Consider the following 57671-nt stretch of genomic DNA (forward strand, 5'->3'; position numbering starts at 1 on the left):
CTATTTCATAAATATCCGAGACTCTGATTGCCCCTTCGATCTGCCGTTTGCCCTGCTCCCAGCTACAACCCTCAAGATAGCACCAGTACCGGGCCATACCCTCAAAAGACTTTACGGCCTCCGGTGTCGCCTTTTTATACTGAATCTTGCCCTCTACCGGCGGGACCGTCAGCTTGGCTTCCATGACGTTGAACGCCTCAAGAAATTTGATTTTCCACTCCATGGCTTTCTTGCCGGTAAACCCCATGGCAAGTAGGGAAAAACCGTCACGAGTCATGTTGAAGGATGGCTGCTCTTTGTTCTGTTTATTTATATAAGAGGACTCCTGAAAATTGAGGCGTCGAAAATCATCAGGGACATCCAGATCATTTATTGATTGGAGCACGTTATCATGGCGTTTTTCAAACAGTTCAGCCACCAGCAAAGAAGAAGCCTTTGGCTGATTATTCTCCATAACCAATTCAACGACACTTGATATTTGTCCGTTTTTATTAGCCTTTTTATTCATCTCATATACTCCACTTAGTTTGCAGTTAATGCCAGTCCAAAATTCAGGCGTCCTGAATTTCATCAACAACATACGTTGAGCCGAAGGCGAATAAGCCAACCTCAGCCCCTAGGCTGTGCAGGACGTAAGGTCGACCACTTTGAAAAAGTGGACCTACCTTACCTGTCCTGCCTTCGGACTCCGGGAGAGTATAAGCGATTTTGCGCTATTCGGGCAAGGAATCAAAAAAATATACAATAATATTGAATAGTAAAGCATCGTAAACGATAATAAAGCATAATAAACGATAGGCACTTAAAAATGGCAAACGCCATAGTCAGCTAGTTGCCCTTTTTTGTTTGCTAATACACATCAACTTTCCCTTTAAAGTTGGTGTTCCAAATAAATTAAAAAAAATTCATTGAAATAATTGAACTAAATTATATTTTGGAAAATTCATTTGACTAATTAGAATAAGTGTTCCAAAAGAAATATATGAAAGAAATTGAATTACTACTTCAAGAGGCAGCAGCACTTGCTGCACGCCGACCAGACCGAGAGCTATTAATGCTTTTTCGACGCCGCTTGTCCAAAATTCATAAAAACCACCCTGACTTATCCAACAGTATATCTCACACCATATCAAGTGCGGGGGGGGTTGGAGCAACACGATCATTCAATGCTCTTACAGAAGTCCCCAAAGACAAAGACTCTGGTATGGAACTTGTTTTTCGACAAGAAAGTTTGGCGAACCTAGCTGCCCCTCTATTTCCTCCTGAAACAGAGAGACAAGTTAGCAGATTCATACAAGAGAGGGAGCGTGCTGTTGACCTTAGAAAAGCTGGCATTTCCGCCCCATCAAGCTTGGCCTTAATAGGCAGCCCGGGAACTGGAAAAACAAGTCTGGCAAAATGGATAGCCTCTAAGTTGGAAATACCATTCATGGCTTTGAACATAGCCGGGGTAATTACAAGCTACTTAGGGCAAACAGGGCAAAACTTAAAAAAAGTTCTTGACAGAGCCAAACTTGAACCATGTTTACTTCTTTTAGATGAATTTGACGCTCTTGGTTATCATAGGGCTGACGATGCTGATGTCGGCGAAATGCGCCGCGTAGTCACAGTGCTACTTCAAGAAATAGAAAACTGGCCTGAACATTCAATAATTGTTGCCGCAACAAACATGCCTGACCAAATTGACCCTGCGTTTAAAAGAAGATTTTCACGCTGGATAGAAACGCCTTTACCAAATTATAATATCAGACTAGAGATATTGAAGCACTACTACGGAATCCAAAAAGGATCACAGAATTATTTAGCTGTTGCCGCTGCTGCGTTTGTAAGAGCCAGTGGTGCCGATCTTCAAGAATTCGTAAGAAGAGTTCGTACAAGCGAAATTGTTGAAAACATATCGCCTAGAGATTCAATTTTGCAAGAGCTCGAAAGAGACGTAAGTGATCGTAACTACACCGAAAAAGAAAAAGCTTTCTTCATTCAAATCGCCAGGAAAATGGACGAAAAAAAATTCACCTATCGCCTACTTGGCGAACTATTAAAAATATCACACACATCAGCGCGTAGGCTAATGAAATTTTGATAATTAATTCAAGGAGGTCCTAATGGCCAAAGAACGATTACCAATTCTTGGAAAAGCTGAAATATTATCCCAAGAAGCCCCGTATGGTGGTTCATTTCCAGGGGAGAGAGAAGAAGTTTGGACCTTTGAAGAAGCGCAACAACGACTAGCTCCCCAACTAGAGCAAACAATTGAGGAAGCTCAGAACATTCCTAGAGAAAAACGATTACGATCCGGCGTATACTTTGCTGTTGATCTTGATTGTAATTCTTTAGCTAAAAGTTATTACCCTAAAGCATACTTCGAAAAAGCTGGATGGGAACTAACGGGTTCAATAAAAACCATTCAGAAAAAAAGAGACAAGACAAAGCTTAAACAAGCCAAACAGGCAAGAAGGCTATTCTTTAAAGCTTCGACAAGAGATCTTGAGCAAGCCCATGCAGCACTAATCAACAAATCCTACAGCACGAAAGAAGAACTAAACGGCCCAGTTCGTATTAATCAGATCCAAATGGTTTTGCCAGAAAAAAAAATGATTGGCCTAGACCATCCAGATGCTAGCGAATTGCTTGAGTTAATAGTACATCCAATGCTTGAAACAGACTGGCAAGAATTCCAACACATTCTTTTCGATATAGTCGACCACAAAAATTATCCCCGTATACTATTTAATTGGGTTCTCGGTGGAAGAGCCAATATGCCCCGTTTTGTTCCTGTCCAGGCGATGAGTGAATTATATAACGAACTAGCTTCCCTTAATCCTGTACGAGCACTTCGCCCCATGCCAGGGATATCCTACCCTCGAATGACAACCGATAAAAAAGTCATGGCAGACCCTCCACCTATCCCTGATCCAATGCGGTCTGGACCTCTTCCATCTGTTGGTGTCTTTGATGGTGGAGTAGATACTACCATTCCACATCTAGGACGGTGGACAATCCCCGTTGACCTTACATCTGCACCACCAGAAGAGTCTACTTTTGCGCATGGAACGGCTGTTTGCGGTGCTGTTTTATACGGACAATCCCCCAACATTAAATGCGAAGAACCTTCATTCACAGTAAAGTCTTTTCGAGTCCTGCCTGAACCCAATGACACGGGTGTTCCCGGCCTTGGCTTATATCAAATAATTAAAATGATAGAAGAAACGGTTAAATCCCCCGATAACAGCTCAATCAAAACATACGTCCTTAGCTTTGGCCCCAATAAACCTATTGAGGATGATGAAATAGATCCATTTACCGCGACACTGGACAGGCTCGCCTATGAGGAAGATGTCCTATTCATAGTTGCAGTCGGCAATGAAGGTCAGTTGAGTGAACCATATAATAGAATTCAACCACCTGCCGATGCCGTCAATGGCTTAGGTGTTGGTGCATATATCTATGATGGAAAAGGAAAACCTATCCGGGCGCCATATAGTTGCTCTGGGCCAGGTCGTTCAGGCAATGCTGTTAAACCAGATATTCATATGTTTGGAGGCTGGAGCGATCAGCCGTTTTGCGTTTTCAAGCCTGGTGGAGATGGAGAATGTACTTATTCTATGGGAACAAGTTTTTCTGCCCCTCTTGCGTGTGGCGTAGCTGGAAACCTTCTTTATCGAGCTGAACACCCAGAAACAATGACCCCGCAAACAGCAAAAGCTTTAATGATTCATAAAGCCTTTCAAGATGGATGGGAACCTGAATATGGATGGGGACCGCTTTCCTGCAATCTTGATGATTTGATGACCTGTTCTAAAAACTTCGTAACACTTTTATATAATGGAAAATTACGTCTTGGAAAAAGAACCCACTTACGAATCCCATTTTTTAATGATCTCGCCGAAAAGGGCCAAGCACGTTTTACGTGGACGTTAGTATACGCAACAGACGTAGCTCCATCTATGCCTGATGAGTATACACTCGGAGGTACACAGGTTACATTCAGACCGCACAGTGACATATATACATACGAGTACCAAGATAAAACGAAAACTATTAATAAGGCTGATCATCCCGATGAATTCGCAAGGCTTATAAGCAAGGGCATAATTAAGCAAAGCAAACTGCCTAAAACTGACAGTTCTATTGGTTCGAAACACTCACTCTTTCTTACAGAAGAACAACGTAGAAATATTGGTGTCTGGGATACAACAAAGCACTATTGGACTAAAATGAAATTTTTTAAGTCCTTAAAAAATCCAGTAATTGACATTCACGCGCAGGTAAGATCGGATTGGTATTATAATGAAAAGATTCGTCCCCCACACCTCACTTATGCTTGCGTCTTAAGCATTGAGCTAAAAAAAGATTTAAATCTATACCAAATGATCCGAGAGAGAATTCCTGAATTAATTGAAGTTCGTTTACGTAGCAGAGCCCAAGTTCGAATATAAACACACTCTTTGATGCCACCATTCAGGGTAGCAATAGGGTAGCAAAACAAGAAAAGGGCCCACACCTATAAGACGTAAACCCTTAATTTAACTGGAGCCAACGATCGGAATTGAACCGACGGCCTGCTGATTACGAATGAAGAATTCTATACTTTCCCACACCCTCACAAAGCATCCCTAAGCGCACACTTAAAACCTTTTGAATACTTGATTTATATCTTTCAAAGCCGTAAAATAATACTCCAGTGACGGTGAGTGATTTTAGGTGAAATTCGCTGCCGTACCGCCACCACAACCGCCACCACATTTTGAGGGTGAAAAGATGCAGTTTACGGTCAAACAAATCGAAAAAATCATTCGTTCCGGCAAGCCCCAGATTCTTACCGAAAATGCCCCGAAAGGGACAGGCAAGTTAGCCTTAAGGGTAAGACAATATTCTGCTGAATGGCTGTTTCAATACTACGTCAATGGCAAACGCAAAATGATGAAGGTTGCCAATGCCCATGGGTCCGGCAGCCTAACACTTGCTGCTGCACGGGCAAAAGCCGATGAGTTCAGGACCATGCTTGTTGATGGAGTTGATCCAAAGGCAGAACTCCAGAGGCAAGAAGCTGAAGCAGAAAAGGAACGCAGGGAGATTGAATCTCAAGGTACTGTTGAACAACTCTTCCGCAACTATATTGAAGACCTCAAACATCGAGGCAAGACTACATGGTCGCAGGTCGAACGGTCATTACTGACGGGGAAATACAATGCTGCCAAAGCATTAGGCCGAAACGTCAAAGCCAACCAAGTCACAACTGCCGATATAAAAAAGTATCTTGGATCAATCCATAAACGAGGATCTGCCAGCTCAGCCGACCACACCCGCAGTTATTTGCATAGTGCATATCAATACGGGATGGTAATCGAAAACGACTACGTACAGGAAAGCGATGTCAATTTCAGTATTCAATTCAATCCAGTTGCTGCAATCAGAGTAGACAAACAGGCCAAGAAAGTTGGAAACAGGGTCCTCAACGAGGATGAGATCCGCGCCATATATAATGAAATGGCCGTTCCCGGAAATCATGTATCACTGCCAGTAGCGCGAGTACTACAATTGATGGTCAGTGTTGGAGGAGCAAGGGTCAAGGAATGCGTCGAGGCCCGTAAAGACGAATTCGATCTTGAACAGAAAAGATGGAACCTGACCCCGGACCGGACCAAAAACGATAAGTTCCATGCCCTCCCCCTTTCGGATCGGGCAATCCGAATCATTGAAGCTCAGCTTGAGAATAGTGACAGCGAGTTCCTCTTTCCGGGAACCGATCCGGCTAAACCGATTATGTACACATCACTACGACAGGCAATCACCCGCTTTCATAAAAAACATAACCGGGAGCATTGGTCCCCACGGGATATCAGAAGAACCATCCGAACCAAGCTGGCCGATGCCGGAGAACCGGATCACCGCCTAGATCTTTTCCTGAACCATGGCCGGAGCGGTGTCGGGCAGAAGCACTATGACCGCAGCCTGCACCTTAAATCGAAAACCAAGACCATGATTGTGCTGGATAAAGTTCTGAGTTGTATTCTTGGGGATGGTGAGACTAAGGTTATTCCATTGCGTCGGGATGGGACTTGGGAGTGAAACTATATCCCCACCAGAAAATCCCCACGCCGCTGCTGGCAGGTGGTATATTCTGGACATATAAGGTATCAGACTTTAAGCACGTTTTGTCGGTGAGAATATAAGGAGAGCTTGATGCGTATAAATAAATTAAAACTGGAAAATTACAGACTGTTCAAAAATGTTGAACTGGATTTTTCGAAAGAGCCTCCCGGAGATACCAATGTTATCGTTTTCATCGGTAACAACGGTGCTGGTAAGACGACTCTTCTTGAAGCTCTCTCGCTAAGTCTCAGCTGGTTGGTTGCCCGTATCAAACGGGAACGTGCTTCCGGTAGCGCGATGAAAGATCTCGCCATAACAAACAGCCAAAATTTTTCCACTGTCACTACTGACGCAATATATGATGAAACGCCCTATCAGTGGACTCTCGCCAAGACTTTGAAAGGTAAGAAGAAAACTGCGGAAAGCAGCCTGTCAGGCGTAACAGAACTAGCTGAACTTTTCCGGGAAAATTACACAGAAGATGAAAACGCATCCCTCCCGCTGCTTGCCTACTACCCTGTTGAAAGAACAATTCTTGATATTCCACTGAAAATTCGTACCAAGCACTCCTTCGGACAATTGGATGGATTGGATGGTTCATTGCAGCAAGGAGTTGATTTTAGACGTTTTTTTGAATGGTTTAGGGAGCGTGAAGACAGCGAAAGCGAAGTTATGTCACGCGATTTTGTAAGTACTGTTATGGGAATGGTAGATTTAAAGGAACAGGATCCCCAGCGCCGTATTTCTGAAATATTTGAACGTGTTGACGCTTCTCTAAAAGACAAACAATTAAACGCAGTTAGAAAAGCCATCGAAATTTTAATGCCCGGATTTGAAAGCTTAAGAATTGAACGCAAGCCAAGACTGCGTATGATGGTCGACAAAGACGGTACTCAGCTTGATGTAGAACAGCTTTCTCAGGGAGAAAAATCCCTTATGGCTTTGGTCGGCAGCATTGCCAGCAGATTGTCCATGATGAATCCCGCTCTTACTAACCCGCTTGAGGGACGTGGCATCATAATGATTGATGAAGTGGATCTGCACCTGCATCCAAGATGGCAACAAGGAATAATTGATAGACTGTGTGCCGTCTTCCCTAACTGCCAATTTATCCTGACCACGCACTCTCCGCTGGCGATAAGCAGCTCTCAAAATATTTTAGCTTACATGCTCGACGATGGAGAAATCCGTCAACTTGGCAATCTTTACGGAATGGATGCCAATCAGGTCCTTTTGCAGGAAATGGGCGTCAGTATAAGAAACCAGGATGTTCAGGACAAACTTGATGATGTTCTGGACCTTATCCATGACAGAAAATTTTCAGAAGCCCATGCAGAGATAAAAGAACAGGAAGAAAAGCTGCCTACTGATCACTGGGAACTCAATAAAATAAAAATCCTTCTTATGCGTAAGGAGGCCCAGTTTGCGAAAAATAACTAAAGACGAAGCTCCTGATGAATTGAAGGACTGGGTCAAGGATCATCCAAGCAAAAGATACTCTGAAATTGAAGACGATGCAGTAAGAGTGGCGATACGTGAAGCATGCCTGCGGGAGCAATATGGACTCTGCGCTTACTGCTGCAAACCCATTACTGCTGATAATTCCAGCAGCCATAATGAGCATGTCGTAGCGCAGAGAATTGACCAAAACCGGACGACCGACTTCACAAATATCGTTGCCAGTTGCGAAACCCCGAATCAATGCGGTAAAGCCCATGGACACCAGCCTCTGCCACTTACTCCGCTTATGGATGAATGTGAAACAGAACTTAAATTTTCTTATTCGGGCCGAGTAAGAGGAACAACAGCGAGAGCCGAAGAAAGTCTTGATGTTCTAAAACTGCAATCCCGCTCTCTCAATGCTGCTCGCAAACGCGCTATTGAAGCTCTACAATACGAATTCGGCACGCCGCCAGAAGAAGCAGCAGAGCTGGACGCAGATATTATTAAAATCCTTCTTGCGGAACTTGATCCGCAGGAAGGATACGATCTCAAGCCTTATGCTCCTGTGCTGGTTAATATTTTGGAGCATGAGCTAGAGGGGATGCAGGGGTAATACGTCAGGACTGTTTGCCTCCCCTGAAATTAGAAAAAAGACCCCGAACCGAAGTCCGGGGTCATAGTTAATCATCCTCTGGCTGAGGGAATTGTTCCGGAACGTCTTTCAACTCTGGGTGACGTTCATAAAAACCATCCAAGGGTTCTAATTTAGCTCCACATTCTGAGCAAATCTCTTTCCGGCAATTTTCAGGAAGATCTTCTGCCAAATAAACCGTCTGACATTTTGGACAAATCATGTCTTCCGGTTCATTGCTTTCATTTGAATTTAATGAAACGCTTTCTCTTGTTTTCCATAAATAAATCAGAATAATAGCACCGCCAACAAATTGTATATACCCCACAAAGTCATATACCTTAAAACCCTTATATCTTCCTCCTCCAGTAAGTGGGGTCAAAATTCCAGCCAAGAAAAATGCCCAGCCTGCCAGAATAAGACTAAGCCTATTAGTTCCACCTTTTGAGGGTTTGATTTTGTGTGTTTTTTTTCTATTTTTTCCCATGATTTTCCATAGCTTCCAGTGTTCCCGCACCGACATACTTAGCTGCGCTGACAGCACCTCCAAGAGTAGGCGAAGGAGGCTGGTTATCGATAAGCCCTGTTGCTGCTTCGCCAACTTTTTCAAGGTTCAATTTTTGCTTTGTTCCGATTTTGCTTGTTCGTATGCTTATATCGGCCTTTCTAGCTGTGTTTTTTGCAAAATTTTTGCCCCATTTAGCAGCCTTGCCTACATTTTTCGCCAACTGAGGAGCCGCACCTAGAACTTCTTTACCCCCAATTGCAACTCCAGCTACAACAGCAGGCATTGCAACAGCGGCTGCTGTTGTTCCCCATATTCTTGAGTCATCAACAAAAGCCTCAGCAGCCTTGGCAGTTGCTTCTTTGGCAGCCTTTCCACCTTTTGTCAGGGCTTCTTCAACGCCGTCATGAACTTTTTCGAAAAATCCTTTATCCTTATCATCTTCATCGGCTGCCAGAGACGCACGCCGTGCTCGGCTTATCCGGTCGGCCTCAGCGAGAGCTCTATGTTCTTTTTTTGCCTGTTCTTTAGCATTGAATTGATCCTGCTTATTTGCCAACTCTTGGGCCTTCTTATCCACTTCCAGACCTTGTTGGACACCTGCCTTATTCAGCTCATCCTGAGCCTGCTGACTTTGCAGACCGAAAAAATCATTATCCTTAGCTTGTTGGGCGTTACGTGTCGTACTTTGACTACGTCCTTCCCCACCGAGGCTATTATTCCCATTGAAATGAGAACCTCCCGGATCTGTATTGTAACCCCAACCAGCGTCTGTGGGGCCATAGGCACTTCCGCTTGTTCCGTCATAGCCCGGACCAAAATCATTTCCGGCATACCCACCGGAACTTGACGATCTGCTGCCTCCACCAGATCCAGAAGCCCCACTTTCGCTCTTACTGTCATCATCAGAGCTGGATTCGTCAAACAATCCCAGCCGATCCACAAAGTTAACCGGATCGTCTCCGCAATAACCATACAGATCCACATCCCCGCCAGCATATCCCAGCGGATCAGGAGAAATGAAACGACCAATGCTCGGATCGTATTCGCGGTAACCGAAATGAATCAACCCAGTGTCGGAATCATACAGTCCTCCGGCAAAGCCGAGCGGAAGCACGAGTTCGGGACGGCTGTTCTGTATCACTCTGCCGAAAGAATCATATAGGACTTCCTGTACACTGTTTCCCGACAAATCAGCAACAGTAAAGATGCTGCCCAGTTGGTCGGTAGCCAGCAATAGTTTCTGCCCGTTGCGGATCATCCCGATAACGTCCCCATCCTCATCATAACGAATACGCGTCACGCCGGAACGGTCCTCCACCGCAGACAACGTGATAAGATCGTCCCACTTATATCGTTGAACAAGCTTGCCGTTGATGAGCTTCTCGGCCCGGAACCCGTTTTCATCAAAACGATATTCAATCTCCCTGCCGTCAGAAAGCTGCACGCCGCAAAGCTGACCGCTTTCCAGATAATGATAGCGGGTAAGGCCATGTGAATCCTGTTTAGCTGCAAGATAGCCGTCTTCATCATAGGAATAAGAGACCTCCCCGACCTGAACGAGCTGCTCCTGTTCATTGTAGCGATATTTCAGTGGCTGACCGCCAGATACCTGCGAAAACACGCGCTGCCCCATGTGGCTGTAGCGATACACTTCAACCGGCTTTCCCTCGTAATGCACAACCTGCAACCTGCCTTCTCCATCGTACTGATATTCAAGGGTATGGCTGGATTCTGCTAAAGCAAGGATTTTACCGACAATGCGCAGTGTTTCATCCCTATCAACACCCATGACAGCAAAAGTGTTCCGGGAATCGGGAGTCTGGAACTGCACGACCTCGTCTGCAACTTCATTGAGGTCCACGTTGTCGCGCTCCAGCTCATCACGGATGGTCCGCCCCGTACCAGCCTGCGGCATGCGGGACTTAAGCAGCGACTGGCTTCCGTTAAGCATCTTCTTGAACTCAGCCTGAATTTCACTACCGTAAGTTGTGCCTTTCAAACCCTGAACCACGGGCAGGCTGGGATTCTCCTGCATGAACTGGGCATGAACCATACGCTTCAACTTTGCATGCTGAGCCTTAGTCTCGTCCCATTCGTAATTTTTCAAATCCCAGCGACGTTTGACTTCCGGCTTCATCATGGAAGGATACATGCGGTCCGAGGACGAAAACTCATCAAAGTCAGGTCTGGGGTCCGCAAGATCTTCGCCTGTCTCGCGGTGGACAATCTTCCACAAATTTTCGATCTACATCTCAGGCGGCTCGGTCTCGCCATAAAGCACCAGCCCGGTTGTCAGCTCTCCACGATCCCGTTTTGTTATCACATAATCAGCAAAATTCACCATGCCGTTTTCACCTCCGGCTTTAAAGATTAGCGGGGAGGCTGGCTGGAATCACGTAATTCAGATGGCCGTCCCCTTTAATTTGTATGATAGGAGGTGGAACGGACTTGGGGTGGGTTGACAGTGGCCGAACAGATGAAAATAAAGTCTTTCTGGAAAAATATTCTTTGCAAATAATTACCTACTAAATTATTAGTTTAATCAAAAAAGCACGTAGGCTATATGAAAATATGGGAAGCAGTCAAAAAAGTGATGGAAGAGGCAAGTACGCCACTTACCTATGTTGAAGTGTATGAAGCGATTGTTCTGAAGGGCTACTACAGGTTCAAAGCAAAAAATCCCCAACATGTAGTTAATTCAGAAATCCGTCGCAGATGTGAAAATCTGGACATTCCATCAGCTAGAGGAGTAAAGTTATTTGCAAGAAATCCTGATGGGAAATACACTTTGATTGGATTTCAGGCTATCGATACCCCAAACCCTCTAGCTGAAGAAGAAAATGAGCACTTCAGATTGGAACAACGCCTTGAGAATGCACATGAAAAGTACATATCTTCATTCAAAAAAGTATTGCTTGAAGAACTCAAGAATCTTACCCCATACGAGTTTGAAGTATTCAGTAAAAATTTATTAAAAAGCTATGGAGTTGAAGAGCTTATGGTCACCAGTCCCAGCAGGGATGGTGGCATCGATGGCGAAGGGATTTTAAAAGCAGGTCTAAGCAAACTTTGCGTAGCCTTCCAGTGCAAAAGATGGAAAGGAGGCAAAGTAGGACGGGGAGAAGTTGATAAGTTCAGAGGTGCAATCCAAGGCAAATTCGATCAAGGTATATTTTTTACCACTTCCACCTTCACAGCTGGAGCAAAGGCCGTATCCACTAGAGTTGGTGCTGTGCCTGTAATTTTAGTTAATGGAGATGGAATTGTTGACATTATGCTTGAAAAACGATGTGGTGTACAACAAGAGCTTTTTGCCAAGTATTCTATTGAATTAGACAGAATGTTGATAGATGATATGACATAGCCTCATACATGCAGTAAGGACAGGCACAAAAACACATAATTTTACCCTTAAAAAGTAACGAATTTAACGAGTTAAAAATGAAAGAAAAATATCCAGCACTAAGAATGCGCTATAATGATACTGGTAAATGGCTAGTTTTTTTCTCTGCTCCTGCTACACACATTGGCTTTTGGGGTGGGGTTCCCGAAAAGGCTGAAATTTCTGACACTGAAAACGCTGGATTTCAAAGAGGCTTAAACAAGCAACGCGTAAATAAAATCAAGTCATTTTTATCAGATCAAGCTAATATAGTTCAAAATCCGCTGCTGTGTGCCAAGAGAGAATCAGACTATGGTGACGTTATTTTTACATCTGAAGGTGGCGAAGAAGACGTAGAATTTGGATATATTGAAATCAGCTCGAAAAATCTTGAGAATGAAAATTTAATTGATTTACTAAAAGCTATGAAAGAGCAGCTTGAGTCACGGATGGAAACCTTAAAGGACCGTGATATTAACAGTAATCTTGTTAACGAACTGAGAGAATCAGAATCGTGTTTAGCTGAACTCGGTGACAGCAGTGAGATGGAAGAGACCGAAGACGTAGACACAGAGGAACAAGAAAATGACAACCAATACTTTGACGACGAAAGTTTTATTACAGAGTTTTGGGACACAATCAGTGCAAGAATCAAAATACTAGAATCAATGGGAGGAGGATTTGAACTTGATTGCATCGGTGGATTCACAAAAAAATCAATAGCTGCTTTTTTAAAACCTATCGTTATTGTAGATGGACAACATCGTTTGGAAGGAGCCTTAGCTCTAGCACGTGATATGGCAGCAGAGGAAGAGTCAATAGCTAAAATAGATAAATTGATGGAGGAAGAATTTGAAGCAGATGAAGCTCAATTCCAAGTCGAAACAGATTTATCACGAAAACTTCCCATATCACTTTTAATGGACACAAATCCAGCTGAACACGTATTTCAATTTGTAGTTGTAAACCAAAAAGCAACCCCAATTACGAGACCTCTCCTTGGCACAATTGTTTCAACAAGTCTTTCTAACGACGAGCTAAAAGGTGTAACAAATCGTCTTTTACAAGCTGAAATTCCTATCTATGAATCACAGGCAGTATCTTCATTAGCCCGTGACCCCCAAAGTCCCTTTTATGGCTTTGTTGACCGTGGATTTGGGAAATCAACCAACAGGAGAAAGAGGCTCCACTGGAGTGTACTATCAAATTTAGTAAAAGTTTTTAGATCATTAAAGGGAGGACGGCTATACCACAGTCCTACGGATGAGACCGATAGATGGCGGAGGCAGCGTCTGCCAGAATCTGCTATTGTTTCTGACTATGAAAACTGCGGATATAATTCGCATATTGAATACTGGAGCGATTCAGATGGACCATGGCGAGACTGCTTTATCGCGTTCTTTTCATGTGTAAAAAAATATTTTGGAAGCGACAACCCTGACGCTCAAAACTACTGGGGTAGTACAGAATCAAATCTTTTTAATAAAGTAAGTCTACACATTCTACTCTGTGATTTTTTTCAATTCATGTGTGATGCTACTATTTCAATCTCATCTTCAGAAGAAATTGAAAATATATTTGATAGATGGCTCATGGAAGGAAAAGTAAGCTGTGACTATTTTGCTAAGAATTGGGTGTACAACGTAAAAAAGGATGCCACTGCGACCAAAAAACAATGGGCACATCTTTGGGAAGTTTATAGAAAAGACCCCAAAAAACTACCTCCGAAAACTTCTTACGGAAAACCTTACAGATCGTAGTATGGATTCGTTAAAACTTTACCTGCAAGACTGCTATATCGATGCTCCACAACATCTCTGGGACTCAACAGGATTAGCCAAGATAGCCAACCATAGGATGAGTAGTAATGCATTAGGGTTAAGGTCTAGCCTCTTGCATGGAGATGCAAACATTTTAATTGCAAAATGGTTCATAGAATCTATTTTTGACTTTGAATCATGCAAAGAGAAAGATCCCGGATATGCAAATGTTTGTGATGCTGTAAAAAAATCGTTGCGTGAAATTTTTCCTCGCCATCCAGCAGATGAAAGAAATGATTATGCTCAACTCCTTGCAAAAAAAATTTACGCCGGAATTAGGTCACGCTTAAATAACAGACGAAAAGCAAACAGCCTAAGCTTCAGACAGGAAATCATCGACAATATAGACTCGCCCCCGCGCTGTTACTTATGCGGTTATAAATTTGATGAAGATGCAGTAAATTGTTTTTTAGACATAAAACAATATAACAAGCCCCCTCTTTCATTTGTTGACTATTTAAAGCCACATGGTTTGTCGAGCAGAGATTTTAGACTAGAGCTCGATCATGTATTTCCTTTTTCTTTAGGAGGAGGGAATGACGACAACTTAAAAATAGCATGTGGATGGTGCAACAAACATAAGTCAAACAAAATTGTACTATATGAAGCCAATTGCTCTCCTAAAGTGTTCAATCACCCCCAACGGGGTAGAACATCATGTCCTCAACCCCTTTGGGTAATTAGGGCAATCTCTGCAAAACAAAAATGTGAACATATTGATGGATGCAAAAACAGAATAGAGAACTCACAATTAACCGTAACTCCCTTAAATCCTGAAGGAGGAATGCTGCCATCTAATCTTAAAGTTATATGTTATGAACACGATCCTATTAAAGACTACCGAATGGTTCCAGCTACGGCTTTTAGGTAATGTAAATTATAAAAGCTAAAACAAAGCACTATTAGTTAAATTTTGTATACCTGACTCTTTTTTCGATTCTGCGTACAAATACCCAATTCCACGTTGAATATGCTGCTTAAAAGATCTCTGTAACGAATTATGCTCTATAGGAAGGCTATCAGCCAAACACCTTTGCTTTAACAAAGCCATGTAGACCTCATGATGCTCACCACCAAAGGTCTTCCATGTCATCTCAACGGAGCTATCACTAGGAATCTCTTCGTCTCTTGGCTTTGCAGGCTCAGCTAAGGATAAGCAGAACGCCCAACGACAAAGAACGTTCCAGTTACTAATGCCGGTATGTCGCTTCACTACGACAAGTTGATTTTTCGCTCTCTGTGAGAGTCTTACGTGCTCAATCATATTAGCTGAAATATCCGTTTGTTATTTGTGTTTGATGCCGTTTCATATCGTGCTTTAGGGTGTAGCTGGCACCTACGAATTCTGAAAGTTTCTCCTTGGTTTCTCCAGCTATTTCAGTATCGGTTGAAAGTAAAATGGTTTGATGACTTACATTTGGGAAATAGTATTCAACTAAAAGATTTCTATGCACGGAATCCAATCGCCCAAGAGGAGTATCAACAATAACGGGCAGAGGACGTCCAGAAGCTCGCCCAAGTCCCCACAAAATTGAAATGATGACCAGCTGACGCTCTCCGGCAGAAAGCGAAGTCAACGGAATATGACGATCATTATGACCTTTTAAAACAAGTTCATAGTCGTTCGCATTGATCTGGACTGAAACAATAAACTCTTTTTTTCTCAAAAGAAGATTAATACTTTCAAAAATTAGCTTTTCAAGATGGTTAATGGATTTATCCAAGACAGCCTTACCAAATTCCCCGACTCTCGCACGTGCAACACCTGCATAGCGGATGACCCTATCATGAACGAGGTTTTCAGCATCTTCTAATGCCTGCTTTTTCAAAAGACGTTCTTTTTCAGCTTTTTTGAAATCACGTGAACCTTTAAGGTCTGCAATCCTCCGCTCAAGACTGGCCTGTTGGTTAAGAATTATGTTCAGCTCATGAACAGCATCGTCTCTTTTCTTAATGGATTCAGCCACTGTTTCTTCTGGAGGAATCATCGCAAGTTTTCGTTCCAGAGCATCTTTCTTCTCAACCCACAACTCAAATTTATTTTTAAGCGAAGCGGCCTGCTTTTGCTCATGTTCGATACGCTGCGGAAGATGCTGAAGAAGAATGCTTCCTTCTTCAGACATATCAAGGACTATTTTTGTAGCAGCAGTATTGCCTCTGTGGCTACGATCCTTAATAAGAAGAGCCGTCAGTTCATCATACGCTGCCGGTGCTTTTTCCTTAACAATATCCAGAAAAGTCTTATCGCGTTCCTCAAGGACCTCTATGACAGCTTTTGCTTTTATCGCACTCTGTTCACGCCTTTCTTGTTCTTGAATATCGAGAATAAAATTACCAAGTAAAGCCAAAGGAAGGGGCCCTGCTGCTAGATCACGAAGTTCTGATGAAATGCTCTCTACTTCTTGTTTCGCATTTTTCAAATCATCTTCAGTGCTTTTGCGTTGAGTGAAAAGTTCAGCACCGCTAGCTTTAAATTCATTCTCAGCCTTAAATAATTCCGCTTTCTTTTGCGCAAGCCGCTTTTCAATCTTCTTTTCTTCTGCCTCTAAGCTATCCAAATCGCTCTGTTGTTTTTCTAGCTCGGCATCCAGAACACTCAATCTTACTTTAAACTCTGAGTCTGAATTTTCTTGAGATTTTTTATAAATGAGAGATGAAAGATCCTCCTGCAACCTATTAAGCAGGTTAATTCCGAGTAATGCTTCGACCCCTGTTTTCAGAAGAAGCTGCGCTCCTTCCTTACTAGCCATATCAGCAACGGCTTCTCCGTCAAAAAAGAATAAATTAGCAATACTTACCGGAATAAACGAATCAATAAATTCTTCCCAAGTAGATGATATAACCGAGTCATGCTTACCATTCTTATGTGCAATAAATTTCTCAGAAACCCTTCCTCCAGAAGCTTCCTTCCATCTACGCGAAACAGTATATATGTCTTTCTCCCCGTGAGAATAAGTCGCAAATGACAACGTAATGCTACTGTCCCCCTTCGAAGGGTCATTTATCAGTTTTTTTAGAAAGGCAGAGTATGACGATATTTTAGGATCAAGATGAACAAGTCTCTTACCAAATAAAACGAGCCTGATAGCGGTAAGCAAACTTGTTTTTCCCGCCCCATTTAAACCTCCGACTAAAACAATGGGATGAGAGCTATCCTTCGGACTCAAGTCCAAGTGCTGTTTTTTACCGTATACGCTGAAGTTTTCGAGAATAAGTTCCCCTAAGAGCATTTGTCTTCCTCTACGGTGCGTACTTCATTGTATTGTTTAGTAAAATGAACAGCGTCATCTTTGTTGTCATAAAAAGATTTGCGAATAACTTGCTCCATTCTTTCATATAATCCGGCACGTCTAAGCTTAGTTTGATATTCCCACATTAAATCGAGCAGTTCACGAATCATTTCGTAACTCAGCCGATTGTTCGAACCACAGATATCTTCAAGAATTTTTAGTTCAGTCTCTCCAAAACAATGATAATGCTGAAGAGTTGTATCAGGAAAAGGCTTTCCTGTTTCTTCTTCATAAATAACAGGAAGACGGTCTTCAATTTCATGCTTGTCCACAAGCCAAATACGCCGGATCTCTTTAAGTTCTTCAATTGAAATTAAGCTTATAGTACCAAATTCAAGCGGAGCCTTCTGGCGCATCTTTTTTTCTGTTCTCAGCAATTCTCTTAAAAATATTTCCCGCTGACCTTGTAAATACGGACCATGAATGGGTTGCCCTTTATAAAATTCTACTGTCCCTTTCATTCTACGAAAATCACGCCTTGGTTTATCGTCTTTGACTGTAAGGTGAGCACGATAATGGATTAACGGCAAAAGCCATTCATTCGCTTTGTCATTCATCGCCATATTTTCGAGGGAACTGTCACGGGTAACCAAAGTACATGTCCAGCAACCAAACCGACTTTTTCCACAACTTGGTGTTTTTTCATCCAGATCAACAATCATTGGGCATTCACGGTCTTCAGTCGCATCCTTGTACAACTCAAGCAGTTCGGAATTGCCCAAACCCCATGGATTATCCTTATCCATGAGAAAGGCCCAGACATCATCATTGGTCCAGTCCTCTATCGGAGTATAAATAAGGCAGTTTTCAACATGCTTGTTGGGACTTAAACGGTCACGAAGGCGATGCTTTTCATGTCGGCGCATATTGCTGGCACGCTTTGCGCTCTCGTATTTTCTGGTACCCAAGGCAAGAATTGTCTCACCGTATTGGTTCGCAACCTTTTCAATAAATTTATTGGAAGGCTCAATTTTTAGTCGATCAGTGCACCAACGAAATTTGGACCACGGTCGAGGATAACCGCGACCTATCATATTAACCCAAAAACTATTGGCAGGGTCAGGATGAAGGAGATGAGCCTCAAAAGGCATGTTTTGCTCTTTTGAGTGATGATTAATTAGATTTAAAGACTGCCTTACCCAATGTGAAACAACTGGATTTTCGACAAGGGTATCAGTACTAATTATATATATTTTTTTATTTCTTTCGGCAGCAGGCAAACCTTCAAGAGCAAGCCAAATCAATTGAAGAACTGCGGTGGAATCCTTTCCGCCACTGTACCCTATAACCCAAGGATGTGGATCTTCTTGGTATAGATTTATTACCTCCTCGAACAAAAAGGAGAGATATTTTTTATACCCCATTCCATCCAACTGGAATGCGGAATATTGATGGTTATCATTTTGGGTCATATGAGAGGAAAACCTTTAAGGCCGTATGGCGATTTTTAAAAAAACAAAAAACACATTAGAGACAAATCACATAATCTGCCCTATACGCGTTGCCTGCTGTTTAGCCTACCTTTCATGTAACTGCAATCTTAGCTGTGAAGACTTAGCTGGCCGCACATACCGAAACACAAACGCTATAAATATAACCCCTTACAAAAAGAACTGTCACTGTATTCTCATACAGTGATTATTCCCACTCCCAAGAGCGACCTGACCACCGAAATTCTCCTGAAACCCATTTGCGATCAGCATTGCGATTCTCGCAATTACCAATATTGCTGCAACGACAGCGATAAACAGCTCTGTTAGAAATATATCCATACAAATGACTTTCGGCTTCTACTCCACAGATAGTACATTTCACATCAGGTACATCTTCTTCGCTGTTTGTTTCAAAAATAAATTCATAGTTAGCCATGGGAAATCTCCAATAATAATTTATTTTTTTGCTTTGCAAATATTCGTACTCCCTTACCCGCAACGCATCAATGCTTATATTTAACAAACAGCACTAAACAAATGCCGCCGAGTTCCCCCGGCGGCATTCACTTCATTAAACTTAACTCCCATCAGGCTCCAACAATTCATCCAGCCTGTCGTCGACAGGTTTTTCATCCCAAGTGATAACTTTTCTACAAGTTATATCTGACTCTTCATCCATCGCAGCGTTGACTTCAGTTGCAGCCAAAAAGTCAACGACCATGCCACCGATAAAGGTTAGCAAATTCTTCATATTATCCTCCACGTTTAAGATTCGAACTGAGTGCCACACCGATTACACCGATATTCCCCGATTACCTCCATATCGACCTTCTTCCCGACGGCATTTCCTGTGGCAGCACCGGCAAAGAATCCAGCCAAGGCTCCACCAAGACCGCCAACAACTGCTCCGATTCCAGTCCCGATGACAGGGACGAATGATCCGATGGCAGCACCGGCTATAGTTCCAGCTTCTGCACCTATGTATCCACAAGCTGCACCTGTTGCTCCTCCAATAGCGGTTCCTACTTTCTGAGCTGTGTTGATGAGAACTACATGAGTGTTGACTTCACAGCTGGGGCATTTAGGTAAATCTTCTGGCATGGTAAACCTCCTGTTTTATTGATTGGTGAGTGAATCCTGAAGCAGATCGAACATGGCCGGGGCCAGATCCGGGAGCTCGGTGATGACCCTGCTTTTTCCGGGAAACAAATGAAAAACGGCCTCGGAGTTGATTCCGAGACCGTATATTTCGAAGCCGTATGCGCTTCCGTCTTTTATCGCTTGCTGTGCGTTGGCCGGGTTGTCCGGAACGCCGTCCGTCAAACAAATAATTATCTTTCGCTTTTCCGGTAGCGGCAGCATTTGCTGGAATGTCCACCAGAGCACTTCACCCAGTGGGGTTGATCCAGATGCAGCCAGACCGAAACGGGTATGCAGTTTTTGGCCGTGGCTGAGGATTGGGGCCACAGTCGGTTCATCGTAGTTATCACCTCCTTGAACCCTTATTGCTGGAAAGGCACTGACCCCGACATTTACGCCGTTGATGGAATTAAGTGCGCTGACCACGGTATGACTGACCTGCGAAGCCAAACCGATTCTTTTACGCATTGATCCTGAGCAATCCATTAAGATGTGGACAGCTGTGCTGATCCCATGGCTTTCCTGTCTGCTGCGAAACATTTTAGGATTGCCAATGGCTATACGATGCAGATGGGCGGTACTTAAACGGCCATTTCTGCCGATGCGGTCATGCTTGATTGTCTTGGCCTGAATAATTCCATGCAGACGGGATTTAAGAGCGGTAGAAGCTCTACGTGTCCGGGTAAGTTCGTCCTTGTCCAGTTCAGCAAGTTTCTTGTAACCATCCTTGGCAACCTGAAGCCCTTCATCAATATTATCAGGGACGTTTTTGAGCAGATGCTCTTCCAAGGTTTCGCTGAATCCTTTGGGCAATTCAGAAGAGGTTGACCTGATAAGTTTTTCCAGATTCTGAGTAGGGCCTCGGCCTTTGGATTTGATCTGCGGGGATTCGTTCAGGTGCTGCTTCAGCAGGGAAACTATTTCCCGCGTGTACAGGATGCAGTCCTGCGTTGAATTGCACTTTGCCCGCACCTTTTGCAGAATGGAGTTTATACGATCAACAAGGCCGGGATAATGAACTTCGATGGTTGATGCGGTATCAGCACATGCTTTCTCCAGATCAGGAACATCCCATGATCTGACTGTCAGTAAAATCCAGTTCAGGATTGCTGTAGCTGGATCGTTTTTAGCTCCCTGATCCTGATCGCTATCATTAATAAATAGGTGACGGATCAGTCGCTGGAAGTTCTGTCTGCATCCGGGGAAGATTTCAGCCAGCTTGTTTTCAACTCGCCAGTCTTCCAGAGAATTCCAGATGTGCATTTCAAACGGGGTGAACTTTGCCAGCTTGAGCCATTCGAAATTGGTTTCCCTGATATGGGCACTTTCATGGTCAAGAAATCCACGAGCCGTATTCAGCAATGTTTCGTCACTATTCAACGGCAAAGCAGGCAGCTGAATGCTCTTCCCATCAGTAAAAGCCTTATCGCCACCGATACGGACCTGAACACCATATTTCCTGCCCAGAACACTAGCCACTAAAGGTAAGGATTTCATAAGCAATTTGTTGTTCATAAAACCTCCTGATTACCACAACCCGTGACTATCAATCTGTTGAGTAGGCGTCTGTGGGCTGAGATTTTGTTTTGAATTTTCAGGGTCATTTTCAGATGCTTCTTCAGCATCGTCAGTCACTTTAATGGGACGGTTCGGCATTGCTGTCAGACTCTCCAGCAATCCTTCAGAAGTGGCTCCATCAAGAAGTTTCTGTCCATTTTCCATCAACAGGGCTGGCTCTCTGAGCAGGGAGACGACTCCCTGCAACATGAGCAGATTTTCATCCCGGATAAATCCACGGGAAGGAACCTTGTTGAAAGCGGTCTGGAGCAGGTCGGTTATGGGCAAAACTCTGGGGTCAATAAAGGATAAGCCGTTTAGTTTGTCGTAGATGGACCGCAACGGCGAAAGGGCTTTATGCGTGACCTTGACCTTTCCGGCATAGCAGCGATTCCATGTTTCAGTGGCTGACTTGGCAACTTCATCAAAGAGAGTGGAGCCAAGATTGTTAACTTCGTCCTTGAGTCCCTTTTTCACTGATTTTTTGTCCGGTGCTGCAAGCTTGAAAAACTGCCATTTGAAGCCGATCCGGGAACGGACATGTTCAGCACTGACCGTGGAACTGCCGATTAGTTTTTCCCAACCGGGATGCTGTTTGATCCAGTCCTGCACTGACTCATCATAGCGGCTGAGGAAGTCTTCTTTTGCAGCGAAGAATTCCTTTTCAATTACAGTGAGTTCTTTCACGATTTCATCAGCTACCTTTTCAGGAATGGCCCAGCCACCAAGGAACCGCACTCCGTGACGATCCAGCATGTTCACTGCACGGGATTTAAGTGTGCCGAAAATACGCAGATCTTCAGGATTGCAAACCCTCTTGCTTCCTAGAGATGCCAAATCTTCCGGTGGTAATTGCGTTGCTCCAAAATCTGACGGAGTGAGCTTCTTTCTAGCCGACCAGATGTTCACATCCAGATTCAAGGCCAAGATATGGTTGAGGACCGTGATGCGGGTTTTGGATTCCATGATTATCTCCTTCTGCGGACGCACAAAATAAAAGCGGAGACAGCCGAAGCCATCCCCGCTTATAGAAATTTGCGTGTATTATTTATGATGTTGATTCTGATTCGTCTTCCATCGGAAATATACGCTGAGCAAGTTCATGTAGAACTGTGCGAGTCTCACGACTGGCCCGATAACCAAGAGCACGGTCTAAGGCATAAGTTACCGGCTGAATTCCCTGACGGGCTAAAGGCTGAAAGCGGACAGTCAGGTCCGCCCAGCGAATCAAAGTACGGGTTGAAAAGGTTACTTCAATAGTATCTGTAAGGTTGCCGGATGCTTCGCCCATGAACAGCTTACGCACGGAGTTGGCGTATTCGACCATTTTCTTACGGATATTTTCAGGCAGATTCTTGACCTTGCGAGCAAGCAGCTCACTTTCAGCCTCAGGGGTGGGATAGCCGATTTCGCAGAGCCAGAACCGGTCCATAAAAGCCAAGTTCTGACGAACAACGCCTTGATAAAGTCCTGTTTCGTCGGCTGCGCCGTTGGAGTTGGCAGTAGCGGCAAAACGGAACATGGGATGAGGGGGAATAATCTCCCCGGAGTTTTCAGGGATGCAGAGCGGCTCACCATCCAAAATCCCATTCAAGCCAGCAGCTGTGGCAGGATCAATGATGTCGATCTCATTGAGCAGGAATAGCCCTCCGTATTTCATGGCAAGAGCAAGCGGACCATACTGGAATTCCATGTTGCCATGCTCCACAGTGAGGTGACCGATCATTTCAGGGAACTCCAGACGACTATGACCAGTAATTTCAAAGACAGGGTAATTGAGCTTTGCAGCCAGCTGTTTGATAAGACTGGTTTTCCCACTGCCACTAGGTCCGAACAGATAGATCGGATCGGAACTGTCCATGAACCAGACCACAACATCCCGGCTGGATTCATGGAAAAGATATTCAGTATCCAGATTTGGCGTGAATGATGAAGCAGATTCAAATCCCTGAACCATACGACCAGAAGCCTTACCGCTGAATACTTGTCCTGCATCAAGCTCAACGGAAACCAGCTTATAAATTTCTTCTTTAATTTTTGACATGTTGTACTCCTGAACATTGAGCAATAAAAAAGGCACACCTTGATCAGATGTGCCTGAAATTAAAAAATATGCTTGGTCTTTAGGCTAAGCTGCCTGTTCGTATTTCCACCACAGTTTGCGGTTGCCATCCCAGCGAAATCCAGCTTTACGCAAAGAGTCCTTCTGTGAATGGGTATTGCCGGTTGCTAAGATGCATGACCTGCCATTCTGTCCATTTTCTTTACGGTACTGAATCCCTTCAAGGCGAGGCAGATTCGATGAAGAGCTACCTTTGTTCTGTGGCTGTTGTTGATGCCCAGATGAAGCCGGTCCCAGATGTCTGGATGGATCATATCCATTATCCATGTTTTGTGGACGGCATGAGCCTTCAGCATCGTCATCATGTTCTGTAACCACACCGATGAGTGCTGCAAGTCCATACCTGCGGGCATACGTCATTGCAGAACCATACCCTTGAGGATCAGATTTCGACAAAGGCATGACCAGCAAAGAAGATTGCCACTGACCTGATTCAGCGTGGACTATCTTGCTGACAAGTCCCAGATTTCCATTTTCAACCTGCACGGGCAGCTGAGTAAGCCAGATGCCATTGGCAAGCAGAGCCTCTTTGCATGTACTCATAACAGACTGGAGGCTGGCATATTTGCTGTTGGTGAAACTGTTCTGTCCATCCTTGGCAGCGGGTTTCAAAGTCTGCTGTACCTTCAGCATGGCTCCGGCCAGCTCGGTTATCTCCGGCGAACAAAGCGTGAAATTTTCCATGATTACCTCCTGCAATAAAAGAAGCTCCTTTCCGTTGATATGTGGTCAGGAGCTTCTGCGATAAAAAATCGGTTTATACTACAGTGATAATATATGTTTTAAATTATTTGATAATCAGTGAAATCAGGCTAGTTTGCGTGTTTCTTCAGAGCTTCCAGCAGATCAATTGCTCTTTTTATATCCTGCTCAGATAATTCAGAAAGTAAGAATTTTGCCCGTGAGAGGCTACTGTCGTCAGTGGATTCCATGGCGAGGATCTCAGCCGGGTCAACATGCAGAGCATTGGAAATCTTGATCAGAATCTCAACGGACAGATTAACCTGCCCTCTCTCTATCTCACCAAGATATTTGTAACTTATTTCTGCTAGTTCAGCCATTTTTTGCTGGCTTAAATCATTGGCAGTTCTGAGGGCCCTGATTCTTGACCCAATTTTTTCCAATAAATCTGACACAATATGCTCCTCTCGTTTGAATTGTAGTGTGGAGGAGTGGGGGATGTCTGAAAACCTTCTTTCAGGGGTAAAATTTATGGACTATTGACACTGATCGGTGCTAATGGTGATTGCCAAGCGACACTGTTAGTTCGGCTCGTATCGAAAAATAATTTAAAATCAAGGAGTAAATAATGTCTGGACTGGTTGTTATTCTTGGGGTCATCATTTGGATATTGTGCGTATGGCAATCATTGAGGATTGCTAAAAAAAGAGGGAGCAGTCCTTTTTTGATTTTATTTTTTTTGCTGCTAACAGGTTTTGGTGGCCCGTTGGGTCTCTTAGCTATTTATATATTCTTGCCAGACAGAAGTCGGGCTTGATCGATTCCATCTTGCTTAAGAGGTCGACATGAAATCAATAACTTATGATGAGCTTAAGTCTGGCTCAGCAAAAGAACTGATCAAAAAGAAAAGCTCCTTTTCCATTCTTGGACTCGGTAGCAAAATGTCAAATGCTGTTGATCTTATTGAAGAACAAATTGAAAAAGAAGGATATTCCTGCCGTATCTACACCTACGGTCGAATTGCTGCGGCAGGAGGAACATTGTTCGGCGGGATTACAGGACTACTTGGTGCAGCTTCTGCCATAGGTATGGCTGCCCACAATCTGGCAACCTATGATCCAGACTATGAAATAGCTAAGCACCTTGTCGATAATAAGCTGGCAGTCACTTACGAGAAATAATTTCTGCAATACATATACTGGCAGACCTGACTGCTGAAATACATAATCCATTCGAAGTTTATCTTTCGGATGGATTTTGTTTTGCCTGAGACGTGGAATTAAGAGCTTTACAATCTATGTTTAATCTCCGAGCCTAAGAACTAGCACACATAAAACAAAATTTTGACACAATTCACTTCTACTATATTATAAGTAAACTTAATTCAGTCACAATATTTACATTGTACAAATACCATTTAAACAACACTGAGTGAGATATTGAATATTCATGGCTATCATTTTAAGCTAGGTATATGGTAATATCTAAAGAACAAAATAAAATTATCATATTAGTTTCTGCAAAGAAACATGTATACCAAAACACAATAAAACAAACTTTATGTTTATAACGGTCTCTAAAAAGAGACCTATATCAAAATATTAAATAAAATATAATTTGTATTTTAAAATTCTAATTCAGTCATATTATGAAAAATAAAATTAAAAGATTATAATTTAGAAACAAATTAAATCTTAAAACTAATGGAGTTTAATATGACTGTTACTTTTGAAAAAACATATAAAGGGAATTCAATCTTGACAAATAAAGAAAAGAATCAAGGTTGTAAGACTGAGATACTAAATTCAATGAGTTCTATTCTGAAACATACAACACAAAAACACAACAAGGTACTATGTGTAAGGATGGATTTAAGATACCCAAGTGATCTTTGTGCTCCAGATAAGAATAAAGACATCCAAGATTTTGCATCTAAGTTTTCCAAATATTTTAAAAGACAAGGATACGATCCTCACTATCTCTGGGTTCGTGAGCAAAGCAGGGAAAAACATCAGCACTATCACCTTATGGTGGCTGTGGATGGAAACAAAATGCAATCACCCTATAAGCTTTTGAGCAAAGCAGAAGAAGTCTGGAGGTCTACTACTGGGTCTGATCAAGCTGGTCTTGTGGATCACTGCAACATATCCCGTAAGGGAGAACGTCAGGCGAATAGTTACATGTTACGGAGAAATGATCCTGATTTTGATAAAGTCTATGATTACTGTCATAATCGGTGCAGTTATTTGGCTAAAGAAAACACCAAGGGGTATGCACCAAAACGACATAGAGAATTCGGTTATTCAAGGATTCCCAAAAGTATTGATTAAAAAAATGAAAACGGGTGTTGGGATGGTTTCCAAGATCTGTATTTGAGCTAAAGACGGTCATTTAAACTGCAACAAGCGTAAGCCTTGATACGAGTGTATTGAGGCTTTTTCATTTTCAAACAAAAGGGGAAATATGTTATATCTTAAATTTTTTAAAAAAGATTTCATGTGTTTCGATGAATCGTTTGGTAGCACTATTGAAGCAAGACTTATTCCTGTCGGTGCCAGAAGGTTGCGTTGGAATACTTATCGCTGGAGATTTGAGGACGAAGCTGAGTGGAGTCCCGGTGAGCCAATGCCAGAAGGCTGGGTTCCTGCTATTGATTTTGACATAAAGCTGCAAGGCAGGACCTACAGGTTAACAATTCATTCTGATGCAGCAGTTCGTGATTTGATACCGTATGCGGAAAGCCTAAAGCGAAACGGACGACATATTAAGAATGTAATTACGCAAATAACCATTACTTCCCGCAGGAAGGTTAATCCTTCAGTTCGGTTTGAGATGGTCAGGAATGCATAGCTGCAACTGTTATAAAAGGGCTTTGATATTATTTCAGAGCCCTTTTTTTGATGAATATTTCTAATTAACTGCTGAGATGCAAAAGGACTTCTGCCTTCAATTCCGCAGAGACCCCATACTCATCTGCCAGCTTTGCAAATTCCGACAAACTACCCTTAACCTGTCCAATAATCTGCTCAGCCTTTTTATCGCTTACATTGGCAACTGCTGCCAGATCAACCAGATGTTCTTTTCCCGGATTTCGCCCTTCACCCATCACCATGGTGGACTGCTCTCCGTTGGGACCATGAGAATACGTCAGGTCATAGGCAGGGGAAAAAGTCCATTCTCCGGCTTTATCCATCAAAAAGGTAAAGTTTTTGCCATGGTCATCACGGTTGTGGGCAAACACGTTGAAAACAGCCAGCCGGTAAACCTTCTCAACTTCCTGCTGGTTTCTGGTCAGAATGTAGGCCAGTTTTATCAGATCCTGATAATCCAAAGCCGGGACTCGGTAGTCAGCTTCAAGAAGACCGCAGGCAGTATGCATGTGAAATCTTTCAGTGCCGGAGACATCAAACCGTTTGATGCCAAAATACCCCGGTCCATCGCTGGAAGGCAAAAGATCCGTTTCCGGCATCTTTATTCCGGCATTACGGGCCATGATGGAATAAACAAATTCAAGAGCCCCACTGCTCTTGCCATCCTGAGTATTCGGAAACTTCACCATCCACGGTTCCGAAGTCTCATCTGGACATGACCTTGCTCCACCGCTTGTCATGGAAAAACACTTCATAGTCCCATCGGAACACCTGTTGACCAGCACCTTAGGTCTTGCCCCTGCTGAAGAGCCATTCAGATGCAGCAAAGCTTCAAGCACTTCATTCGGAGTTCCGGCAAGTTCTTCATCCAGCACATTACGGGCATAACCAGCAATTTCATCAAGGCTCAATTCCCGTAAATCTGGCTGAGAGACAGCAGGCTCATATTCAAGTGCACCTAGCCCGTTGAGACCTACATAAGCCAGCCTGTCCAACGGAGTGATCCGACTGGGGTGAATCCCCTTTGACCGGAGCAACCTTTCCATGAGCAATCGGCCCCATCCATCAGGAAGAGAGTCATAGAATACACCGGGCAGGGATTCAAAAGGCGAGTTGCACTTCACGAATTTCGTTTTAATCGGTAGCTTAATGGGGGATATTTCAAGACCGGTTTCGATGAAATCGTCCGTGTACTCGAAGTAAATATCACTTTCCCGTTGAGCAAGAACCCCAACATGATGCCGCTCTGTACCGAAATCACAATACACATCAAGCCGTTTATGATTACTTTCTGCTGGACTCATTTTCCTCTGGCTCGCTGTCGTTGTTTGATTGTGGGCTTCTCAAGCACCTGATCCATGGAGGTAAACTCCTGCGATCTTGGTTCAGTGACTTTTATCAGCTCGTCAAGGAGATCAAGGCAAAAGCAAATCTTGACGAAGGACTCCAAAGAGATCTTGCCGGTCTGCTCAAACTTCCTGAGAGTGGAGAGCGATACACCAGACCTTTCAGAAAGCATCTTTTGAGTCCAGTTACGGATCAGCCTTTCTTCCCGAATATTGCGCATTATGGCTTGTGTGCCTTCAGAAGACGTATTGATGTTAAGGATCGACATGGTATCATTAAAGCATCAAAAATAGCATTAGTAAACATCATTGTATTAGAAAAATATTAAAATTCAAAGACCACGTATACACAGATAAAGAGGGGCTGCCGAGGCCACACCCCCTTATCTGATTTGATTCAGGCACGAACAGACTAAACTTATTGTCATGGGGTAACCTTTCCGTTCGCCCTCATTCTCGTATTCAAAAAATATACTTCATTACAAAATCTAGAAAAATCGCTTAAGGCAACGCCACCGTATTTGATGGCGTGAATATCATTTGGTCATCTTCATTTTCACTACAGCAGGTATCTTTACTTTTCAGATCGCAGTTCATTTATTGTATATTCAAGCAGCTTCAGCAGGAGAACATCTCGCAGCCACACGGCCCTTTTCTCGCACCAGAAATTTATCAAAACACAGTATTGACCAGCTTATAAGTTGTGACAGCGGTGACATGTCACGGGTGTCACGTAGTTCATGTTATCGACAATGCCTTCTTCTGAGCCTCGGGTTGACCACGCAACGTACCGAAGTTTTGAACTTAAGTAACGAGAGGTAATTGTTCCGCTCCAGAAGAAACAAGGCCGGTTCAATGACGTCTTTCGTAACATGCAAAGCGCGATATATATCCCGCACCTTGATTTCTTCGCCAGCATGGTCGGAGATATGCTCGACAACCCTGTGGGCGAGCTCAAGCGAATTGTTTGCAGATATATCAAGCGCAACTTCTGCATGCTGAGCGAAAAAGTCCGCAATATCAATCCCGCTGAGAATACTGTCATCGCTCAATTCGTGGTCAGGATTAGTGCCGTTGCCGACAGCTTCAATCAAATGAAGGAGTCCCGCAAACCTAAGTGCTGTTCCTGCCAGTTTCCGGTAATAGGACTTAAGAACATCAGGCGTGGAGTCAGAAGAAGCGATCATCTGGGTGTGTGCATAAAAAGCATCCCATTCACGCTGACCGATCCCCCCTCTGGGCATGCTGAAATTATGCCATCCAGTTTCATGACGCTTAATTCCATGAATCTTTCTGACAAGAGTCCGAAACCAATCCCTGCTTTCCTGCGGAATTTCATCAGTGGTGACAGCACCGAATTTTCTCCGCACATCAGGGGGCACCAGACAAGTAAACCTGCTGACAAGGCCGTCCTCACAAAGAGCTTGTTTGCCGAGAAGCTTTTCAGAGGTTCTTTCCTGAGTGGCGAACAACATAGACAAACACGGGTTGCTAATCGTTATTTCTTCGTCACGCTTCCGGTAAGAGTATGACTCCCCTGCCCAACCTTGAAGCATAAGGTCATCCTTATCTGCCGAGATCTTCTTGAGAGACCCCAGTTCAGCACCAGCGAGGGCTATCGATCCGCCCTGCTCATGCATATGGCTTTCAAGTCCTTCCGGGGTAAACTTGAACAAAACAAGCTTCGGCGGAAACATGACAGGAGGCATTTTCTGCTCAATCTCGCATATTGTCTCGGCAGCAACTTCCACAGCACCGGTCTTAATCGCTTTTTTCTCCTCCGCTTTAATCATATCGGTGTAGATTTTACGAGCTGTTTTGCTCTTGCTGATTTCCGATGCTGAGCTGATACGCAACTCCTTTTCCAGCTCCACTACCGGAGCAAGCGCAGCTTCCATCATTGGTGACTTCAGTTTACCTGAAGGCATCGTGACCAATACATACAGCGTAACCAGTTCAGAATGGTTTCCATGGCGGACAACTTTGAATTTACCCTGACAGGCAATGGATGCAACTCCGAAGAGCAAGGCCATGGCCACACTTGGATGAACATCAAAGCTGTTACTGAAGTCGTCAATCCACTTCTGTGTCTTAGGCGAAAAGACATTAGGAATATTGTCGTCTACCCTGTAATCATTAGGAAGGGGGCGTACTTCCTTAGTTTCAAGATACCGCTTTTCGTCTTCGACGGCAGCTTTGTAATCCTCCTCTTTTTCCATGTCTTCCTGATCCTTCTGCGCTTTGCGATATTGCTTTTCCATATTGACAGAATCAATAAAGTCTCTATCGCCATGGTTTTCACGAAACTGCCAGCTGGGGGTATTTCTTTGTGCAGTCCGCTCCCTTCGATAATCATCATAATCATAAGTTTTCTTAGGAAGATACTCCGACGAGGGAGATTCAACCTCTATTTCAACTTCCGTTGCTCCATCAGGAGCATCTTTAACTTTATCCCAAATGCTAGCCATAACGTCCTCCACTATTTAAGGTTAGCTTTGATTTTAATTTTATAAGAGACTGTCGGTTCACAGACGATCTCAAGAGATTCAACGGATTCACTCGCCCAAGGCGGCAAATCGTCCAGTGCCTCCCGCAAAGAGTTTACTGCCAACTGTGCCGCATCTTCCATAGAGCTTTCTTCTGAGCCGACTACTTCAAGCTCATGTATTTTTTTCTTATCTTTAGACATGGTTAATCTCCCCGCTTATGCGCGGTTGATGGTTTCAGGAGTATTCCCGGTGAATTCAATTCTTTTGACGAACCAGCTCAAAAACTCTTCCCTGCTGTAGCCGACCTGTCTTCCCATGCGAAATTTGCCGGGAGGGCCCAGCCGACGCGAGTCCAGATTGGCAAGAGTTTTTGCCTTGATGAGACCGCCTGTAAGCCTTTCGGCTTCTTTGCGGGTGAAAACCGGCGGGAATTCATTTTCAACATTTTTCAAAATTGATTCGGAAATCATTTTTCCTCCTAAGTTAAAAAAACAATGTGGGGCCATAGCCCGGCTGAAACAATGAACTTCATGCAGAGGAGACAACCGGAGGGCGGCAGTATCAGAATCTTTGCAACCCACCGCTCCGTGATGTATGATTCTGTTTTTCTGCTTTCCCCTGAAGGTCAGCCCTCGTTGTTTCAACTCTGCATGGACCTTTTTTAAGCGAATCCGAAATCCCTGTATAAGCGGACTAACTTCAAAAAAACAAAAAGCACACATAAACATTTAATATAAATATGATTATGCGGTTTGAATCATCAAAACAATTCAAAAGAGGAAAAAGAGATGCGTTGTATCACTTCATGGGTGGACATCATCTTAAAACTGGAGAAACCACCGAAACTGAAACTGCTATGCGGAAGTTGGAAGCCGTACAGTTTTTTTCATCTGACGACATTAGTAACGTTCGAAGATTTATAAGAAAAATACGCAAATATTATAAATCTGGCGGAATTGTATTTTCTGGGAAAAAGCATACTAAATTTAATGACGAGGAACGCTTATGCATTTCTTTTGCATACTTAGCACTAACACAGAATCAAACATACAGATGGCACGTTGAGAATGGATTCGAAATTCTAATTGATGAAAACGATGCCAGATTTCACCAATCTCCTGAGTGTTCAATATTTCTAGACTTATTGCTTGGTGGGGATAATTGCCGAAATGCTATAAAAGGTGTGTCCGCAAAGCGAGAAATTAATAAATTGATCCCCCCTCTGCGTGAGGCTGTAGCAAAAATTACTAAAATACAAACTGAGATAAACCTCTCTTTCAAGAAAGCAGCGGAAATTAATTTTTGGAGATACGAATATATTAAACGAAAATTTATTCAAGATATTTCCGCAGATAATGAATACGCTGCAAAGATTCAACAGTTATTCGAGGGAATGGAAAAGGCTTTTAAGTTGTTAGATGATTTAGAGGTTGAACATTGTAGCGAGTGCTTATGGAGAACTACTGAAAGGCAAAACTACGGAGATTGGCCTTTCATTTTCAAGGATCTCGGATGTGGTGATAAATATTGCAGCTTTAAAATTTTTTGTTCTCAACAGACTGAGATAGGTGCTTTGGCAAAAGGTTTTCATAATGAGGATTCTGTTCCTAGTTTTATGACTACAATGGAATATATAGATTTGCATTGGGAAAACTATACTATTGATCAGTCAGTTAGTTTTGATTTAGTTGAAAAATATGGATTATATCCATATGAATTGTTTTCTATTGCTAGTTCAAATTTAATTACTAATATTTTGAATTCTGATGACAATTTTCCAGAAAGAGAATTTTATTCAGGAATAATTTTAGACAAGCAAAACTTCAAACCAACTAAGGTTTTTGCTAAATTATCATTGGAAAAAGCAAAAAGAAATAATGTTATTAGGCAAGATGGAACTGAAGCAAAATATTATTCCAATAATCGAGCACGCATGATCGGACTATTTCTCTGGGACTCAATTCATTCTGGACAACAGGAAAAAAATTTTTCCCTTATGGATGCATGTAAAAAATTATGTTCGCAAAAATGGTTTGCTGACAAAGATAGCGAAAAAGAACTCTGTGAATTAATACATGCTGGTCATAACGCATATGATATTCAAGATGAATTAAAACCGTACAATAAGCTTTACAACAGAACAAAACGATGCATTGAAGAAGGTAAAGTTTTACCCTTTAATACAGCTAAAAAAAATAGACTGTAATTTTTACCTCTGCATCCAGTTAAGTAGTCACACACTTACCACCACTTAAACAGGGAGTACCTTCCCACACCATCACCCTCCATACCAACGCCGTACCGCCACCACAACAGCCACCACATTCGCAAAAAACAAGAAAGGGCTCACATCAAAACGATGTAAGCCTTTGATTTAACTGGAGCCAACGATCGGAATTGAACCGACGGCCTGCTGGTTACGAATCAGCTGCTCTACCGACTGAGCTACGTTGGCTTTTGGTGAGATTTTCTTTAGCTTAGCACGCATTTTGCGGTCAAGTCTAAAATAGAAAAAGGCTTCCCAAGTTATGAGAAGCCTTCTGTTTTTTATTCAGAGTCTTGCTAAACCAGCTTCTTCGCAGCAGCTAAAGCTGCATCATAATCCGGTTCCTCGGTGACTTCATTTACATACTGCGCGTACTGCACAGCACCAGCCTTATCGACTACGAATACCGCGCGGCTCAGGAGGCGCAGCTCTTTGATCAGGACACCATAAGCCTCGCCAAAAGAGGAATCCTTATAATCAGAAAGGGTCTGCACGGCTTCAACTCCGGCAGCACCGCACCAGCGGGCTTGAGCAAAGGGAAGATCCATGGACAGAGTCAGGATTTTGATATCATCGCCAAGGGATGCGGCCTCATTGTTGAACCTGCGGGTTTCCATATCGCAAACCGGGGTATCAAGGGAGGGCACGGCACTGATGATCAGCACCTTTCCTGCGAAATCAGCTAAGGCTTTGGGAGCAAGTCCATTATCGGTCACGCTGAATTCAGGAGCTTTGTCGCCCACTTTAATCTCATCGCCAAGAAGGGTCAGGGGATTGCCCTGAAAAGTGATTATACCTGTTCTTTCATTCATGATTCAACTCCGTTGATTTGATTTCTGTTGGATAACCGATAGCACAGCCAAAATTTTCCTACAACAACGATCCGAATTTAATAATCACAACCTAATTCTTAAGCAGTGCTTTTACTGAAAAGTCATAGTCGGATCGATCACCATTGCAGGCTTTGGAAAATTTCTTAAAATCAATTTTTGACCAGTCGCGTGCCCCAAACCTCTTTAGAAAACGCTCCACATTCCGCTCATCAATCACACAGAAAATTCTCTTTCTGATCATCGCTCCAGCTTTTCCAACAAAGTCATAGCCGTGATGGTAATCATAAAGCATCACCATCCCCCAGCCGCCAGTCATAAAATGTCCGCCCACGGAAAGGGCTAAAGAACCATCTCTGACAGCCTCAAGCGCAGGCTTATCCCAGTTGATACCGCCCACCAGCACATCTTTACCCGGAGTCAGCCCGTTCTTCTTAACACCTTCAATGGCACCGAGGGCCATGGGATCGTTAGCAGCCCAGATTATATTTACTTTCGGGTCCCGCTTTAAAAATTTGGTTACAAGCTCAAAAGCTTTATCTTTACGCCACAAACAATGGATCTCAGGAAAAAATTTAGCGTCAAAAAAATCCGCACGCGCATAACTCAACCCCTGATTTCTAAGCAAGGTAGCCTGAGTGGCATAGTCCCCGGCAATGGGCAAAAGCTTCATCTCTTCTTCTGCAATCCCCTGCTCTCTGGCCTTCTCAACCAACTTCCTCGCCAGATTGTATCCGGCCCAACGGTTGTCCGGGACCAGCCCACCAATCCAATTTTTGTACTTATCCCTCGGACTCCCCAGTTCAGCAGCCTGATCACCATAAAAATTCAGCAATAGATTAAAAACCTTAACGCCTTTTTTATCTGCATGGGCAATGATCTTGCCTGCCGCAAGCTTCTCGTTAACCACTATCAGATAATCAGGCAGATTCTCACGGCTGAGGACCGCTTCAGCTTCTTTGCCCATCAATAGATGATTGCGCTCGGCATAAATTATTTCCAGATCTATGCCCAGATCATCGGCAGCGGCCTGCATAAAAGAACTGACCTCACGCCAAAAACCGCCGGTGGGATCACTGGGATCGGATTTGCCGGGATTGAGGAAGACGACCTCCATTCCTTTGCCCAATTTTTCACCATCCTCGCAAGAGGCTGTTGCTGGAAAGGCAAAAAAAGAAACGCAAAGCGTAACGAAAAAAAATAAAATAAAAAAATAACGCACACGCACCATCCGCTGTTCAGACAAAACGCCATAATCCATCACCACAAAGGGGAGGATTATATGCCATAAGAGACCCAATATGACATTATAACATATGCTGGGGCTAAATAAAAATCAGAACGCATGCAGGACGATAACTTGCAGAGTTGACAACTCAGTATACCTCAAATAATAAAGCCGTCAGTATGCAACCTCAAACAAAGGACAATAACTTGAAAGTAATAACAAAAACATTCCTGGCAATGGCTTTGATACTGATAACCAGTGGTGCAGCATTCGCGGAAACAGTGTTCAATGCTCAAGGCAGCACTCTTATTCCTAGTGTTGTTTCCCGTTATCGCGATTCCGCAAGTAGCGAGTGGACCGTGATAAAACTTTCAAATATTACAAATCAAGCGATTCAATGCAATGTCATCGTTTATGATCATAATGGCAACGAAGTAATCACTGGAATGAGAATAGAATCAGGAGCCTCAGGAGGAATAGGAACTGTCGTATCAAGCGGGACAGGGCTTTTTGAAATTCCGGCTCACTCTACCCGCTATTACCAGTTAGGCTCAGGCAATTCAGTACACACCATATATGGGTATGCTGTAGTTGAATGGAAATCCGACGACCCGCAGCAGAGAAAAGCCCTGATAGGCGGTGTTGAGAAAAGCAGAGTTAGCGGCAACAATGTACTAAAAGGAGAAGTCCTGATCAACAACGGCCAGCCATTCTAAATATACTCAAATTTGGGCAGGTATTTTATACCTGTCCAACCTTACACCGCGTGCAAAACCACAGACAAAGCCTTAAAGCAAAATTCCACATCAGCCCCTTCAAACAGTCCTTCCTCTTCAATAGACCATGATGTGACCAGCGCACACATCTGGGTCCCTGCGGCGGATTCCCCAGAGACTTCAGCCAGCACTTCAGTCTGCTTGATGGATGTTACTTTGGCCCGAACACAATTACGGGAACTGATTCCTTTTCCCTTTAGAGGACGCACAGCCACCAACGGGGCTTTCACTGTAGCGGAAACAGAAATTCCCGGTTCCAGATCAAGTTTGTAAAGACTTTCAAGGGTGATGACTGAACTGATAGTAAAACCTTCGGCGGTCTCGAATTCAACATCGGCCAAAATTCCATCACGGCGCACGGAGCTGACCTGCCCTATAAAAGTATTACGGGCACTGGATTTAAGCGCGTTTTCCTCAAGAGCCATACGGCGGACAATGTTCTTTACGTCCCCGGATGACCATTCCTGATAGACTGCCGCAAGATCGGCTGAAGACTGTCCGAGAACCTTACGCACCACGCCCAGCGGCACACCATTGCGCAGCATTTCCACGGCCCTTGAACGGCGCAAAACCGAAGGAGCACCCTTTTTGCGCTCAAGCCCGCAAGACTCGGCCCGCTCGTAAAAAATACGACGCACATAGCCGGGATCAAGATGAAAAAGCTCCCCCTCAAGTCCTGATCCCATGGGCCCATCAATTAACCCCTTAAGCTCCCGGCAGACAGATTGCGGCAGGGGAACTTCGCGGCTATGCCCTTTCCGTCCAAGCAGAACAACCGCCCGATCGAGATCAACCGCCTCACGCTCATCAAGCCCCAGAATCTCACCAAGCTTGGCCCCGCTATGCCTGAGCACGAGGAACAGACAAAAAGCCCTTGTGCGGGAGCGGACGTAATCCGCGCGTGTTGCCCCATCCTTCCAGCCACGGAATTCTTCTTCCAGAATAGAAAGATCCCGACCGCTGAGATGGAGGATATTCTCAGGAACATCAAACACTTCTGCGGGAGCAAGCCTACTCTCTGAGGTCTGTGAATCCTGATTTTCGGTACCTTTGTTTCTCACTTGAATAACCCTTCGAGCAGTCACGTTTTTAAAAAAATGCGTGACCGGTTTGAATTTTTTACCGCTCCCTGCATAAGCATAGGACACTGATAAAGCCAATTCAAGAAGACCTCAATTTCAAAACGGAGAACAGAGAATGAAACGACTCAGCGCACTCATCCTGACCCTACTGCTGGCCCTGCCTTTTTCGGCAAACGCTGCCGACCTCATGGTCGCACAGGCTGCCAATTTCATGCCCGCCATGCAAGAAATCATCCCGGCCTTCAAAAAAAGCAGCGGACTTGAAGTTCTGGCCACTTACACCTCCACCGGAAAATTGTACGCCCAGATAGTAAACGGCGCGCCTTTTGATCTGTTTCTGGCAGCAGATGAACGCCGCCCCCAGATACTTTATCGTGACGGACTGGCTGAAACTCCATTTGTCTACGCTAAAGGTAAAGTGGTTCTCTGGTCCAAGGACAAAAATAAAATTGAAAAGAGCTGGCAAAAAACCATCATGGACGGAAAATTTCAAAAGATCGCTATTGCCAACACGGAGACAGCTCCTTACGGCACCGCCGCCATGGTTGCTCTGCAACAAGCCAAACTCTGGGATCTGGTCAAGCCGAAACTTGTCTTTGCCCAGACCATTGCCCAGACCTTTCAATTTGCTTCCACCGGAGCTGCTGACGCCGGATTCTGCGCATACTCATCCATGTTCACCCCCGCAGGCAAAAAAGGCGGTTTTGTGGTCGTAAAAGAAGCCCCCCCGGTAATTCAGGCCGCCTGCATTCTCAAATCCTCAGAACACAAGGAAGTGGCCCGAAAATTCGTAAAATTCCTGTCCGGTCCCGAAGCATCCGCCATCAAGAAAAAATACGGATACGACTAATGGATTTTTACCCGCTTTATATCTCGGCCAAACTAGCTGTGGCTACGACTCTGTTCATCCCGCTGGTTGCCGCGCCTATCGCATACATTCTCGCTTTCGTTGATTTCAAGGGCAAAAGTCTGGTTGATGCTGTTGTTTCTCTCCCTATGGTGCTTCCTCCCACGGTCCTCGGCTTCGGACTGCTCATAGTTATGGGGCCGCAGGGGTCTCTGGGAGGACTATGGAACGACCTCACCGGAGAACGCATGGTCTTCAGCTTTTCCGGAATATTGCTGGCCTCGCTGGTCTATAACCTGCCCTTTGCAGTACAGCCCATGCGTGCGGCCTTTGAAAAACTGGATATCCGCTTGCTGGAAAATTCAGCAGTACTGGGACTAACCTCCACGGCGACATTCTTCCGGGTGGTTCTGCCCAATAGTCTGCCCGGTCTGGCAGCTTCAGCCATGCTGGTCTTTGCCCACAGCCTTGGAGAATTCGGGGTAATCCTCATGGTCGGCGGGTCTATTCCCGGTTCCACCAAGGTCGCCTCCATCGCCATTTACGAAGCAGTGGAAGCCATGCGCTACGACGATGCCATGTATATGTCACTGGCAATCATCCCGGTCAGCTTTCTGGCTCTGCTGGCCATCAACCGGATCAACCGTGTCAGCCGGAGTAGATCATGAGTCTGAAGATAAATATTCGTAAGCAACTGCCCAACTTCGCGCTGGACGTAGCCATGCACTGTAAACCCGGCACCCTGACCGCCGTGGTTGGCCCTTCAGGAGCCGGAAAAAGTACACTGGTCCGCATCATTGCCGGATTGGAAAAACCGGATATGGGGACCATTTCACTTAACGGCAAAAATTGGGTGGATACGGCAACCAATAACTTTGCCCCGCCCCAGAAACGCGGCCTGGGCCTTGTTTTTCAGGAATACACCCTTTTCCCGCATTTGAGCGTACGCAAAAACGTGGCCTTCGCGGCAGTAGACAAGGAATGTGTTCCGGGACTGATGGAAAAATTCGGAATATCCCACATTGCAGAAAGCAAACCGGCCAACATCTCCGGCGGGGAACGCCAACGTGCGGCCTTTTGTCAGGCCCTTGCCCGCGAACCAGTGCTGCTTCTATTGGACGAACCCTTTTCCGCACTAGATATCGCCACCCGCGAAGGGCTGCGCAAGGAACTGCGGTCCTTAAAAAGCGAACTGAACATCCCCATCATCCACGTGACCCATGACCTTGAGGAGGCATATTATCTGGCTGATTCTATCTTCGTACTTGAAAACGGGCATGAATCACCAGAATGGCTGGACCGACAGAAAAAAAGATTCTGTCCCGAACCCAAACCTCACCCTCACCTTGAACTTGTAGGAAATATGTAATGAAAAAATTCTCTACCCTGCTGCTTTTCATCCTGCTCTCCGTTCCTGTTGCTGCTCAGGCCAAAATAGTGATTGCATCCGGCGCAGGCTACCGCGCACTGGTGGACAATCTCACTGAAGAATACACGGCTAAAACCGGAAATGAAGTGGAGCGAGTTTACGGCAACATGGCCCGGGTCACAGCTCAAGCCAAAAACAGCGGCACTGTTGATCTGGTCCTCGGCGATAAATCCTTTCTGGACAGGGCTAAGCTGGATTGTTGCGCAACCCAAAAAGTGGGCCGGGGGCGACTGGTTATTGCCTACCCAAAAGGCAAAGACTTTACAGGTGCTGAAAATTTAGTATCCGAAAGCACCACCCGCATAGCCCTGCCGGACACTAAAAGAGCCATCTACGGCAAGGCAGCAATGCAATACCTGCGCAACAAAGGCTTAGTTGCCAAGCTTGAACCCAAACTGCTTATGGTTGCCACAGTTCCGCAGTCGGCCTCCTACGTAGTAGCCGGAGAAGTGGACTATGCTTTCATCAACCTGACCCATGCCCGTAAAATCAAGGATTCCATCGGCGGTTTTGTGGCTGTGGACGAGTCTGCCTATTCGCCCATATCCATTATTATTGAACAGATGAGCAACTCCGCCCACGCGGCTGAATGTACGGCATTCATGGACTTCCTCAAATCTGACGCAGCCCGTAAAATCGTTGCTGCCCACGGCATGCAGGACTAATGATATGAACATTGCGGCAATCCTCTCTGACAGCGCAACCCTAAGCCCGTTGACCCTGTCCGCACAGGTCATGGCTGTAGCGGGAGTGTTGCAACTAACAGTTGGGGTGCCACTAGCCTTCTGGCTTTCCCGGACCAAGGGGACGCTTCATAATTTCGTGGATAGTGCCGTAACCCTGCCGCTGGTGTTTCCCCCGGTAGCAACAGGCTTTGTGCTTCTCTTCCTGCTGGGCAGGCGCGGCCCGGCTGCAAACATATTTGGGGACTCCATTATTTTCGGATTTCCCGGTCTGGTAGTGGCGGCATTCATTGCCGGACTGCCGCTCTTGGTCAAACCGGTTCAGGCTGCCCTGAAATCAGCTGAAGCCACCAAACTGCGCGAAGTTGCGGCGGTTCTGGGAAAATCTGAAACCGAAATATTCCTGCAAGTGCTGCTGCCCTGCGCAAAGAGAAGCATTGCTGCCGGAACCCTGCTGGCTCTGGCCCGTTCCCTTGGCGAAGTAGGCATGAGCCTCATGCTGGGCGGAAATGTCATCGGGCGCACCAACACCCTTTCCCTTGAAATATACAATGCGGTTTTTAACGGTGAATTTGAACGGGCAGCGGTCCTCTCATCCATCATCGGCATCGCTTCCATAACCATCTTCAGCGCGCTGAAAAAGTTTTCTGACGCGGAATAAAAAGGAATCACAATGAATAAATCCATCTTAAAAGAGGTCCAATCAAGGGCACACGAAATTTGGCAATCGGCAGGCATACTTGATGAAAAAATCGAGGTGACGGCCCGAACCCTAAGCACTGAAGAAGCCATCGGCAATCCCGAAGGAGACGACTTCCCTTTACTGCGAGGTAAAGAAAAACTGATGGAAGCGCAGTTTCAGGGCTGCAAAGGGCAGGCATTCACTGACCGCTACGGGAATTTCAGCAACACTTTGCGCGAAATTGCGGAAATGGAACTGAGTAACAATTTTCGAAGGGCCATCTTTGTTTCTGCTCTGAACGCCGTACAATGCAGCCTCGGCAAAGCCAAACGAACCATCCACTGCAAGGATGAAGGCCCGGCCCTGTGCGCCCCCAAGCTAGGGGATTACATTGAAGAAAAATACGGTAAACCCAAGCTGGGACTGGTCGGCTATCAGCCTGCCATGATTAAAGCTCTTTCCGGACGGTTTGATATGCGCATTGTGGATCTCGACCCAGATAATATCGGCAACGTAAAATGCGGCATAACCGTGGAAGGCCCGGACAGCACCGCCGAAGTGCTGGATAATGTCAACCTGTTGGTTGTCACCGGGTCAACCATTGTTAACGATAGTATCAACAATTTCCTGCGTGAGGACAAACCAACCATATTTTTCGGCACCACTGTTTCCGCAGCCGCAGAAATGATGGGCTGGCAACGGTTCTGCTGCCAAAGTTCCTGACTCCAAGAATCGACAACCTGCCGGAAAAGAAAACTTTATCTATATCATAATCCGGCAGGTTTCCATTCTGCTCACAGGCATTACATCTCCTCGCAACCCGCTTCCAGCCTGACATATAGCAGTTTCCATTTTGCACAGTCTGCTTCTGACACAGTCCCCTGTGACAACTGTCTCAAAATGACACACTCCTTATGCGGCCAGCTTTTTATGCGTGTTTTCACACATTAAACTGTAAATTATAGCACGCAAATAAAAGTCTGTAAAAATATTTTTAAAAATATTGATCCAGTCCTGAAAATCATCACCTCACCAACCCCCCGTTTTCATTAACTATGTCATTTTGGACCTAATTTTGCTGTAGGTTACAGGCAATTAAGGTGCGGCCGAAGCATCCCTTGCCAATCAAGGGCTGTGCGAGATTGTCCAAAAAGGAACGATTCCAAACCGCCAATATATTGTGGTTCCTTGACTTATTGTATCCGGTTGGACATATAAAACACAAGCTCATAGAGACTTTCTCATAGTTTCTCTCGGCTGGTTCAGCATCTAAAATTATGTCTTTTTTGATATATCGAAAAAGATTCTGCAAACAGACAACTTACAGACTGCCGCCAAACAAAACGTGCGGTCATTGCAACAAAACCTATTTCACCCCGGAGCCTTAACTCATGATGAAAACTGTTCCTGTTCAGGACTCCATCGGCAATGTCCTCTGTCACGACATGACCCGCATCGTCCCCGGCGAATACAAGGGGCCCGCCTTTAAGAAAGGGCACATAATTACCCCGGAAGATATTCCGGTACTTTTAGAAATCGGCAAAGAACATGTTTACATCCTGACCCTCGAAGAAGGGCAGCTGCATGAAAACGATGCTGCAAGACGCATTTCCAAAGCTGTAGCCGGTCCGGGAATCACCCTCACCGACATCAGCGAAGGACGTATTAATATGATCGCCGCTCCGGGATTGCTCTGCATCAATGTAGAAGCCCTGAACCACATCAATAGTATTGATGAAGTCGTTGTGGCGACCCTGCATAACGGTATCCAGATCACCGAATCCCGTGAAGTTGCCGGAACCCGCGTTGTCCCGCTGGTCATTGATGAGAGCAAGATCGAACAGGTGGAAGAAATCTGTCGTGATTGCGGTCCCATCGTCAGCGTAAAGCCTTTCCGTAATCTCAAAGTGGGCCTGATCACCACCGGAAGCGAGGTTTATCACGGACGGATCAAGGACAAATTCGGCCCGGTTATCCGCAATAAATTTTCCAAGCTCAACTCGGATGTGATCGGACAGACCTTTGTCAGCGATGACCCCGATATGACCAGCACCGCGATCCTTAAAGCAATTGATGACGGAGCGCAGATGGTGGTGGTCACCGGAGGCATGAGCGTCGACCCCGACGATCAGACCCCGGCTTCAATCAGAGCCACAGGTGCCGAAATAGTCACCTACGGCTCCCCCACTTTCCCCGGAGTAATGTTCATGCTCGGATACCTGAACGGTGTACCCATCGTGGGTTTGCCGGGCTGTGTCATGTACTACCGGGCCAGCATTTTCGACCTTATTGTTCCGCGGATCGTGGCTGGTGAACGGCCCACCCGCATGGAAATCGCCGAATTGGGCCACGGTGGTTTCTGCGCCGGTTGCGACACCTGCCGCTACCCGCTGTGTTCTTTCGGTAAATAGAGGATAGTTCGACGTCCTTCCCGGACGCCTGCGAATACAAAACAGCAGTAATTCAAGGAGGTTCTTTCCATGATCAAACGGACTCTGAAAGTTAACGGTGTTGAGAAATTCATCATCTGCGAAAATGATGATTCCCTCGCCAATGTTCTGCGCGAAAAGCTCGGTCTGCTCAGCGTTAAAATCGGTTGCGGAACCGGACAGTGCGGTAGTTGCTCAGTCGTAGTTGACGGCAAGCTCAAACGTACCTGCACCATGAAAATGAAACGCGTTGAAGATTTCACCGAAGTCATCACTACCGAAGGTATCGGAACTCCGAACCAGCTGCACCCGATCCAGCTTGCATGGATGGCCCACGGCGGCGCACAGTGCGGTTTCTGTACCCCCGGTTTCATTGTTTCCACCTACGCTCTGATTCTCTCCAATCCTAAACCGACCCGCGGAGATATTCGCGACTGGTTCCAGAAACATCGCAACGCCTGCCGCTGCACCGGTTACAAACCGTTGGTTGACGCAGTTCAGGACGCAGCAGCAGTAATGCGCGGCGACATGAGTGAAGACGCTCTGCTCTTCAAAATGCCTGAAGATCAGCGCATCTGGGGTTCCAAATATCCCCGCCCCACCGCAGTGGCCAAAGTTACCGGTACTCTCGATTACGGTGCAGACCTCGGCCTGAAAATGCCCGAAGGCACCCTGAAATGCGCACTGGTACAGGCTGAAATATCCCACGCCAACATCATTTCCATCGACACATCCGAAGCAGAAGCAATGGAAGGTGTCGAAAAAGTTGTTACCTACAAAGACATCAAGGGTAAAAACCGCATCACCGGTCTGATCACCTTCCCCACCAACAAAGGTGACGGTTGGGATCGCCCCATTCTTTGTGACGAAAAAGTATTCCAGTACGGTGACGCCATCGCCATCGTCTGCGCAACTTCTGAAAAGATCGCCAAGGCCGCAGCAGCCAAGGTAAAAGTTGAACTGGAACAGCTGCCCGAGTACATGAACGCTCCCGCCGCCATGGAAGAAGATGCCATGGAAATCCATCCCGGCACCCCCAACGTCTATTTTGAACAGAAGGTTGCCAAGGGCGAAGAAACCGCTCCCATCTTCGACAAAGCCGACGTTGTTGTGGAAGGCAGCTACTATGTACAGCGCCAGCCGCATATGCCCATCGAGCCGGACGTAGGTTTCGCTTTCCTCGATGATGACGGCAAACTCTGCATTCACTCCAAGTCCATCGGCCTGCACCTCCATGCAGCTATGATCGCTCCCGGTCTGGGCATTGAAATCGAAAACCTGATCATGGTTCAGAACTATGCTGGTGGTACTTTCGGTTACAAATTCTCCCCCACCATGGAAGCTTTGGTCGGTGCAGCCTGCCTCGCTACCGGTAAGCCTGTATTCCTCGGCTACAACTGGCATCAGCAGCAGACTTACACTGGTAAACGTTCACCCTTCTTCACCGACATCCGCGTTGCCGCTGACAAAGACGGTAAACTGCTCGGTCTGGAAACCGACTGGATTTGTGACCACGGTCCTTACTCCGAATTCGGTGACCTGCTGACCCTGCGCGGTGCCCAGTTCATCGGTGCCGGTTACAACATGCCCAACATCCGTGGTCTCGGTAAAACCGTTTGTACCAACCATGCATGGGGTTCTGCTTTCCGTGGTTATGGTGCTCCTGAAACCGAATTCGGCTACGAAGTCATCATGGATGAGCTGGCTGAAAAACTCGGTATGGACCCCTTCGATCTGCGCGAAAAGAACATCTACCGCCCCGGCGACACTACCCCCACCGGTTGTAAGCCTGAAGTATACTGCATTGAAGATATCTTCACCAAGGGTCGTCCCAAATACGAAGAACTCAAGAAATGGGCTGCGCAGGATGCTGCCGCAGGCTTCAAACGCGGCTTAGGTATTGCTGTAGGTGTGTACGGTTCCGGCCTTGACGGACCTGACACAGCTGAGTCTGAAATTGAACTCAACAAAGACGGTTCCGTAACCCTCTTCAACTGCTGGCATGACCACGGTCAGGGTGCTGACATCGGTTGTCTGGGTACTGCCCATGAAGCCCTGCGTCCCCTCGGACTCACTCCTGAGCAGATTCATCTGGTCATGAACGATACCCGCAACTGCCCCAACGGCGGACCCGCCGGCGGTAGCCGCTCTCAGGTCGTTATCGGTAACGCCATTATTGCAGCTTGCCGCAACCTGATGGATGCAATGCGCAAGGCTGACAACTCTTACATGAGCTACGATGAACTGGTCGCAGCCAACAAGGCTGTCCGTTACAACGGTAAATGGTCTGCACCTGCCACCGAGTGTGATGAAAACGGTCAGGGTTCTCCCTTCGCCTGCTACATGTACGGTCTGTTCATGTCCGGTGTTGAAGTTGAAGTTGCCACCGGTAAAGTTCAGGTTGAAAAAATGGTTCTGGTTGCTGACATCGGTAAGATCAACAACAAACTCGCTGTTGACGGCCAGATGTACGGCGGTCTTGCTCAGGGTGTCGGACTGGCTCTCACCGAGGACTACGAAGACATCAAGAAGCACTCCACCATGGTCGGTGCAGGCTTCCCCTACATCAAGCAGATCCCCGATGACATGGAACTGATCTACGTTGAGACCGAACGCCCCGAAGGTCCTCACGGCGCATCCGGTGTTGGTGAGCTTCCGCTGACCACCCCGCACGCTTCCGTAATCAACGCTATCTACAATGCCTGCGGCGCACGCGTAACACATCTCCCGGCTCGTCCCGAGAAAGTTCTCGCTGCTATGAAAGGCTAATTAACTGACTATAGTCCGAGGTCAGGTGCATGTGCCTGACCTCGGATTTCTTTTGCCTCCGGCGGCTTAAACCCTTTTATTAAGGCTTCGCCACTATGGATCAAAAAAATTTACGAGATTGGGAAGCTAGGTGTACTCAGGAAGAGCCGCCTAAATGTAAGGCCCGCTGTCCGCTGCATGTGGATGGGCGGGAATTTTGCCGTCTGCTCTCAGCTGGACAGATAGATAAGGCTTGGGCTGTACTATGTAAGACTATGCCCTTTCCTTCGGTCAGTGCCAGAATCTGTGACGGAGACTGTCAAAGCGACTGTCTGCGTGAACAAGTGGGAGGTGGAATCAACCTTGCCGCGCTGGAACGATTTGCCGCAGAGAATGCCAAACGCAGCCCCATGATCAGGTCATTGCCTCCGCGCGGAAAGAATATTGCCGTTTTCGGTGCCCATCTTTCAGGGCTGGCCGCTGCTTGGGACCTCAGCAAAAAAGGCTTTACCGTCATTGTGTTCTGCAAAGACAAGCGACAGGGTTTCGAGAGTCTCCCGGTAGACAGGGTCAGTAATGAAATTATTGAAAAAGAACTGACCCAGCTCGGCAAAATGAATGTTTCCTTTGCGGAGCACGGCAAGCCAGATCCACAAACTATTATGGCCGCCTGCGAGAGCTTCGACGCTGTTTTTGTCGATCCTCTGGCATACAACAGTACGCAACTAGGTCTAAGCGAAGTGGACCTCGGCACTTTGCAAACCAGCATTGAATTCCTGTTCGCCTCCCCGGATGTAAGCGACAAATCACCCATTGAACTCATCGCCCTTGGTCGCAAGGGCGCGCTTTCCATTGAACGCAAGCTCCAAAATGCTTCTCTCACTGCCGGACGAGATCGCGAAGCCCCCTTTAAAACAAAACTTTTCACCAACATCAGTAAGACGGAAACAATAAATCCCGTTGCCGTTCCTGATGAAGGCTACTCCCCGGAACAAGCCCTCAAGGAAGCTGAGCGCTGTCTGCTCTGCGAATGTATGGAATGCGTAAAGAACTGTGCCTATCTGGAGGAATTTAAGAGCTACCCCAAAGCCTACGCCCGCCAGATTTACAACAACGCATCCATTGTCATGGGCACCCGTATGGCTAATACCATGATCAATTCCTGCATGCTTTGCGGATTGTGCGAGAAGGTCTGTCCCGAAAATTTTGCCATGCATGATCTCTGTCTCGAAGCCCGGCAGGATCTGGTGAACAAAGGGCATATGCCGCCCTCAGCCCATGAATTCGCCTTCCGCGATATGGATTTTGCCGACTCTTCAGCCTGTGCGCTGGTCAAACATCAGCCGGGCACCGATATAAGCAGGCAGGTATTCTTTCCCGGTTGCCAGATGAGCGCATCCGATCCCGGTGCGATTGAACGCACATACGCCCACCTCTGCTCCATACTGGACGGTGGAACCGGACTCATGCTGCGCTGCTGCGGAGCACCAGCCGACTGGGCCGGGCAAAAAGAAATGTTCGAGCGTAAAACAGCATCCCTTAAAAGAGACTGGGAATCACTTGGCCGCCCGCAAATTATTGCCGCCTGTCCTTCCTGTATTGAAAGCCTGCGTAAAGAATTTCCCGAAGCTGATGTTACATCCCTCTGGTCAGTGCTCAACTTGGAGATAGGTCAACTTGCGCAACGCCCGGAAACAAAACTGTTTTCCTTGCAGGACCCGTGCAGCTCCCGGACCAACCATGATTTAATGAATGATGTGCGTTTGCTGCTCAGTGGTTTAGACATAACTTTTGAAGAACCGGATCTTTCCGGAACACTCACCGAATGCTGCGGATTCGGAGGACTGCTAGCCAATGCCAATGAGCCGCTTGCAAATAAAGTTGCCAAGCGCAGAGCCGAAAAGCTGGACCATGACGGCATAACATACTGCGCCATGTGCCGAGACATGCTTTCCAAGGCCGGAAAACGTTGCCAACACATCCTCGACATCCTCTTTCCTGACGGAAGCGATGATCCAGCCGGACGCATGGCACCCGGATATTCTGCACGGCGGGAAAACAGGGTCCGCTTGAAGGAAAACCTGCTCCGCAAAACATGGAACGAACAACCGGAACCGCGCAACGATTATGAATCCATCGCTCTGGAATTCACTGAAGAAGCTCACAAAATGATGGAAAAACGACGCATCCTTTTATCAGATGTGCAGAAAACCCTTCATGCAGTGCAGGATTCAAGGCAAGTGCTTAAAAATACTGAAACCGGGCACAAACTGGTACAGTTCCGGCCTGTCACGGTAACCTATTGGGTTGAGTACGAAATGAAGAACGGAACATATCTGGTCCACCGGGTCTGGTCCCACCGTATGCGCGTTCTTGGAGGTGTCTAATGGGAACACTAAAAGTTCTGGATGAAGATTTTTCTTCTTGGCAATGTGCAACATGTAGCAAACCACTACACCCCTCCCCAGTTGAACTGGAATATCTGGACAGCAGATTCAAAGTAGAATTGCCCAGCTGCCCTGATTGCGGATTCGTACTCATCCCGGAAGAACTGGCACTAGGCAAAATGGCCGAAGTAGAGAGGATGCTGGAGGATAAATAATGAAAGGAACCCCGCTTTGGGAAAAATCCGTTCTGCGCGATGCTGCCGGAAACACCTTACGCCCCGGAGGATTCACTCTCACTGATCGAGCAGTAGCTCTAAGCGGACTCCCCGCAAACGCACGGGTATTGGATGTGGGCTGCGGGCTGGGCGCAACAGTTGAACATCTGCGCATAAAACACAGCCTGAACGCCTGCGGTATGGATTGTTCAAGTCTTCAGCTTGCAGAGGCTCCGGCAGGTCTGCCACTAACTCAGGGAAACGGGTCAAACCTGCCCTTTGCAGACTCCTGCTTTGACGCGATATTTTGCGAATGTGTGCTCTCGCTCATGCCGGACAAGGAGCAGACCATCAAAGAATTTAAGCGGGTACTCACAGACGATGGTAAGCTGATCATAAGCGACCTTTACCGTCGTGGCAGTGGACAAATTCAATGTCTGGATGGTTCCTGCGCCAATTCTCCGCTCTATCTCGGGCGGATTGAGCAAATTTTAAAGCAGCAGGGTATGCACATAACTGCCATAGAGGATTATTCCAGGCTATTGGTGGAACTAGCTGCCAAGTTGGTCTTTGCCGGGGAAAAAAATCCCGCTGCCGGGCAGAATTGCTGTGATCGCCCCGGCTATATGTTGTTGATAGCTGAATTTTAGTCGCCGGAGGCATCTACATGACCGATACAGACCTTAGAATAATGCAACTTAACGGTGCAGGATATTGCTGCGCTCAAATTATGATCATCCTTTGCCTAGATAATTTGCAACAGGACAACCCAGATCTGGTGCGCGCCGCACAGGGGCTATGCATGGGCATGGGAGACTGTTCTGGAACGTGCGGAATTTTAAGCGGCGGACTCTGTGCGCTAGGACTTTACGCTGGCAAGGGTACGGATGTGGAAACAGCCGAAGACAACTATCCCCTGCTGGTAGAAAATTTTCGAGAATGGTTCAAAAATAGAACTACCGCTGAATTCGGCGGCATAAGCTGCGCTGATATTTTGGATGGAGAATGCGGTGCGCCCCGCGCAGACCGTTGCGGCGTACTGCTTGGAGAAGCATACGCAGAGCTGATCAATATTTTGCTGGATAACGGTTATGACCCGGCACAGGGAAGGGATGAGACTGATGGATATTAGTTTTGATGTGGTTGAAACAGAATCCCTTTGCCCTATCTGTTTGAAGAAAATCCCGGCCCGCAGGGTCACGGAAAACGGCGAAAGCCGCATTGTGAAGGACTGCCCGGATCACGGACAATTCAGTACTCCTTTCTGGCGCGGAGAACCGGCAATTCAAGGCTGGTCACGCCCCAAAATCCCTTCCACTCCCCCGGTGATGGATACTACTGAAAGCAAAGGATGCCCTTTTGATTGCGGCCTCTGCCCGGACCATAATCAGCACACCTGCACCACACTGGTGGAGATCACTTGGCGTTGCGACCTGAAATGCAAGGTCTGCTTCGCCTCAGCAGGACAGAAAGTCCCGGCAGATCCCACTGTTCCTGAGCTTGATCAGCTACTTAAAAAAGTCCGCAACACCGCCGGACCGTGCAACCTGCAACTTTCCGGCGGGGAACCTGCGGTACGCGACGACCTGCCGCGAATTGCCGGACTGGCCAAAAAACACGGATTTCCTTTTGTGCAAGTCAACACCAACGGGGTGCGAGTCGCCCGCGAACACGGGCTTGCCAAACGCTGGGCCGCCGGTGGGGTGGATTCCGCTTTCCTGCAATTCGACGGCACCTCTGACCATATTTACAAAACCATCAGGGGCCGTAGCCTGCTGGAAGAAAAGATCAAAGCAATTGAAAACCTCACTGCGGCGGGGATCGGGGTAGTGCTTGTACCTACCATTGTTCCCGGTGTGAATGACGAAGACATCGGGGAAATCCTGAAGCTGGCTGTATCCTATACACCGGGTGTACGCGGAGTGCACTTCCAGCCGGTAAGCTACTTCGGGCGCTACCCCTCCCAGCCTTCAGATGACATGCGCATCACCCTGCCGGAAATCATGACCGCCTTGGAAGAACAGAGCGAACATCTGGTTCACCGGGATGACTTCATGCCTCCGGGCTGTGAACATTCCCTGTGCTCCTTCCACGCTAATTATCTGGTCATGGAAGACGGCAGCATGAAAAAGCTTTCCGCTAAAAAAGATGGTTGCTGTACACCTAAACCTGCCTCCGAAGGAGCAGACAAATCCAAAGCTTTTGTACGTCGCCAATGGGCTGCTCCCGAAGCAGGCTGCGAGTGCAAAGAACCGCAGGACGACCTTGACCGTTTCCTGACCAGAGCCAAAACGCACATTTTTGCCCTTTCCGGAATGGCATTTCAGGATGCATGGACACTTGACCTTGACCGCTTAAAAGGGTGTTGTATCCATGTTGCCGCTCCTGACGGCAGACTGATTCCTTTCTGTGCCTACAATTTGACCGCCATGGACGGTTCAACCCTGTACAGGAGAATGATTGATGACTGACCGCCCGCTGGGTAAATGGCTCAATCTGCGCATGGGCCGTGCTCCCGATATGAAACCCGTCTCTGTACGCGAACTTCAAGAATGGCAGTTCGATTGTTTGCGGCAGACAATGTTTCAAGCTGTAAAAAACTGTCCTTTCTATCACGAACGGCTGGCCGGAGTACAAACCGGAGCCATGCACACCCCTGCGGACCTTGCCCAGCTTCCCTTTACCACAGCTGACGACCTGCGCAATGGTCCCGACAACTTTCTCTGCGTCTCACAGGATGAAGTTGCCCGTGCTGTTACTTTAGCAAGTTCCGGCTCCAGCGGTCCCCCAAAACGCCTTTTCTTTACTGCCGGGGATCTTGAACGAACCATCGAATTTTTCCAGTACGGAATGGCTTCCATGCTGGGAGAAGGAGAGACCGTTCTGGCAATCCTGCCCGATTCACGACCCGGCGGTGTCGGGTCCCTTTTCGCAGAATCTATTTCTCTGCTGGGTGGGGAAACCGTGCTCCCGGTCAACCCGTCCTATATCAGCACCCTGCTCAACCTGTTGCTTGATAGCCACGCCAGCTGCATTTTAGGCCCAGCCATCCAGATACACGCCTTGGCCCGCATGCTGGACAGCAAAGGGATTACCATTAATCATGTGCGCTCGGTACTGCTCTGCTGGGATGTGCTTCCCCATGCTTCCATGCAAACCATTGCACGGGTCTTCGGCTGTGAGGTCTTTTCACACTGGGGCATGACCGAGACCTGCCTCGGCGGCGGAGTGGACTGCTGTCCCGGTTCGGGCATGCATCTGCGGGAACCGGATTTCTTTGTGGAAATAATTAATCCGGCAACAGAAAAGCAGGTCCCGGACGGTCATAAAGGCGAAATAGTTATCAGCACCCTTTCACGCAGAGCCATGCCCCTGATCCGCTACCGTACCGGGGATGTAGGCTGCATTATGCCTGATGAATGTTCCTGCGGACTGCCTCTGCGCAGACTGGGGGCAGTGGAAGGCAGACTTGATGACGGCATAATCCTCCCCGGAGGGAGCAGGCTGGACCTTAACGAGCTGAACAATATAATTCTATCCCACAAGGCAATTCTTGATTTCACCGTGGAATACCAGCCTGAAGAAATGATCCTTTCCTTCAAGCTGGACGTACTTCCCGGCAGCAAACCCAGCCCGGAAATAAAAAAACTCCTTATGGCCTATCCAAAAATCAGCCAAGCCAGTGCCAACCACAATTTAAAAATTTCGACCAGACTTGCCAATCAGGACGGAACCATCCACTCCGGTTTCGGCAAACGAGCCATAACAATCAACCCGACAAAGGCCGGTACCCTATGAAAAAACTCATCTCCAATCTCTGTTCCCTGCTTGAATCCGGCAATGACCTCATTCTGGCTTCCATTATAAAAAGCTCCGGCTCCACCCCCCGCTCTTCGGGCAGTAAAATGATTGTCATGCGTGACGGTTCCATTGACGGCACCATCGGCGGAGGACTTGTGGAAGCACTGGTTCAGAAAGAGGCCGCTGAAATTTTTAACGATACCGCCAACACGGTGACCTTCCGCGAATTCGATCTTTCCAATGAACTGGCCGCCAATGCGGATATGATCTGCGGCGGGCATGTGGAAGTAATGCTTGAACACTTGCCTGCGGATGAGCCGACCATTGCTGTTTTCAACGATGTGAATGAAGCCTTACGCAAGGGAAAACACGCCGTCTTATTCACTGTGTCTAAAGGGAATCAGATACGAGAGAGACAGACTGTGCGCCCTTGCTGCCAGCTTCCGGAACTGCAATTTGCCGAAGAAAAAGAGGCTACCAGACTTCTTGAAGCCGCCCTTAAATCCGGAACCCCGGTAGTAGAGGAAATCGGCAAAACATTGCTGACCACAGAAGCCTTCATTCCGCAGCCGGACCTATATATTTTCGGAGCCGGACATGTTTCCCGGCCCACGGCAGAGCTGGCAACATCGGTTAACTTCCGCACCGTAGTACTGGACGACCGCGCCGACTTTGCCAATGACGACAGGTTCCCGCAAGCTGCTGAAATCCATTTGCTACCCGACTTCAAAGACTGCTTTGCCGGGTTAGAAGTGAATGATAATTCATACATCATTATCGTTACTCGCGGACACCTGCATGACAAAACCGTGCTGGGACAGGCCCTTACCACCCCGGCCCGCTATGTGGGCATGATCGGCAGCTCTAAAAAACGCAACGCCATCTACGATGCTCTGCGCGATGAGGGAGTTGCGCAAACGGAAATTGACCGCTGCCATTGTCCCATAGGCCTAACCATCGGAGCACAGACACCCGAGGAAATCGCAGTCTCAATTGTGGGAGAACTGATCCAGAAACGAGCCGGGGGTTGAACATGAAAATTTACGGACTGATTCTGGCGGCGGGTTTTTCGTCGCGCATGGGAAAACTAAAGGCTCTACTGCCGCTGGACGGATGCACGGTACTATCCCGCTGCATTCGCTCGCTGGTTAACGGCGGAGCCTCCGATGTCTTTGTGGTCACCGGCCACAAGGCGGATAAAGTCGGGTCCGAAGCAAAAGTGCTGGGAATGCACGAAATTTTCAACCCGGACTACGATCAAGGCATGTTTTCCTCGGTCAAAGCCGGGGTACAGGGATTGCCGGATGATGCTTCCGCCTTTCTAGTTCTGCCTGTGGATATTCCGTTGGTGCGCTCCTCAACCATCCGGGCTTTAACCTTTGATTATACATCAGCACCTGCTGATATCATCTATCCCTGCTTCAAGGGAGAACGGGGCCATCCACCGCTGATCAGTGCCAAGCTAATCCCCGAAATCCTAGCTCACGACGGTAGCGGCGGACTGCGTACGGTTCTTGACAGGCATGAACAAAATTCGCGGGAACGCAATATGCCGGATCTCGGCATCCTGCGTGACCTGGACACCCCCGCAGATTACGAACAGGCCCGCCTTATTTCCCGCCGCCGCGTTCCCCTGCCTGAAGAATGTGAAGCTCTCTGGGAACTGGCCGAAACCCCGCTCCAGACAAGAGAGCACTGTAAAACAGTAGCTGAGGCCGCATGTTTGATGGCAAAGGCCCTAAACAAAGCCCGCAAGCACCAAAAAACGCTGGACCTCAATATAGTCAAATGCGCGGCCCTGATGCATGATGTAGCCAAGCTCAAACGCAACCACGAAGCCGCAGGTGCGGCCATCCTAGCGGGTTACGGTTTTTCAGGCATTGCCGACATTGTCGCTGCTCACCGGGATACGGATATCAAGGCAGACTCACCGCTCACCGAACAGGAAATCGTCTTTCTGGCCGACAAACTTTTTCAAGGCACCAATCCGGTCTCCCTTGACCAACGTTACGGTAAAACCCTCGCAAGATGGAAAAGCGACCCCGATGCCGTTGCCGCCATAACCGGAAGACTTTCGCGGGCAAAGGACCTACTCCAGAGATATGAACAAGAAGCTGGGATAAGCATTCCCGAGCACCTACCCCGATTACAGGCAAAGGAACTTGTATGATCGTACTCATCCGCCACGGGGAAATTGAAGGCGCAAAAGGACGGGCCGTGGGTCAAATTGACCTGTCTCTTTCCACAAAAGGACTTAGGCAAGCCGCGCAACTTGCTGAATCATTAGACACCTTCCATCCACGGCGCATCTATTGCAGTCCCTTGACCAGAACCATGCAAACAGCATCCTTCATTGAAAAACAATGTAAACTTAAAGCAATCCCTGTCCCGGAAATTAAAGAAATCAATCTGGGGGAGTGGGACGGTCTCGACTTTGCTGAACTGAAAAGACTTTACCCGCACGAATATAAACAACGTGGCGAGGACATTGCAGGTTTCCGCGCTCCCGGTGGAGAAAATTTTACAGATGTGACGGAACGGGTCCGCTCTTTTCTGGAACAGCTTAATGATGCAAGTCCGGTCATAGCCGTTACCCATGCCGGAGTAATCAGGGTAATTATGCATATTGTATTGGGCTTTCCACTGGACAATATTTTCAGGATCAAACCGGACTACTGTCATGCTACGATCATAGAAAAAAAAGGTGATGATTTTTTTCTGAAAGGTTACAACTTTTCTCCGAAACCGGGATTGGACAAACAACTGCTTGAAATGATGCCGAAACACAGCTGATTCCCATATCCTTGACTTATTTCTCATGCAGGCGGACAATAAAATAATACAATAATTGTATGAAGATAGACATAATTTTAAGCAGAGGGAAGATATGCAGGTAACCAAATTCGCCATCCCGGAAGTTATTTTCGGGAACGGCAGTATAACCTATCTGGCTTCATGCGCCCAGAGACTGGGGGCCAAACGGGTCCTGCTGGTCAGTGACAAAGGTTTGGAAAAATCAGGCTGGGTAAAAATCATCATCAATCTTCTTAACGCCGCAAATCTTGACTGTGTATATTTCAACGGCCTGACCGCCAACCCGAGGGCCTGCCAGATTCAGCAGGGAGCGCAACTATACCGCGACCACAAGGCTGATGTTATCATCGGACTGGGCGGAGGAAGTCCCATTGACGCCTCCAAAGGTATTGCCATCATCGTCAGCAACGGCGGAGAAATCCACGACTATGAGGGAGCCAACCGCATCAGCCGCCCCCTGCCGCCCATGATATTCATCCCCACCACAGCCGGAAGCGGCTCCGATGTTTCGCAATACGCCATCATCACCGACAAAAAACGCAAAGTAAAAATGGCCATCATCAGTCGTTCGCTGGTGCCGAATATTTCAATTATTGATCCCGACCTGCTGGTCACCAAACCACGGGAGCTTATCCTTGCTTCGGCCGTTGATGCACTGGCCCACGCAATTGAATCATATGTTTCAAGATTGGCTTCTCCCTTTACGGAATCACAGGCCTTGACCGCCATCAGGCTCATTGCCGGCAATATCAAACCGGCAGCCAATTCCAAGGACCTTGAAGCCTTGAAGAATCTTTCCATCGCCAGCACAGCGGCAGGTATGTCCTTCAGCAACGCCGGGCTTGGGGTTGGTCACTCCCTGGCCCATTCCCTTGGCGGTCGCTACGACGTAACTCATGGTTTGACCCTGCCGATACTGCTTCCTTCCGTGGTTCGATTCAATAAACCCTGCGCTGAAAGGAAGATGGAAACCATTGCCCGGACCATCAATGAAAGCTGTCCGGCTCCGGCAAAACAGAAAAAGCACGATTTAAGCGATATCCTGCAATCAATGTTCGAAGAACTGGAAATTCCCATGCGCTTGCGGGAGATTGTACCGAACAACGACCAAATGGAAGAAATCTGCCGTCTGGCTGTGAAGGACGCCTGCTCGGTGACCAATCCGAGAGAAGCGGACTGTGACGACCTTATGAAAATTTGCGGAGAGTCGTGGTAATGGCTAACAAAACAGCACTGCATGATCTGATCGGAATTGAACATCACAAACTGAACTTTTTTCAAGAACTCCAGCAAAACATCAAAGAACTGAAGGGAATCAACCGGGAATCCGAGGATCAGCGCTGTGAAATAGCCGCCATCCTTGACGGCATAACCGATGTAATGATGGTCCTTTCCGAGGACCTGAAAATCATCTCGGTAAATAGAATTTTTGAACAGCTTTTCCCCGGCATCAATCCCATCGGCAAGAAATGTTACACCTTGTTCAGGGACAGCAAGCACCCCTGCCCGGAATGCCCGGCCTTCAAATCCCTTTCCACCAACTCGGTCTGCAAGGACTCTGCTATTTTCCGCATTGACGGCAAGAATCAGCAATTCGACATGGTCGCTTCCCCGCTGAAGACTCCCGGAACCGAAGAAGACCGCATCCTGATATTCAAAAGGGATGTGACTATGGAAAAAGAATATCAGGCAAAATTTTATCAGGCCGAAAAAATGGCTACCATCGGGGTTCTGGCTGCGGGTGTGGCCCACGAAATCAATAACCCCATGGCCGCCGTGGCCGGTTTTGCCGAAGGCATCCAGCGCAGACTAGCTAGGCTCGACAAGGATATTCCCGCAGAGTTGGCCGAAGATCTCTACGACTATACCAATACAATCCTGAAAGAATGTCTGCGCTGTCAGGATATTGTAAAGACCCTGCTTTCATTTAGCCGCCCGGTAGCCTCGGAGTTCATTCCCGTGGATATGAATCAGGTGGCTGAAGACACCCTGCGCTTGCTGGACCATCAGTTCCGCCGCTACCAGCAGGTGAAACTTGAGGTAAAACTGACTTCACCCATGCAGTTAATTTTAGGCAACGAGGCCCAGCTCAAACAGGTCATCCTTAACCTGCTGACCAACGCGGTTGATGCCATTGAGCATAATGGGAGAATCGACATTGAAACCTTTATTGAAAATGAACATGTTGGAGTGCGGGTCAGTGATTCCGGCTGCGGTATTCCCGAAGACAACAGAGACATGCTCTTTGAACCATTTTTTACCACCAAGCAGGTGGGCAAAGGAATCGGCATCGGGCTGTCTACCTGTTTTAACATTGTAAGAGAACACAACGGCGAAATCATAGTGGACAGTGAAGTAGGCAAAGGATCCAACTTTACCGTACTTTTCCCCCTTCAGAGAGATTAGAGAATGCCTGAATCATACAAAGTTCTTGTGGTGGACGATGAAGAATCCATCCTCAAGCTGCTCAGCAAAGAACTCGCAAGCCCGGAACGGGTACTACATACTGCCAACTGTGCCAAAACCGCACGGGAAATGGCCCGCAAGGAACGTTACGAAGTCATAATTTCCGACATCCGTCTGCCGGACGGTGACGGACTTGAATTGCTCACCGAATTCAAAGACATGGAGCCGGATGTTGAAGTT

At 46.5% G+C, this 57671-nt stretch carries 54 protein-coding genes and 1 tRNA gene (1 of these 55 running past the window's edge); 34 read left to right on the plus strand and 21 right to left on the minus strand.

All coding sequences use genetic code 11. From position 1 onward, the window contains the following. A partial coding sequence (locus tag D0S45_17585; GenBank protein TIH12484.1) for a hypothetical protein occupies positions 1-508 on the minus strand: 508 nt, incomplete at its 3' end. Between the two features lie 474 nt (positions 509-982). Here D0S45_17585 and D0S45_17590 point away from each other — a divergent pair. The 5 genes from D0S45_17590 (at position 983) to D0S45_17610 (ending at position 8152) form a co-directional block, all read left to right on the plus strand. After that, entirely contained in the window at positions 983-2083 is a 1101-nt protein-coding gene (locus D0S45_17590; protein TIH12485.1) for an ATP-binding protein, read from the plus strand. A gap of 22 nt (positions 2084-2105) precedes the next feature. After that, positions 2106-4439 carry a hypothetical protein gene (locus D0S45_17595; GenBank protein TIH12486.1) on the plus strand — a complete coding sequence of 778 codons (2334 nt, stop codon included), beginning with the start codon at positions 2106-2108 and terminating at the stop codon, positions 4437-4439. A 322-nt stretch (positions 4440-4761) separates the two neighbouring features. After that, positions 4762-6072 carry a site-specific integrase gene (locus D0S45_17600; protein TIH12487.1) on the plus strand — a complete coding sequence of 437 codons (1311 nt, stop codon included), beginning with the start codon at positions 4762-4764 and terminating at the stop codon, positions 6070-6072. A 114-nt stretch (positions 6073-6186) separates the two neighbouring features. Continuing rightward, positions 6187-7536, plus strand: coding sequence for an ATP-binding cassette domain-containing protein (locus tag D0S45_17605; protein ID TIH12488.1), 1350 nt, complete (start codon positions 6187-6189; stop codon positions 7534-7536). Next, complete coding sequence (locus D0S45_17610; GenBank protein ID TIH12489.1) at positions 7520-8152, plus strand: TIGR02646 family protein; 633 nt, start codon at positions 7520-7522, stop codon at positions 8150-8152. Before D0S45_17605 ends, D0S45_17610 begins: the two co-directional genes overlap by 17 nt. A 67-nt stretch (positions 8153-8219) precedes the next feature. On the opposite strand, the gene D0S45_17615 is transcribed toward D0S45_17610, so the two are convergent. Beyond that, entirely contained in the window at positions 8220-8657 is a 438-nt protein-coding gene (locus D0S45_17615; protein ID TIH12490.1) for a hypothetical protein, read from the minus strand. Next, positions 8644-10914 carry an RHS repeat-associated core domain-containing protein gene (locus D0S45_17620; protein TIH12491.1) on the minus strand — a complete coding sequence of 757 codons (2271 nt, stop codon included), beginning with the start codon at positions 10912-10914 and terminating at the stop codon, positions 8644-8646. The genes D0S45_17615 and D0S45_17620 overlap by 14 nt, the downstream gene beginning before the upstream one ends. A gap of 327 nt (positions 10915-11241) precedes the next feature. Here D0S45_17620 and D0S45_17625 point away from each other — a divergent pair, with 327 nt between their 5' ends. The 3 genes from D0S45_17625 (at position 11242) to D0S45_17635 (ending at position 14751) form a co-directional block, all read left to right on the plus strand. Beyond that, positions 11242-12042, plus strand: a complete 801-nt coding sequence (locus D0S45_17625; protein TIH12492.1) for a restriction endonuclease — start codon at positions 11242-11244, stop codon at positions 12040-12042. Positions 12043-12119: 77 nt separating this feature from the next. Next, positions 12120-13820, plus strand: coding sequence for a hypothetical protein (locus D0S45_17630; protein TIH12493.1), 1701 nt, complete (start codon positions 12120-12122; stop codon positions 13818-13820). A 1-nt stretch (position 13821) separates the two neighbouring features. Then, on the plus strand, positions 13822-14751 hold the full coding sequence (locus D0S45_17635) for a hypothetical protein (protein ID TIH12494.1): 930 nt from the start codon (positions 13822-13824) through the stop codon (positions 14749-14751). Between the two features lie 15 nt (positions 14752-14766). On the opposite strand, the gene dndE is transcribed toward D0S45_17635, so the two are convergent. The 9 genes from dndE to D0S45_17680 form a co-directional block, all read right to left on the minus strand. Next, positions 14767-15144: a DNA sulfur modification protein DndE gene (dndE, locus tag D0S45_17640; GenBank protein TIH12495.1), complete on the minus strand. Its 378-nt coding sequence runs from the start codon at positions 15142-15144 to the stop codon at positions 14767-14769. A gap of 1 nt (position 15145) precedes the next feature. After that, positions 15146-17110, minus strand: coding sequence for a DNA sulfur modification protein DndD (dndD, locus tag D0S45_17645; protein ID TIH12496.1), 1965 nt, complete (start codon positions 17108-17110; stop codon positions 15146-15148). Next, complete coding sequence (gene dndC, locus D0S45_17650) at positions 17101-18534, minus strand: DNA phosphorothioation system sulfurtransferase DndC (protein TIH12546.1); 1434 nt, start codon at positions 18532-18534, stop codon at positions 17101-17103. The genes dndD and dndC overlap by 10 nt, the downstream gene beginning before the upstream one ends. Positions 18535-19368: 834 nt before the next feature. Then, a complete protein-coding gene (locus tag D0S45_17655) occupies positions 19369-19704 on the minus strand; it encodes a hypothetical protein (GenBank protein TIH12497.1) in 336 nt (111 codons plus the stop codon). Positions 19705-19719: 15 nt separating this feature from the next. Next, entirely contained in the window at positions 19720-21258 is a 1539-nt protein-coding gene (locus D0S45_17660; GenBank protein ID TIH12498.1) for a hypothetical protein, read from the minus strand. A 12-nt stretch (positions 21259-21270) separates the two neighbouring features. Then, positions 21271-22266 carry a DUF3150 domain-containing protein gene (locus tag D0S45_17665; protein ID TIH12499.1) on the minus strand — a complete coding sequence of 332 codons (996 nt, stop codon included), beginning with the start codon at positions 22264-22266 and terminating at the stop codon, positions 21271-21273. A gap of 82 nt (positions 22267-22348) precedes the next feature. Then, a complete protein-coding gene (locus D0S45_17670; protein TIH12500.1) occupies positions 22349-23344 on the minus strand; it encodes an AAA family ATPase in 996 nt (331 codons plus the stop codon). Between the two features lie 84 nt (positions 23345-23428). After that, on the minus strand, positions 23429-24106 hold the full coding sequence (locus D0S45_17675; GenBank protein ID TIH12501.1) for an ERF family protein: 678 nt from the start codon (positions 24104-24106) through the stop codon (positions 23429-23431). 128 nt (positions 24107-24234) lie between these two features. Continuing rightward, positions 24235-24636: a helix-turn-helix domain-containing protein gene (locus D0S45_17680; GenBank protein TIH12502.1), complete on the minus strand. Its 402-nt coding sequence runs from the start codon at positions 24634-24636 to the stop codon at positions 24235-24237. Positions 24637-24731: 95 nt separating this feature from the next. Here D0S45_17680 and D0S45_17685 point away from each other — a divergent pair, with 95 nt between their 5' ends. The 4 genes from D0S45_17685 to D0S45_17700 all read left to right on the plus strand — a co-directional run bounded on the left by D0S45_17685 (position 24732) and on the right by D0S45_17700 (position 26953). Then, positions 24732-24920: a hypothetical protein gene (locus D0S45_17685; GenBank protein ID TIH12503.1), complete on the plus strand. Its 189-nt coding sequence runs from the start codon at positions 24732-24734 to the stop codon at positions 24918-24920. Between the two features lie 28 nt (positions 24921-24948). After that, positions 24949-25284: a hypothetical protein gene (locus D0S45_17690; GenBank protein TIH12504.1), complete on the plus strand. Its 336-nt coding sequence runs from the start codon at positions 24949-24951 to the stop codon at positions 25282-25284. A 522-nt stretch (positions 25285-25806) separates the two neighbouring features. Further along, on the plus strand, positions 25807-26433 hold the full coding sequence (locus D0S45_17695) for an inovirus Gp2 family protein (protein TIH12505.1): 627 nt from the start codon (positions 25807-25809) through the stop codon (positions 26431-26433). A 133-nt stretch (positions 26434-26566) separates the two neighbouring features. Next, positions 26567-26953: a hypothetical protein gene (locus D0S45_17700; protein TIH12506.1), complete on the plus strand. Its 387-nt coding sequence runs from the start codon at positions 26567-26569 to the stop codon at positions 26951-26953. Between the two features lie 64 nt (positions 26954-27017). On the opposite strand, the gene D0S45_17705 is transcribed toward D0S45_17700, so the two are convergent. The 5 genes from D0S45_17705 to D0S45_17725 form a co-directional block, all read right to left on the minus strand. Continuing rightward, a complete protein-coding gene (locus D0S45_17705) occupies positions 27018-28277 on the minus strand; it encodes a type II toxin-antitoxin system HipA family toxin (protein TIH12507.1) in 1260 nt (419 codons plus the stop codon). Continuing rightward, positions 28274-28540, minus strand: a complete 267-nt coding sequence (locus D0S45_17710) for an XRE family transcriptional regulator (protein ID TIH12508.1) — start codon at positions 28538-28540, stop codon at positions 28274-28276. The genes D0S45_17705 and D0S45_17710 overlap by 4 nt, the downstream gene beginning before the upstream one ends. Positions 28541-29062: 522 nt before the next feature. Then, positions 29063-30787 carry a DUF3987 domain-containing protein gene (locus D0S45_17715; protein ID TIH12509.1) on the minus strand — a complete coding sequence of 575 codons (1725 nt, stop codon included), beginning with the start codon at positions 30785-30787 and terminating at the stop codon, positions 29063-29065. Positions 30788-30798: 11 nt separating this feature from the next. Then, positions 30799-31008 carry a hypothetical protein gene (locus D0S45_17720; protein ID TIH12510.1) on the minus strand — a complete coding sequence of 70 codons (210 nt, stop codon included), beginning with the start codon at positions 31006-31008 and terminating at the stop codon, positions 30799-30801. Positions 31009-31023: 15 nt separating this feature from the next. After that, positions 31024-31278 carry a hypothetical protein gene (locus D0S45_17725; GenBank protein ID TIH12511.1) on the minus strand — a complete coding sequence of 85 codons (255 nt, stop codon included), beginning with the start codon at positions 31276-31278 and terminating at the stop codon, positions 31024-31026. Between the two features lie 335 nt (positions 31279-31613). Between D0S45_17725 and D0S45_17730 the strand changes: the two genes are divergently transcribed. After that, positions 31614-33014, plus strand: coding sequence for a hypothetical protein (locus D0S45_17730; protein TIH12512.1), 1401 nt, complete (start codon positions 31614-31616; stop codon positions 33012-33014). Between the two features lie 173 nt (positions 33015-33187). Here the strand turns inward: D0S45_17730 and D0S45_17735 are convergent. The 3 genes from D0S45_17735 to D0S45_17745 form a co-directional block, all read right to left on the minus strand. Next, positions 33188-33263: transfer RNA gene (locus D0S45_17735), tRNA-Thr, on the minus strand. Positions 33264-33370: 107 nt separating this feature from the next. Then, on the minus strand, positions 33371-33886 hold the full coding sequence (locus D0S45_17740) for a thiol peroxidase (GenBank protein ID TIH12513.1): 516 nt from the start codon (positions 33884-33886) through the stop codon (positions 33371-33373). A gap of 91 nt (positions 33887-33977) precedes the next feature. Next, positions 33978-35165, minus strand: a complete 1188-nt coding sequence (locus D0S45_17745; protein TIH12514.1) for a hypothetical protein — start codon at positions 35163-35165, stop codon at positions 33978-33980. 146 nt (positions 35166-35311) lie between these two features. Here D0S45_17745 and D0S45_17750 point away from each other — a divergent pair, with 146 nt between their 5' ends. Then, a complete protein-coding gene (locus tag D0S45_17750; GenBank protein ID TIH12515.1) occupies positions 35312-35848 on the plus strand; it encodes a hypothetical protein in 537 nt (178 codons plus the stop codon). 41 nt (positions 35849-35889) lie between these two features. Here the strand turns inward: D0S45_17750 and D0S45_17755 are convergent, their stop codons facing one another. Continuing rightward, complete coding sequence (locus tag D0S45_17755) at positions 35890-37068, minus strand: TOBE domain-containing protein (GenBank protein ID TIH12516.1); 1179 nt, start codon at positions 37066-37068, stop codon at positions 35890-35892. A 37-nt stretch (positions 37069-37105) separates the two neighbouring features. Between D0S45_17755 and modA (D0S45_17760) the strand changes: the two genes are divergently transcribed. From modA (D0S45_17760) to D0S45_17855, 20 genes are all read left to right on the plus strand, one after another. Beyond that, positions 37106-37840, plus strand: coding sequence for a molybdate ABC transporter substrate-binding protein (gene modA / locus D0S45_17760; protein TIH12517.1), 735 nt, complete (start codon positions 37106-37108; stop codon positions 37838-37840). After that, positions 37840-38505, plus strand: a complete 666-nt coding sequence (gene modB / locus D0S45_17765) for a molybdate ABC transporter permease subunit (GenBank protein ID TIH12518.1) — start codon at positions 37840-37842, stop codon at positions 38503-38505. The genes modA (D0S45_17760) and modB overlap by 1 nt, the downstream gene beginning before the upstream one ends. After that, entirely contained in the window at positions 38502-39206 is a 705-nt protein-coding gene (locus tag D0S45_17770; GenBank protein TIH12519.1) for an ATP-binding cassette domain-containing protein, read from the plus strand. Before modB ends, D0S45_17770 begins: the two co-directional genes overlap by 4 nt. Beyond that, on the plus strand, positions 39206-39931 hold the full coding sequence (modA, locus tag D0S45_17775; GenBank protein TIH12520.1) for a molybdate ABC transporter substrate-binding protein: 726 nt from the start codon (positions 39206-39208) through the stop codon (positions 39929-39931). Before D0S45_17770 ends, modA (D0S45_17775) begins: the two co-directional genes overlap by 1 nt. Before the next feature lie 4 nt (positions 39932-39935). Continuing rightward, on the plus strand, positions 39936-40610 hold the full coding sequence (locus D0S45_17780) for an ABC transporter permease subunit (protein ID TIH12521.1): 675 nt from the start codon (positions 39936-39938) through the stop codon (positions 40608-40610). 12 nt (positions 40611-40622) lie between these two features. Further along, complete coding sequence (locus tag D0S45_17785; protein ID TIH12522.1) at positions 40623-41354, plus strand: hypothetical protein; 732 nt, start codon at positions 40623-40625, stop codon at positions 41352-41354. A gap of 668 nt (positions 41355-42022) precedes the next feature. Next, positions 42023-43042, plus strand: a complete 1020-nt coding sequence (locus D0S45_17790) for a molybdopterin-binding protein (GenBank protein TIH12523.1) — start codon at positions 42023-42025, stop codon at positions 43040-43042. A gap of 69 nt (positions 43043-43111) precedes the next feature. Beyond that, positions 43112-45829 (plus strand): aldehyde oxidoreductase, encoded by a 2718-nt coding sequence (locus D0S45_17795; protein ID TIH12524.1) that lies wholly within the window; start codon positions 43112-43114, stop codon positions 45827-45829. 95 nt (positions 45830-45924) lie between these two features. Beyond that, positions 45925-48195 carry a 4Fe-4S ferredoxin gene (locus tag D0S45_17800; protein TIH12525.1) on the plus strand — a complete coding sequence of 757 codons (2271 nt, stop codon included), beginning with the start codon at positions 45925-45927 and terminating at the stop codon, positions 48193-48195. Then, entirely contained in the window at positions 48195-48410 is a 216-nt protein-coding gene (locus D0S45_17805) for a DNA-binding protein (GenBank protein TIH12526.1), read from the plus strand. Before D0S45_17800 ends, D0S45_17805 begins: the two co-directional genes overlap by 1 nt. Then, a complete protein-coding gene (locus D0S45_17810) occupies positions 48410-49060 on the plus strand; it encodes a class I SAM-dependent methyltransferase (GenBank protein TIH12527.1) in 651 nt (216 codons plus the stop codon). The genes D0S45_17805 and D0S45_17810 overlap by 1 nt, the downstream gene beginning before the upstream one ends. Positions 49061-49077: 17 nt before the next feature. Continuing rightward, a complete protein-coding gene (locus tag D0S45_17815; GenBank protein ID TIH12528.1) occupies positions 49078-49542 on the plus strand; it encodes a C_GCAxxG_C_C family protein in 465 nt (154 codons plus the stop codon). Then, positions 49532-50881 (plus strand): radical SAM protein, encoded by a 1350-nt coding sequence (locus D0S45_17820; GenBank protein TIH12529.1) that lies wholly within the window; start codon positions 49532-49534, stop codon positions 50879-50881. The genes D0S45_17815 and D0S45_17820 overlap by 11 nt, the downstream gene beginning before the upstream one ends. Beyond that, entirely contained in the window at positions 50874-52208 is a 1335-nt protein-coding gene (locus D0S45_17825; GenBank protein TIH12530.1) for a phenylacetate--CoA ligase family protein, read from the plus strand. The genes D0S45_17820 and D0S45_17825 overlap by 8 nt, the downstream gene beginning before the upstream one ends. Then, positions 52205-53242: an XdhC/CoxI family protein gene (locus D0S45_17830; protein ID TIH12531.1), complete on the plus strand. Its 1038-nt coding sequence runs from the start codon at positions 52205-52207 to the stop codon at positions 53240-53242. Before D0S45_17825 ends, D0S45_17830 begins: the two co-directional genes overlap by 4 nt. 2 nt (positions 53243-53244) lie before the next feature. After that, positions 53245-54381 carry an HD domain-containing protein gene (locus D0S45_17835; GenBank protein ID TIH12532.1) on the plus strand — a complete coding sequence of 379 codons (1137 nt, stop codon included), beginning with the start codon at positions 53245-53247 and terminating at the stop codon, positions 54379-54381. Next, positions 54378-55004 (plus strand): histidine phosphatase family protein, encoded by a 627-nt coding sequence (locus tag D0S45_17840; GenBank protein ID TIH12533.1) that lies wholly within the window; start codon positions 54378-54380, stop codon positions 55002-55004. The genes D0S45_17835 and D0S45_17840 overlap by 4 nt, the downstream gene beginning before the upstream one ends. A gap of 94 nt (positions 55005-55098) precedes the next feature. Then, on the plus strand, positions 55099-56241 hold the full coding sequence (locus D0S45_17845; GenBank protein ID TIH12534.1) for an iron-containing alcohol dehydrogenase: 1143 nt from the start codon (positions 55099-55101) through the stop codon (positions 56239-56241). After that, the gene (locus D0S45_17850; protein ID TIH12535.1) at positions 56241-57431 is read left to right on the plus strand and encodes a PAS domain-containing protein; all 1191 of its coding nucleotides are present in this window, start codon (positions 56241-56243) and stop codon (positions 57429-57431) included. Before D0S45_17845 ends, D0S45_17850 begins: the two co-directional genes overlap by 1 nt. A 3-nt stretch (positions 57432-57434) precedes the next feature. Next, positions 57435-57671, plus strand: partial view of a sigma-54-dependent Fis family transcriptional regulator gene (locus tag D0S45_17855; GenBank protein ID TIH12536.1) — the 5' portion only. Its footprint extends 1107 nt past the window's final position; the window shows 237 of its 1344 coding nt (coding positions 1-237); its start codon is at positions 57435-57437; its stop codon lies off the right edge, out of view.

The sequence above is a fragment of the Marinifilum sp. JC120 genome (genome assembly GCA_004923195.1).
Lineage (GTDB): Bacteria > Desulfobacterota > Desulfovibrionia > Desulfovibrionales > Desulfovibrionaceae > Maridesulfovibrio.

Excerpts from the sequence above, each read along its gene's own strand:
- D0S45_17790 (TIH12523.1), top strand. The coding sequence starts at position 42,023 with ATGATGAAAACTGTTCCTGTTCAGGACTCCATCGGCAATGTCCTCTGT.
- D0S45_17810 (TIH12527.1), top strand. The coding sequence starts at position 48,410 with ATGAAAGGAACCCCGCTTTGGGAAAAATCCGTTCTGCGCGATGCTGCC.
- D0S45_17690 (TIH12504.1), top strand. The coding sequence starts at position 24,949 with ATGAAATCAATAACTTATGATGAGCTTAAGTCTGGCTCAGCAAAAGAA.
- dndE (TIH12495.1), bottom strand. The coding sequence starts at position 15,144 with ATGATTGAGCACGTAAGACTCTCACAGAGAGCGAAAAATCAACTTGTC.
- D0S45_17700 (TIH12506.1), top strand. The coding sequence starts at position 26,567 with ATGTTATATCTTAAATTTTTTAAAAAAGATTTCATGTGTTTCGATGAA.
- D0S45_17825 (TIH12530.1), top strand. The coding sequence starts at position 50,874 with ATGACTGACCGCCCGCTGGGTAAATGGCTCAATCTGCGCATGGGCCGT.
- D0S45_17750 (TIH12515.1), top strand. The coding sequence starts at position 35,312 with ATGCAACCTCAAACAAAGGACAATAACTTGAAAGTAATAACAAAAACA.
- D0S45_17595 (TIH12486.1), top strand. The coding sequence starts at position 2,106 with ATGGCCAAAGAACGATTACCAATTCTTGGAAAAGCTGAAATATTATCC.
- D0S45_17635 (TIH12494.1), top strand. The coding sequence starts at position 13,822 with ATGGATTCGTTAAAACTTTACCTGCAAGACTGCTATATCGATGCTCCA.
- D0S45_17820 (TIH12529.1), top strand. The coding sequence starts at position 49,532 with ATGGATATTAGTTTTGATGTGGTTGAAACAGAATCCCTTTGCCCTATC.
- dndC (TIH12546.1), bottom strand. The coding sequence starts at position 18,534 with ATGGGGTATAAAAAATATCTCTCCTTTTTGTTCGAGGAGGTAATAAAT.
- D0S45_17590 (TIH12485.1), top strand. The coding sequence starts at position 983 with ATGAAAGAAATTGAATTACTACTTCAAGAGGCAGCAGCACTTGCTGCA.
- D0S45_17600 (TIH12487.1), top strand. The coding sequence starts at position 4,762 with ATGCAGTTTACGGTCAAACAAATCGAAAAAATCATTCGTTCCGGCAAG.
- D0S45_17740 (TIH12513.1), bottom strand. The coding sequence starts at position 33,886 with ATGAATGAAAGAACAGGTATAATCACTTTTCAGGGCAATCCCCTGACC.
- D0S45_17730 (TIH12512.1), top strand. The coding sequence starts at position 31,614 with ATGGGTGGACATCATCTTAAAACTGGAGAAACCACCGAAACTGAAACT.
- modA (TIH12520.1), top strand. The coding sequence starts at position 39,206 with ATGAAAAAATTCTCTACCCTGCTGCTTTTCATCCTGCTCTCCGTTCCT.
- D0S45_17675 (TIH12501.1), bottom strand. The coding sequence starts at position 24,106 with ATGGAAAATTTCACGCTTTGTTCGCCGGAGATAACCGAGCTGGCCGGA.
- D0S45_17710 (TIH12508.1), bottom strand. The coding sequence starts at position 28,540 with ATGCGCAATATTCGGGAAGAAAGGCTGATCCGTAACTGGACTCAAAAG.
- D0S45_17605 (TIH12488.1), top strand. The coding sequence starts at position 6,187 with ATGCGTATAAATAAATTAAAACTGGAAAATTACAGACTGTTCAAAAAT.
- D0S45_17715 (TIH12509.1), bottom strand. The coding sequence starts at position 30,787 with ATGGCTAGCATTTGGGATAAAGTTAAAGATGCTCCTGATGGAGCAACG.
- D0S45_17725 (TIH12511.1), bottom strand. The coding sequence starts at position 31,278 with ATGATTTCCGAATCAATTTTGAAAAATGTTGAAAATGAATTCCCGCCG.
- D0S45_17665 (TIH12499.1), bottom strand. The coding sequence starts at position 22,266 with ATGGAATCCAAAACCCGCATCACGGTCCTCAACCATATCTTGGCCTTG.
- D0S45_17800 (TIH12525.1), top strand. The coding sequence starts at position 45,925 with ATGGATCAAAAAAATTTACGAGATTGGGAAGCTAGGTGTACTCAGGAA.
- D0S45_17695 (TIH12505.1), top strand. The coding sequence starts at position 25,807 with ATGGAGTTTAATATGACTGTTACTTTTGAAAAAACATATAAAGGGAAT.
- D0S45_17720 (TIH12510.1), bottom strand. The coding sequence starts at position 31,008 with ATGTCTAAAGATAAGAAAAAAATACATGAGCTTGAAGTAGTCGGCTCA.
- D0S45_17745 (TIH12514.1), bottom strand. The coding sequence starts at position 35,165 with ATGGATTATGGCGTTTTGTCTGAACAGCGGATGGTGCGTGTGCGTTAT.
- D0S45_17785 (TIH12522.1), top strand. The coding sequence starts at position 40,623 with ATGAATAAATCCATCTTAAAAGAGGTCCAATCAAGGGCACACGAAATT.
- D0S45_17685 (TIH12503.1), top strand. The coding sequence starts at position 24,732 with ATGTCTGGACTGGTTGTTATTCTTGGGGTCATCATTTGGATATTGTGC.
- D0S45_17660 (TIH12498.1), bottom strand. The coding sequence starts at position 21,258 with ATGAACAACAAATTGCTTATGAAATCCTTACCTTTAGTGGCTAGTGTT.
- dndD (TIH12496.1), bottom strand. The coding sequence starts at position 17,110 with ATGCTCTTAGGGGAACTTATTCTCGAAAACTTCAGCGTATACGGTAAA.
- modB (TIH12518.1), top strand. The coding sequence starts at position 37,840 with ATGGATTTTTACCCGCTTTATATCTCGGCCAAACTAGCTGTGGCTACG.
- D0S45_17830 (TIH12531.1), top strand. The coding sequence starts at position 52,205 with ATGAAAAAACTCATCTCCAATCTCTGTTCCCTGCTTGAATCCGGCAAT.
- D0S45_17625 (TIH12492.1), top strand. The coding sequence starts at position 11,242 with ATGAAAATATGGGAAGCAGTCAAAAAAGTGATGGAAGAGGCAAGTACG.
- D0S45_17840 (TIH12533.1), top strand. The coding sequence starts at position 54,378 with ATGATCGTACTCATCCGCCACGGGGAAATTGAAGGCGCAAAAGGACGG.
- D0S45_17795 (TIH12524.1), top strand. The coding sequence starts at position 43,112 with ATGATCAAACGGACTCTGAAAGTTAACGGTGTTGAGAAATTCATCATC.
- D0S45_17615 (TIH12490.1), bottom strand. The coding sequence starts at position 8,657 with ATGGGAAAAAATAGAAAAAAAACACACAAAATCAAACCCTCAAAAGGT.
- modA (TIH12517.1), top strand. The coding sequence starts at position 37,106 with ATGAAACGACTCAGCGCACTCATCCTGACCCTACTGCTGGCCCTGCCT.
- D0S45_17630 (TIH12493.1), top strand. The coding sequence starts at position 12,120 with ATGAAAGAAAAATATCCAGCACTAAGAATGCGCTATAATGATACTGGT.
- D0S45_17805 (TIH12526.1), top strand. The coding sequence starts at position 48,195 with ATGGGAACACTAAAAGTTCTGGATGAAGATTTTTCTTCTTGGCAATGT.
- D0S45_17670 (TIH12500.1), bottom strand. The coding sequence starts at position 23,344 with ATGTCAAAAATTAAAGAAGAAATTTATAAGCTGGTTTCCGTTGAGCTT.
- D0S45_17815 (TIH12528.1), top strand. The coding sequence starts at position 49,078 with ATGACCGATACAGACCTTAGAATAATGCAACTTAACGGTGCAGGATAT.
- D0S45_17780 (TIH12521.1), top strand. The coding sequence starts at position 39,936 with ATGAACATTGCGGCAATCCTCTCTGACAGCGCAACCCTAAGCCCGTTG.
- D0S45_17850 (TIH12535.1), top strand. The coding sequence starts at position 56,241 with ATGGCTAACAAAACAGCACTGCATGATCTGATCGGAATTGAACATCAC.
- D0S45_17845 (TIH12534.1), top strand. The coding sequence starts at position 55,099 with ATGCAGGTAACCAAATTCGCCATCCCGGAAGTTATTTTCGGGAACGGC.
- D0S45_17655 (TIH12497.1), bottom strand. The coding sequence starts at position 19,704 with ATGCCAGAAGATTTACCTAAATGCCCCAGCTGTGAAGTCAACACTCAT.
- D0S45_17705 (TIH12507.1), bottom strand. The coding sequence starts at position 28,277 with ATGAGTCCAGCAGAAAGTAATCATAAACGGCTTGATGTGTATTGTGAT.
- D0S45_17835 (TIH12532.1), top strand. The coding sequence starts at position 53,245 with ATGAAAATTTACGGACTGATTCTGGCGGCGGGTTTTTCGTCGCGCATG.
- D0S45_17770 (TIH12519.1), top strand. The coding sequence starts at position 38,502 with ATGAGTCTGAAGATAAATATTCGTAAGCAACTGCCCAACTTCGCGCTG.